Here is a 57,671-nt window from a genome sequence, read left to right as displayed (position 1 = left end):
TGCAAGTGCAAAAACACAACGCCGCCAACTACTACAGCACCGCACCACAAGCCTTGGCTTACAAGCGCCTGGCAGTGGACGTCGCCGACAACCTGCCCAATACGCGGGCAGAGGCCAAAAAGTGGGCGGATGACCTGCTGCTCAAACTCACGGGCAAACCTATCGACTCCGACACCGTGTACTTGAACCGTTTCAAAGGTGGCGAAAGCGCAGATACAGCGACCGGCTGGGAACACACCTTTCAAGAACCCTGGTCTTCGCTGCGCTTGCCCGACGCCCTGCTGAAAAACTTCTCCGAGCACGACTGGGTGCCTGGCAACCTGGACCTCGAAGCGGGTTTGTATACCCAGCCTGCTGGCCAAAGCGAAAAAGGCGGCTACGGCAAGCATAATCAAATCGACCTCAAGCCCTCCCAAGTGATGCATGAAAGCTGGAAAACCGACTTTCAGACCCAAATGACCCAGAAGATCGACCACTTCTGGAGCACGCATAACGACGAGTATGAGACGACGATCAAAGGTGAATTCATCTTCCAGGCCCGCAAGCAATTGAAAGGCGCCGAGGGCAGCTCCCCCCTTGAACGTTCCTTGCAAGCGCCCGAGCACCAGTTCACCCGTGACGACTACCGCTTGGTGATGGGTGCTGTGTCCAACCTTACGCTCGATGAAAACGCCCCGATCACCGTCAAACAACTCCAGGCCAAGGCGCCGGCAAACGGCAACGTTCAAGCGCATGCCCTGAGCCTCCACGGGGTTACGTCCAGCGATATCGTGCGATTCAGCGCTGCGGACGGTGGCCGGCAAGTGCTGTATATCCCGGGCGCCGAACCCGCATTTTTGCGTTTTGATTCTATTGAAAAGCTGGACCAGTGGCTGATCGAGCAAGCCAAGGACCCTGCAAAACGCGAAGCACTGGCGGCTCACTTCCCGATGATCTACCGCCAGGACCAGACCAAGAGCTTTGTTGAACGCGCGGCAAAAGTACTGATGCCCATGCTGTGGTTCACCCATGTGGGCGAAAAAAAGGATGGCCTGGACACCGTCTTGGCAAAAATGGCCAGTGGTGAGTTGAAGGGATCAGCGATTGACCGCAGCCACGCCGCCATTAAAGACGACGTTTTCTCCACATTGACGACGGCCGCCAAGGAGCGGATGAACAGTGACGCCGATGTGGTCATCAAGTCCAACAGCGAGGTGACTCGCGATACCTGGCTGAACGACGTCACCGTCGCCGCCGGCTTGCTGGCCAAACTCGCGCCCATTGCCGCGCCCGTAGCCGCCGCAGCGGTGGTTGCCGGGTTGACCGAGGTGGCGCTAGGGGCAGAAAAAACCTCGTCTGGCGACACCGTGACAGAACGGGATGAGGGAGCCTCCAAAGCGTTCGATGGCTTACTCAATACAGTGTTCTCCTACGGTGCCAGCGCTGTGCCGGAAGACCCTTTTGCACTGCCCGCAGAAAAAGAGCTCCCGCGCCTTGAGCCGCAAGCGCCCCACGAAGTAAACACTCGCGAACCGCAACCTGGAACATCCACTGGCACACAGGCGGTTATCAACCCCGCAAGCGCCCCCGTTTCCAGATCCCGTTCACTCATACCGATTTCGCAATATGCCGTCCCACAGGGTGAAAAATTCATCGAGCTCGCGAGCCGCGACGCCCTGGGGGTCTATCGAGTGACCGATAGCGAGGGACAAATGTTCCAATTCGTGCGCATGACCGACGAGACTGGGACGAGCAAGGTATTTGAAATATCAAATCGCTACCGAACCGGTGATACGTTTGCCAAAGTCGTCGATCCCGATACCGGCGCGACAATGATGGTCATCACACCTGGACGTGATGGAGAGTGGACCCGCGCACCGGGCGATGGCGGGGTAAAATGGCCGTGGAACCGCTCAGTTTCCTCCCCCCCACCCGCCAATACAGAACTGAAAATCTCGCCTAAGATTTCGGACAACTTCGTTGGTCTCGAGGGCGAGAAATTACCTGGGGCAGAGCGATTCGATGAGCTGTTAAAAAATAGTGGGCGCCAGAAATACGACTTTTCCATTCGAAACGTTAATACCAACGGTATCGACCAGACAAAGTTGGAGGTTTCCTGGAACGTTCCCGACAATAACTTCGCTGTTAGCGAAACAGAAAGAGCAGGCCCGGAAGATTACGGCACAAGTCAATATTCAAGCCCGTTCGTCAAAGACATCAATCGCGCTACATACCGTGTGGAGGTAAAAACAGGCGGTGCACCGCAAAGGGTGGAGTTGAATCAAGGCGGGGCCACTGATGACGATATGCGCAGGGCAAGAATCACTCAGTTCGAAACTCTGATCCCCGATCCAGATCTCAGGGCGCGCATTTCCGAGGTCGCTCACCAGGGAGCGATGGCCGAAGTTTCGGCGGGATTTATGTCACTCGAGGACACGGAGCTCAAAGAAGGTTTCAGACTAAAAGTAGACGATCCCTCTTATACCATCGTCTACGACCCAACGAGCGAGGTGACTGAGGTCCACGCAATCAGCACCGGTCATATACAGGATACAGAACGGGATATCGACCCGGTCCCCGGTATCGAGGTGACACTGACCAAGCGCTTCAAAATACGCGCTACCAACGATGTAAGTGAGCCATTCAAGATCGACCAATCGGCTCCTGCCCGAGCAAGCGTAATGGTTGCGCCACTCCCTGAAAAAAATGAGCTTCCCGCTTAAGCGAGCATCAACGGCTATCTGGCAAACCTCAACGGAGGTAACCTCAGTTACCTCCGTTTTCGTACAGACAGTTTTTTGCCCGCAACTTCAAGGGACATCATGGACAGAATCGTCTTCAAACAGCTCTTTCTCGCCACCGGCCTCCTGGCTTTGATGCCAATGACCCAAGCCGCCACGACCCTGGTCTACTGCTCCGAGGCCAGCCCCGCCGGCTTCGACCCCAGCCAATACACCAGCGGCACCGACTTTGATGCCTCCGCCGAAACCGTGTTCAACCGCCTGACCCAGTTCAAGCGCGGCGGCACCGAGGTCGAACCTGGCCTGGCCACCAGTTGGGATGTTTCCAGGGATGGCCTGACCTACACCTTTCACCTGCGTGAAGGCGTCAAGTTCCATACCACCGACTTCTTCACCCCGACCCGCGACTTCAACGCCGATGACGTGCTGTTCACTTTTAATCGCCTGCTCGATGCCGACAGCCCGTTTCGCAAGGCCTACCCCTCAGAGTCGCCCTACTTCACCGACATGGGCTTGAACACCACGATCAAGAACGTCGAAAAACTCGACGAGCGCAGCGTGCGGTTCAACCTGAACGCGGTCGATGCTTCGTTCGTGCAAAACCTGGCCATGAGCTTCGCCTCTGTGCAATCGGCCGAATACGCCACTCAGTTGTTGAAAGAAGGCAAGGCGGAGCAGATCAACCAGCAACCGGTCGGCACCGGGCCGTTTGTGTTCAAGCGCTACCAGAAAGACTCGCAGATCCGTTATGTGGCCAATAAACAGTATTGGAAACCCGAGGACGTGAAGCTCGACAACCTGGTGTTCGCCATCACCCCGGACGCCGCCGCACGCCTGCAGAAACTCAAGGCCGGCGAATGCCAGGTCAGCGGTTACCCGCGCCCCGCCGATATCGAGGTAATGAAGCAAGACCCTAACCTGCGCGTACTGCAACAAGCAGGCTTCAACCTGGGTTTCCTGGCCTATAACGTGACTCACCCGCCGCTGGATCAACTCAAGGTTCGCCAGGCCCTGGACATGGCCATCGACAAGCCCGCAATTATCAAGGCCGTGTACCAGGGCGCCGGGCAATTGGCGCAGAACGCACTGCCTCCGGCGCAGTGGTCTTATGATCCAAAAATCCAGGATGCCCCCTACGATCCGACCAAGGCGCGGTTGCTACTAAAAGAAGCAGGGGTTGCACCAGGTACCACCATCAACCTGTGGGCAATGACCGTACAACGCGCCTCCAACCCCAATGCGCGGATGTCTGCACAAATGATTCAACAGGATTGGGCCAAGGTTGGCATCAAGGCCAACATCGTCAGCTATGAGTGGGGCGAATACATCAAGCGCGCCAAAAATGGCGAACACGATGCAATGATTTATGGCTGGACCGGTGACAACGGCGACCCCGATAACTGGCTGGGCGTGCTCTACAGTTGTGCCGCGGTCAAGGGCAGCAACTATGCCAAATGGTGTAACCCGGCCTATGACAAGCTGGTGCAGCAAGCCAAGGTCAGCAGCGACCGCGAGCAGCGCATCAAGTGGTATCAGCAGGCACAGAAAATCCTTAAGGAACAAGTACCTATAACGCCTATTGCGAACTCGACGGTTTTCCAGCCTATGCGCAAGCAAGTGCAGGACTTCAAGATCAGCCCGTTTGGGCTAACGCCGTTCTACGGTGTGGGTCTAGATAAGTAACAGCTGCGCCCCAACCGAGTGCGCTAGACGCCTCGGCTGGGCTTTTTTGGTGCGCCGTTTGCACCGAAAAAACCCTCCAAACAGGCACTTTCGTGTCGAAACTTTCATAATTGCGACATTCCTGTACGTTCGTACCACAGTTTCCCCTTTGCAACCGCTCTGCATCTTGCATTGGGTATGGCGCCTGCATAAGTATCCGCAGGCCGACTCACGAGGTCGCCCTCACCACCAAAAATGACAACAAATCATGAGGCCAACATGCTTAAACACGCAGTCCTTCCGTTATTAGTGAGCGCTGGCCTTATGGCCGCAGCCCCCGTAGCCCTTGCGGCAACTAACCTGGTGTTCTGCTCCGAAGGGAGCCCGGCCGGTTTTGATCCAGGCCAGTACACCACCGGAACAGACTTCGATGCCTCGGCCGAAACCATGTTCAACCGCCTGAGCCAGTTCGAACGTGGCGGCACCGCCGTCGTTCCTGGCCTGGCCACTAGCTGGGACGTGTCCCCGGATGGCCTGACGTACACCTTCCACCTTCGCGAAGGCGTCAAGTTCCATACCACCCCGTACTTCAAGCCTACTCGTGAATTCTCGGCTGACGACGTACTGTTCACCTTCAACCGGATGATCAATAAAGACGATCCATTCCGTAAGGCCTACCCCACCGAGTTCCCGTACTTCACGGACATGGGGATGGACACTAACATCAAGAACATCGAGAAGGTCGATGACCACACCGTCAAGTTCACCCTTGGCACCGTGGACGCCGCGTTCATCCAGAACCTGGCCATGAGCTTCGCCTCGATCCAGTCCGCCGAATATGCTGCGCAGCTGTTGAAGGAAGGCAAGCCTGCCGACATCAACCAGAAGCCGGTCGGTACTGGCCCATTCGTGTTCAAGAGCTACCAGAAAGACTCGAACATTCGCTACACCGGCAACAAGGACTACTGGAAACCTGAAGACGTGAAGATCGATAACCTGATCTTCGCTATCACCACCGACCCGTCGGTGCGTATCCAGAAACTCAAGAAAAACGAATGCCAGATCACCCTGTTCCCACGTCCGGCCGACCTCAAGGCGCTGGGCGAAGACAAAACCCTGAAACTGCCGCACCAGGCCGGTTTCAACCTGGGCTACGTAGCCTACAACGTCATGGACAAGGTCAAGGGCAGCGATCAGCCAAACCCACTGGCGGACCTGCGCGTACGCCAGGCGCTGGACATGGCAGTGAACAAGCAGCAGATCATCGACTCCGTGTACCAGGGTGCCGGTCAACTGGCCGTCAACGCCATGCCGCCGACCCAATGGTCCTACGACACCAGCATCAAGGACGCCCAGTACGACCCTGAAAAAGCCAAGGCGCTGCTCAAGGAAGCCGGCGTCAAGGAAGGCACCGAAATCGTCCTGTGGGCCATGCCGGTTCAGCGTCCGTACAACCCGAACGCCAAGCTGATGGCTGAAATGCTGCAGAACGACTGGTCCAAGATCGGCCTGAAGGTCAAGATCACCAGCTATGAATGGGGCGAGTACATCAAGCGTTCCAAAGGCGGCGAGAACCAGGCCATGATCATTGGCTGGAGCGGCGACAATGGTGACCCGGACAACTGGCTGAACGTGCTGTTCGGCTGCGACTCGCTGTCGGGCAACAACTTCTCCAAGTGGTGCGACAAGAAATTCGACGGCATCGTGAAAGAAGCCAAGGCCACATCGGATGTCGCCAAACGCACCGAGCTGTACAAGCAGGCGCAACATATCCTCAAAGATGCAGTCCCGATGACACCTATCGCGCACTCGACGGTGTATCAACCCATGCGTAATACCGTGCAGGACTTCAAGATCAGCCCGTTTGGCTTGAATTCCTTCTACGGCGTTAGCGTTAGCGGCAAGTAAGGATCAATAACGGCGACGTTTCATAACGTCGCCGTTATTCCATCCGCCTGGACCTTAGGAAACAGACTACGTTTGCAAGCGTTGCCGTCTTACAGCAATGAACTGCAACCCGTGCCTCCGTTACCTACAAGGTCAGTCAGAATTGACGCATTTACTGCGCGGTCCACGCCCCATAAGGTCGTAGGACAGCAGAGGCATCACTCTGGGAAGGGCACTTGCTGTGTGTGGGATCAGTGATGTCTGCCTGGCTGTACGCCAGCAGGAAGGCTCGCTGTTGATAACTACAAACAAGGACCGGGATCGTCATGCGCCATACCACCGTTGTCTCCGCACTGTTTGCCACCAGCCTGCTGGCCATGGCCACGATGGGCCAAGCCGCCGAGAAAAAGAGCCTGGTGTTCTGCTCCGAAGGCAGCCCGGCAGGGTTTGACACTGCGCAATACACCACCGCCACCGACAACGATGCGGCGGAGCCTTTGTATAACCGTTTGGTGGAGTTCGAAAAAGGCGCGACCGACGTCGTACCTGGGCTGGCAACCAAGTGGGATATTTCCCCAGATGGCCTGACCTATACCTTCCACCTGCGTGAAGGGGTGAAGTTCCACAGCAACAAGGAATTCAAGCCGACACGGGACTTCAACGCCGACGACGTGCTGTTCACCTTCAACCGCATGCTTGACCCCGAGCACCCGTTCCGCAAGGCCTACCCCACCGAGTTTCCGTACTTCAACGGGATGAGCCTGAACAAGAACATCGCCAAGGTCGAGAAAACCGGCCCCTACACCGTGGTGATGACGCTGAACACGGTCGACGCCGCGTTCGTGCAGAACATCGCCATGAGTTTTGCCGCGATCCTCTCGGCCGAATACGCAGAGCAGTTGCTCAAGCAAGGCCGGCCCAGCGATATCAATCAGAAGCCGATCGGCACTGGCCCGTTCGTGTTCCAGCGCTACCAGAAAGACTCGCAGATCCGCTACGTGGGCAACAAACAGTACTGGGACCCGAGCCGCGTCAAGCTGGACCAACTGATCTTCGCCATCAACACCGACGCCTCGGTACGCGTACAGAAGCTCAAGGCCGGCGAATGCCAGGTAACCTTGCATCCACGCCCTGCCGATGTCGAGGCCCTCAAGGCCGACCCGAACCTGCAACTGCTGACCAAGCCGGGCTTTAACCTCGGTTATATCTCCTACAACGTGCGCCACAAGCCATTCGATCAGCTTGAAGTACGCCAGGCGCTGGACATGGCGGTGAACAAGCAGAGCATCCTCAATGCCGTGTACCAGGGCGCAGGGCAACTGGCGGTCAACGGCATGCCGCCGACGCAGTGGTCTTACGACGACAGCATCAAGGACGCCGCCTACGACCCCGAAAAAGCCAAGCAATTGCTCAAGGCCGCCGGGGTCAAGGAAGGCACCGAAATCACCCTGTGGGCCATGCCAGTGCAACGCCCGTACAACCCCAACGCCAAGCTGATGGCGGAAATGCTGCAGAACGACTGGGCCAAGATCGGCCTCAAGGTCAAGATCGTCAGCTATGAATGGGGCGAGTACATCAAGCGCACCAAGAACGGTGAGCACGATGTCAGCCTGATCGGCTGGACCGGCGACAACGGTGACCCGGACAACTGGCTCGGCACCCTCTACAGCTGCGACGCCATCGGCGGGAACAACTACTCCATGTGGTGCGACCCGGCGTACGACAAGCTGATCAAGCAAGCCAAGGTCGTGACCGACCGCGAACAAAGGACTGTTCTGTACAAACAGGCGCAGCAACTGCTCAAGCAGCAGGTGCCGATCACGCCCATTGCCCACTCGACGGTCAACCAGCCGTTAAGCGCCAAGGTCGAAGGCTTCAAGGTAAGCCCCTTCGGCCGCAACGTGTTCTCGGGCGTCAGCATCAACCCATAAGAAAATAACCGGATGGCGGGGAGCGAAATACGCTCCCCGGCAAACGTGCAGGCTTTTGTTGGGAAATTTCCTACGCCAAACGTTTGCAATAGCTTGAACGAGTTGCACACCCAATAGCCGGATCACCCAAAAAGACCGGCATTAAAAAAGAGAACCAAAGGAGCTTCACCCATGAAACTGAGCAGCAAAGCGCTTCTGGCCTTGGCCATCAGCAGCATCACGGCCACCGCCTACGCTGAAACGCAAAGCCAGGACTTCGTTCCTACCACCCTGGCCGGCACCAGCGCCCAAAGCGAGGCCAAAGGCTTTATCGAAGATTTCAGCCTGGGCGGCACCACGCGTAACTGGTACTCCCATGAGAGCAAATACCGTGGGGGCACCTTCTCGTACCAGAAGCACGGCCAGACCCTGACCGATCGCAACCGGACCAACTGGGTGCAAGGCACCATCCTCAACGCTAGCTCGGGTTTCACCCAGGGCACCGTAGGGGTCAAGACTGAAGTGGCGGTGTACAACGCCCTGGTGCTGGACCGCAGCAAGCGTGATATCAAAGGCGGCTCCAACCGTACCCTGGCCGACTCCAACGGTGACGCCGTAGACCAGTGGAGCAAACTGGGCCTGGCCAACGTGCAATTCCGTGTGTCCAACACCACACTGACCGCCGGTCGCCAGAACTTCAGCAGCGGCATCGTCGACACCATCGGCAACCGTGCTCTGCCTTCGAGCTTCCAGGGTGTGAGCTTCAACAGCGAAGAGTTCAGCAACCTGTCGTTCCAGGGCGGCGTGTTCGACCGCGTTTCGCCACGTAGCGAGCAGAGCCTGTCGAAATTCCGCACCGAATACGGCAATGGCGCAGAAACCGACAAAGTGTCGACCCTGGGTGTGAACTACCAGCCACTGAAAAGCTTGAAGACCAGCTTCTTCGCCGCCAACGTGAAGGACTTCTGGAACCAGTACTACTTCGGCGCCACCCACGAGCTGGGCGACGCGCAGCAGTTGGGCCTGACCACCGGCTTCAACTACTACAAGACCGTCGATGAAGGCAAAAAAGAGATGGGGGAAATCGACAACGATACCTTCTCCCTCTCCCTGGGCCTGACTCACCAGGCACACAGCCTGACCTTCGGCTACCAGCAAGTGAACGGTAACGAGTACTTCGACTACCTGCACGAAACCAACGGCATCTACCTGGCCAACTCCCTGACGTCTGACTTCAACGGCCCGAACGAGAAATCCTTCCAGATCGCCTATGCCATCAACATGGCTGAATACGGCGTACCTGGCCTTAAGTTCAACGCCTACTCGGCACGTGGCTGGGACATCGACGGCACCCACTACACCGGCAACAATGGCCGGGCCAAGTTTGCCTATGACGGCATCCAGTCCCAGGACGGCGAGAAGCACCAGGAATACGGTGTAGGCGCTTCTTACGCGCTGCAGAGCGGCCCACTCAAAGCCACCACCGTGCGCGCAACCTATGTTGAGCACCGTGGCAGCGAGTTCCAGTCCGACGGCAGCATCAAAGAGTTCCGTCTGGTCACCACCATCCCGTTCAACATCCTTTAATTAGCGCCAGGCAGGCGGCGAGCTCAGGACGAGCCCGCCGCCTACGCTTTTCTGGCTCCATCGATTGCAGAGGGCTCTGAATGAAAATGCTCCCACTACAAGCCGCCATGGCCGCTGCGCTGTTGAGCGTGGCGATCGGCGTTTCGGCCAAACCGCTGGTGGTCTGCACCGAAGCCAGCCCGGAAGGTTTCGACCCGGTCCTGTACACCACCGCCGTGACCGCTGACGCCGCCGCTGAAACCATGTTCAACCGCCTGGTGGACTTCAAGCCCGGTACCACCGAAGTGGTGCCCGCCCTGGCTAAAGACCTGCCGCAAATCAGCGCCGATGGCCTGACCTACACCTTCCATCTGCGTGACGACATCAAGTTCCACACCACCGACTATTTCAAACCCACGCGCAACTTGAACGCCGATGATGTGCTTTGGAGCTTCCAGCGCCAGCTGGACCCGAATCACCCGTGGCATAAAAAGTCCACCGTGGGCTACCCGTACTTCGAAAGCATGGGCTTTAAAGAACTGCTCAAGAGCGTAGAGAAGACCGACGACCACACCGTCGTGTTTACCCTGACCCGTCCTGAAGCACCCTTCCTGGCCGACCTGGCCATGGCGTTCTCCTCGATTCACTCCGCCGAATATGCCGACCAACTGCTCAAGTCCGGCAAGACCGATGATCTGAACGCCAAGCCGATCGGCACCGGGCCGTTTATCTTCACGCGCTACGCCAAGGACGCCCAGGTGCGCTTCAAGGCCAACCCGGAGTATTTCCGTGGCAAGCCGCCAGCCGACCCACTGATCCTGGCGATTACCACCGATAACAACGTGCGCCTGCAGAAACTCAAGGCCAACGAGTGCCAGATCGCCTTGTATCCCAAGCCCGACGACGTGCCTAGCGTCAAGGCTGACCCGAACCTGAAAGTCGATGAGCTGGCGGCCATGACCACCAGCTATACCGCGATGAACACCACCCATAAGTACATGAGCGATGCGCGAGTACGTCACGCGATCAATATCGCGTTCGACAAGGCCGGCTACACCGACGCCCTGTACGGCAAAGGCAACGCGGTGGTCGGCACCGGCCCCTATCCGCCAACCTTGCTGGGTTTTAATGACAAGATCAAGAACCCGCCCCGCGACCTGGACAAGGCCCGTGCCCTGCTCAAGGAAGCCGGCGTGCCGGAAGGCACCGAGTTCACCCTGTTCACCCGTAACGGCGGCGGCCCGACCAACCCCAACCCGATGCTCGGCGCCCAGCGCATGCAGGCGGATCTGGCCCAGATCGGCCTGAAGGTCAACATCAAGGTCATGGAATGGGGCGAAATGCTCAAGCGCGCCAAAGCCGGCGAGCACGACATGGTTTCTGCCGGCTGGGCCGGGGATAACGGCGACCCGGATAACTTCCTCACTCCAAACCTGAGTTGCGATGCAGCGAAAAACGGCGAAAACTACGCCCGCTGGTGTAACAAAGAGTTTCAAGACTTGATCGACAAGGCGCGCGCCATCGCTGAACCCACCCAGCGCGCTGCACTCTATGAACAAGCCCTGGACGTGTTCGAGAAGGACCAACCCTGGATCCCCATGGCCTACCCGAAAATGTTTACCGCCATGCGCAAGAACGTCGAGGGTTATACCCAAAGTCCTCTGACGACCAATAACTTCGCCACCACCCAGGTGAAGTAAATAAGAAAAACGCTCGGCACCGTCGACATTGACGGTGCCGGACCTGCCTAACCGGCTGATTGAGGTACACACCAAGATGTTTAGTTTTATTGCCCGCCGACTGGGGTTATTGATCCCCACGTTCTTCGGCATCACGTTGCTGACCTTTGCGTTGATTCGCATGATTCCAGGCGACCCCGTAGAAGTCATGATGGGCGAGCGACGGGTTGACCCCGAAATGCACGCACAGGCAATGGAGCGCCTTGGCCTTAACAAGCCGCTGTATGCGCAATACCTGGACTATGTCGGCAAGCTCGCCCAGGGCGACCTTGGCGAATCGCTGCGCACCCGCACCAGCGTGTGGACCGAATTCACCGCCCTCTTCCCCGCGACCCTGGAACTGTCCATGGCCGCCCTGTTGTTCGCCGGTATCCTGGGCCTGCTGGCCGGGGTGATCGCGGCACTCAAGCGAGGATCCCTGTTCGACCACGGGGTGATGGGCATCTCCCTCGCGGGGTATTCGATGCCGATCTTCTGGTGGGGCCTGATCCTGATCATGTTCTTCTCGGTGAGCCTGGGCTGGACCCCGGTCTCCGGGCGTATCGACCTGCTCTATGACATCGAGCCGCGCACTGGCTTCATGCTGATCGACACCCTGCTGGCCGACGAGCCGGACGCCTTCTGGGACGCATTGCACCACCTGATCCTGCCGGCCATCGTGCTCGGCACCATCCCGCTGGCAGTAATCGCGCGCATGACCCGTTCGTCGATGCTCGAAGTGCTGCGTGAGGACTACATCCGTACCGCCAAGGCCAAGGGCCTGTCGCCAGCACGCGTGGTGTTCGTACACGGCCTGCGTAACGCGCTGATCCCGGTGCTCACCGTGGTCGGCCTGCAAGTCGGCACGCTGCTGGCCGGTGCGGTACTGACCGAAACTATCTTCTCGTGGCCCGGCATTGGCAAATGGCTGATCGAAGCCATTGGCGCGCGGGACTACCCGGTGGTGCAGAACGGCATTCTGCTGATCGCCTGCCTGGTGATCCTGGTGAACTTCGTGGTGGATATCCTCTACGGCTTCGCCAACCCACGCATCCGTCACCAGCGCTGAGATCATGACCATGACCACACCTACTCAAGTGTCAGCAGTCGATCAGAGCCTGCTGTACCCGTCCCCGTACAAAGAATTCTGGCAAGCCTTCTCCAATAACAAAGGCGCGGTTGCCGGCCTGCTGTTCATGTTGCTGATCGTGTTCTGCGCGATCTTCGCCCCGTGGGTTGCCCCGCATAACCCCAGCGAGCAATACCGCGACTTCCTGCTGACCCCGCCGGCGTGGCTGGAAGGTGGGCAGATGCAGTTCCTGCTGGGCACCGACGAACTGGGCCGTGACTTGCTCTCGCGCCTGATCCAGGGCTCGCGCCTGTCGTTGCTGATCGGTTTGTCGTCAGTGGTGATGTCGCTGATCCCGGGTATCCTGCTGGGTCTGTTCGCCGGGTTCTTCCCGCGCTTGCTCGGCCCGACCATCATGCGTTTGATGGACATCATGCTGGCCCTGCCTTCGCTGCTGCTGGCCGTGGCGATTGTCGCCATCCTCGGCCCTGGCCTGATCAACACCGTGATCGCCATCGCCATCGTGTCGTTGCCATCCTATGTGCGCCTGACCCGCGCCGCCGTGATGGGCGAACTGAACCGCGACTACGTGACTGCCGCCCGCCTCGCTGGCGCCGGCCTGCCACGCCTGATGTTCATCACCGTGCTGCCTAACTGCATGGCGCCGCTGATCGTACAAGCGACCTTGAGCTTTTCCTCGGCGATTCTGGATGCCGCGGCCCTGGGCTTCCTTGGCCTTGGCGTACAACCGCCAACGCCGGAGTGGGGCACCATGCTGGCTTCGGCCCGTGACTACATCGAACGCGCCTGGTGGGTCGTGAGCCTGCCTGGCTTGACCATTTTGCTCAGCGTGCTGGCAATCAACTTGATGGGTGACGGCCTGCGCGACGCGCTGGACCCGAAACTCAAGAACGCCGCCTGAGGAGATTCCCATGTCACTGTTAGAAATCAAGAATCTCAACGTGCGCTTCGGCGACAAGACCGCCGTGCCGGTGGTCGATGGCCTCGACATCTCCGTCGACAAAGGCGAAGTACTGGCGATCGTTGGCGAGTCGGGTTCGGGTAAATCCGTGACCATGATGGCGCTGATGGGCCTGATCGAACATCCCGGCATCGTCACCGCCGACGCCCTGAACTTCGACGGCAAGGACATGCTCAAGCTGAGCAACCGCCAGCGCCGCCAGATCGTCGGCAAAGACCTGGCGATGGTGTTCCAGGACCCGATGACCGCGTTGAACCCCAGCTACACCGTGGGTTTCCAGATTGAGGAAGTGCTGCGCCTGCATTTGAAAATGTCCGGCAAACAAGCACGCAAACGCGCCATCGAGCTATTGGAAAAGGTCGAGATCCCAGGCGCTGCCAGCCGTATGGATGCCTACCCACATCAATTGTCCGGCGGTATGAGCCAGCGCGTGGCCATCGCCATGGCAATTGCCGGCGAGCCCAAGCTGCTGATCGCCGATGAACCGACCACTGCGTTGGACGTGACCATCCAGGCGCAGATCATGGAACTGCTGCTGGCCCTGCAAAAAGAGCAGAACATGGGCCTGGTGCTGATCACTCACGACCTCGCGGTGGTTGCCGAAACCGCCCAGCGCGTGTGCGTGATGTACGCAGGCCAGGCGGTGGAAGTCGGCCAGGTGCCGCAGCTGTTCGACATTCCGGCACACCCGTACAGCGAAGCGTTGCTCAAGGCCATTCCCGAGCACAGCCTCGGTGCTACGCGCCTGGCCACGTTGCCGGGCATCGTGCCCGGCCGCTATGACCGTCCGCAGGGTTGCCTGCTGTCGCCGCGTTGCCCGTATGTGCAGGACTCCTGCCGCGCCCAGCGGCCGGGCCTCGATCCGAAAAGCAACAGCCTTGCCCGCTGCTTCTATCCGCTGAACCAGGAGGTGGCGTAATGGCCGTCGTTCTTACCGCCCGCGACCTGACCCGTCACTACGAAGTGTCCCGTGGCCTGTTCAAGGGCCATGCGTTGGTACGCGCGCTTAATGGTGTGTCCTTCGAACTGGAAGCCGGCAAGACCCTCGCCGTGGTGGGCGAGTCAGGTTGCGGCAAGTCCACCCTGGCCCGCGCCCTGACCCTGATTGAAGAACCATCTTCAGGCTCGTTGAAAATCGCCGGGCAAGAAGTGGCCGGCGCCGACAAGGCCCAGCGCAAGCAATTGCGCAAAGACGTGCAGATGGTGTTCCAGAGCCCCTATGCCTCGCTGAACCCACGCCAGAAAGTCGGTGATCAACTGGCCGAACCGCTGCTGATCAACACCAACCTGTCCGCCGCCGAACGCCGCGAGAAAGTGCAGGCGATGATGAAGCAAGTGGGCCTGCGCCCTGAGCATTATCAGCGCTACCCGCACATGTTCTCCGGTGGCCAGCGTCAGCGTATCGCGCTGGCTCGGGCGATGATGCTGCAACCCAAAGTGCTGGTGGCGGATGAACCGACTTCGGCGCTGGACGTGTCGATCCAGGCGCAGGTGCTCAACCTGTTCATGGATTTGCAGCAGGAATTCAACACCGCCTACGTGTTCATTTCCCACAACCTGGCGGTGGTGCAGCACGTGGCTGACGATGTGATGGTGATGTACCTCGGCCGCCCGGTGGAAGTGGGCCCCAAGGAAGACATCTACGCCCGTCCTTTGCACCCTTACACCCAGGCGCTGCTGTCGGCCACGCCGACCATTCACCCGGACCCGAGCAAGCCGAAGATCAAGATCGTCGGCGAACTGCCCAACCCACTGAACCCGCCGCCTGGCTGCGCGTTCCACAAGCGTTGCCCGTATGCGACGGCGCGTTGCAGCAGTGAAGAGCCGCTGTTGCGCCCTTTGGATAACCGGCAGGTAGCTTGCCACTACGCGGAGCAGTTCGTCGCCTGAAGCAACCCGACCTCCCCCTGTAGGAGCGAGTTTGCTCGCGAAAGACGTCAACGATAACGCGGGTAGTCTGGTTTAACGCGGTGTCCATGGGTTCTTCGCTAGCAAGCTCGCTCCTACAGGGGCCGCGGTTTCAATGAGTTCCATCGCCCTTCCCGCCAGATTGCGCATCAGTCTGGCCGGAGGGGCTTTTTTTGCGCGCCTGTAACAAAAAAAATACCGTTTGAACCCATGCCAAGCGCCTTGAAAATATTGAGCCAGGGCCTGACGAAAAGTGTATAGATTGTAAATGCAATTTACTTCTGTTTGAGAATCAATACCATTACGGCGCATGGAGAGCGCTGGATGCGCGAAAAAATTCAGACGTCTCTCGTTCAATCGCCCCCCCTAAAGGACTTTGTGGACATGTCGTCTCAATTCAGGCTCAGCCATCTATCGCTGGCGTTTATCGCTACCCTTTCGTCCCCGGCGCTGCTAGCGCAGAGTGTGGAAAAAGAACGCGACAAAGTGCCGATCCAAGCGACAGACCTGCCTGTGGATGGCACGCCCCAAGCGCTGGTGCTGGGCGAGACGCGCGTGCTGGGCACCGCCGCCGAAGAACTCAAGCAAGCGCCCGGCGTGTCGATCATCACTGCCGAAGACATCAAGAAGCGCCCGCCCACCAACGACCTGTCGGAGATCATCCGACGCGAGCCGGGTGTGAACCTGACTGGTAACAGTTCCAGCGGCAGCCGTGGCAATAACCGCCAGATCGACCTGCGCGGCATGGGTCCGGAAAACACCCTGATCCTGATCGATGGCAAGCCGTCCACCTCGCGCAACGCGGTGCGTTACGGCTGGAGTGGTGACCGTGATACCCGTGGCGAAACCAACTGGGTACCGGCCGAAGAGGTCGAACGCATTGAAATCCTGCGCGGCCCGGCCGCTGCCCGTTATGGCTCCGGCGCCATGGGCGGGGTGATCAACATCATCACCAAACGCCCCACCGACCAACTGCACGGCTCGCTGACCGCCTACATGGCCTTCCCTGAAAACGACGCCGAAGGCGCGAGCAAACGCACCAACTTCAACCTCAGCGGCCCGTTGACCGACACCCTGGCGTTCCGCGTCTATGGCGGCCTGAACAAGACCGACGCTGACGACGCCGATATCAACCGCGCAGCGCAGGCGACCCCAGACTCGCTGGTGGCCGGCCGCGAAGGCGTACGCAATAAAGACGTGAACGGCTTGCTGAGCTGGCAGTTCACCCCTGAGCAAACCCTGGACCTGGAAGCCAGCTACAGCCGCCAGGGCAATATTTTCGCCGGTGACACCATGCTCAACGGCGGTGGCGCATTCGTGGAAAGCCTGGTGGGCAAGGAAACCAGTGTGATTCAACGCAGCAGCTTTTCAGCCACGCACCGTGGCGAATTCGATTGGGGTTCGACCCTGGCCTCGTTGACCCACGACCTGACCCGCAACGAACGTCTCAACGAAGGCCTGGCCGGTTCCGGCGAAGGCGCGCCCTCCGCCAGCGCCGGTCGTTTCGAGTCGCGCTTGCGCAATACCCGGGCCACTGCCGAGGTCAACCTGCCCCTGAGCGTCGGTGCCGAACAGGTGCTGACCCTGGGCAGCGAATACCTCTACGAGTCGATGAACGACCCAGGCTCGTTGCGCCCGCAAAGCTATGACCCAGGCACCGGCGGCGTCCCCGCCATCCCGGGCGTCAGCCGCAACAGCACCAAGACCACCGCCTCAAGCTACGCCTTGTTTGCCGAGGACAACATCGAGTTGGGCAGCAAGACCGTGATCACGCCTGGCTTGCGCTTCGACGATCATGAGGAATACGGCGGCAACTGGAGCCCCAGCTTCAATGCCTCGCACCAGCTGACCGACGAACTGAGCATCAAGGGCGGCATTGCCCGCGCCTACAAAACCCCCAACCTGTACCAGTCCAACCCGAACTATTTGCTCTACAGCCGTGGTAATGGCTGCAACGCCAGCGAAGCCAACATGGGCGGTTGCTACCTGGTGGGCAACCGGGACCTGAAGCCGGAAATCAGCGTCAACAAGGAAATCGGCTTGGCTTTCGACAAGGGCACCTGGCGCACCAGTGCGACGTACTTCCGTAATGACTACAAGAACAAGATCAACGCCAGTAACGAGGCGGCGTTCCGTCTGGGCAACGGCCGACGTGTATTGGAGTGGGAAAACAGCGGCCCAGCCTTGGTACAGGGTGTTGAAGGCAACCTGTTCGTCAGCCTGCGCAATGACTTGGACTTGAACACCAACCTGACCTATATGATCGACTCCAAGGACAAAGACACCGGCGAGCCCTTGAGCATCATCCCCAAGTACACCGTCAACACCACGCTGGACTGGCAAGCCACTGACAAGCTTTCTTTCCAGGTCAGCGGCACCTATTACGGCAAGCAGGAGGCGCCGACGCTCAACTCACGCAGCGCCAGCAGTTACGATCGCAGCGCTCAGCAGGACGTCGACCCGTACGGGTTGATGGGCCTGAGCAGCGGCTACGAGTTCAGCAAAAACCTGAGCGTGCGGGTTGGCATCAACAACCTGCTGGACAAGCGCCTGTCGCGCAAAGGCAACGCCGAGGATGCGGGCGCGCAGACTTACAATGAGCCGGGCCGTGCTTACTTCGCGTCGGTGACCACTTCGTTCTGAAGAAAAGGGCGGCCAATAAAAATGCCTTGGAGGTCGCATCCAAGGCATTGATTGTTTGAAAAGCTTTCCCTTGGCGAACCTACGTCTGGCTATCGCCTTCGTCTGCGTCGTCGCTGTCAGGCTCGCCGGTTGTCGAGTCGTCATCGTCTTCGCTGCCACCCTGGCCTTTATCGCCTGGCTCGGCTTCAGACTTGGCCAACTGCAAGTCCGAAGCCTGGCCACTCGTCGCCACCGCGGCGCTCTGCACCGGGTTATGCGCCCAGGCCGTCGACATCCCCAACGACAACAGCACCAGCATCTTCATCAACAACACTACGCGTTGAACAATACTCATGGTCGATCCGTCCAGTCAGTAAATGGGCCCCGCACGGCAGTCATTAACTGCCACCAGCGTTTACGCTAGTCGCGATGCCGGATTACCGCCAATCCACAGCCTTGATGAGATTAAAATGAGGGGGGAGCGGTGCGAGTTTTTCTGCGGCCCTGTTGGATAGCTCTTTCAACGTCCTCTCTTGGCAGCAGACAACACATATCAGTTGCCAGGCGCTATCCAACTCGCAGAAAAATCTATCGACTAGCCGCACGGGACAAACCGGTGAGTTCAGCCGTTCCCGAGATATCGACCTCCCCTGTCCCTATCCTATCCACAGCCGTGAACCGGTATTCGAGCTTTATAAAAGCCTCCCCGGTTAGAGAAAATGACTTCACGTCCACTGCCCCCTCCGTCGCCAACCAACTACCGTGTGCCTCACTAGGGTTATACCAAGCATACACTTCATCCCTTTCTGATATTTCGTAAACACGCTCTTCGACATTAAGAAAATCAAAATATAGAAACACGCCAAGCCCATCGTATTCGCTGCTACTCCCCCCTAAGTAAAAGCCACCACCCTCTGACAGGAAATACAGCTTATCCGCACTGAAACTGGGGCCACCCTTAATATGCACATTAACTTCACCAATCGTAGCAAGCGCAGTAACGGCTTTCAACGCTACCACTCCATCGAGTGTAATTATTGTAGAATCGTCCCCCTCAAACTGCTTCGCCTTAAATTTGAACGTAAGCTCCACGCATGCATTCTCATGAACCGAAATTTTTTTAATCACCACCTCTCCGATTCCGTCTCGCAGCGCTATCCACGAATAGCCGGGGCCAGCGTTATACCAAGCTGAAATTTTACTTACCTCATCAAACTTATAAGTACCAGGCTCAATATTCTTATCAAAAGAAAAATAGATATTTCGACCGTCTTCAAAATAACCCGCCACAGTAAAATTTTTCACATCATAAGAAAATGAGTGACTGACAGCGGTAAAGACCTCTCCCTCATCAATACGGGTAGTTAACACACCTTCTATATTTGCCCTCACTTGTTTGATCATGTTTGTATCCTCTTCGTATCACGCCAAGCACCGTAGGTTTCCTACGCTGACTTATAGCTTGAATGACGAAACAGCACTACTGTCATTTCTGACAGTGAATCGATTAACCACTGAGGAGACACAGGGCCGGGGCGTTCGGGCGTAAAAATTTAGGCCCCCTTGATAATTTGCAGCTCAGCCAATAGCCCGCTGATTAAATAAAAAGGGCGAAGCCACCACAGCTTCGCCCTTCTCTCAACCACCCAGATCTTAGTGGTGCTCGCGGGTCGCACGGGATTTCACATCCGGCCAGCGCTCTTCCATCAACGCCAGGTTGACCCGCGTCGGCGCCAGGTAGGTCAGGTGACCACCGCCGTCGATCGCCAGGTTTTCCACGGCCTTGTTGGAGAACTCTTCCAACTTCTTCTTATCGCTGCAATCAGTCCAGCGCGCCGAATACACGGTGATCGGCTCGTAGGAGCACTCCACCTTGTATTCCTCTTTCAAGCGGCTGGCGACCAAATTAAACTAAAGCCCCGCCCATACAGCACCAACGAACAAACAGAAAAGATCCACTATTTATTGCAAACCAGCTTCTGCGATAGCAGAGATCGAATTGCAATAAAGACGTCCGGTAACTTCCGCAGTTTCGGTACTTTGGTGACGACGAGCCGTAAAAGTAAAGGCAACGATAGCCAGTTCTCCCTCGGCACTCACTACCGCCTCCACGGCACCGGAAGTTCCCAGCCATTTTCGGCCAGCATCCCAATACGGAATATATTCTGCAATTAATGTTGCGCTCAAAGGACTGTTGCGCAACCAGAACTCTCGCCCTCCATTAAAAAACAGCTGGATACTTCCCCCTTCTGTACCGGCATGCCCTGTTACGATAACAATAGAATTACCACTGTCATACATATTAGATGCGCCAGATATGACAGCGCCTCCATTGACCGAGTATCTCAGCTGACCACTGACAACTTTATTTGCACTCTCCATTGCACACCTCCGCCTCAGGCTTGGAATATTCAGACTTACTTCCTCACCGCCTAAGATTAGGTGACCCTCTAGGGTGCGTCTACTGTCAACATTAACAGTAAATACAAAAAACACAGTAAAAAAAAGGCCCACACTATAAAAATGCTGGGCCTTTTTTATTCATAGGGAGAGGTTATTTTTTAGTGATGCTCACGCGTCGCACGGAATTTCACATCCGGCCAACGCTCTTCCATCAGCGCCAGGTTGACCCGGGTCGGGGCCAGGTAGGTCAGGTGACCACCGCCGTCGATCGCGAGGTTTTCCACGGCCTTGTTGGAGAACTCTTCCAACTTCTTCTTATCGCTGCAATCAATCCAGCGCGCCGAATACACGGTGATCGGCTCGTAGGAGCACTCCACCTTGTATTCCTCTTTCAAGCGGCTGGCGACCACGTCGAACTGCAGCACACCGACGGCGCCGAGGATGATGTCGTTGCTGCGCTCGGGGAAGAACACCTGGGTGGCGCCTTCTTCGGCCAATTGCTGCAAGCCCTGGCGCAGTTGCTTGGATTTGAGCGGGTCACGCAGGCGCACGCGGCGGAACAGTTCCGGGGCGAAGTGCGGGATACCGGTAAAGCCCAGCGCTTCGCCTTCGGTGAAGGTGTCGCCGATCTGGATGGTGCCGTGGTTGTGCAAACCGATGATGTCGCCGGCGTAGGCTTCTTCGAGCTGTTCACGCTCGGAGGAGAAGAACGTCAGGGCGTCGCCGATGCGCACGTCCTTGCCGGTACGCACGTGGCGCATCTTCATGCCTTTTTCGTAGCGGCCAGAGCAGATACGCATGAAGGCGATACGGTCGCGGTGCTTGGGGTCCATGTTCGCCTGGATCTTGAACACGAAGCCGGTGAATTTCTCTTCGACCGGTTCCACGGTGCGTTCGTTGGCGACGCGGGCCAGGGGTTTCGGCGCCCAGTTCACAACAGCATCAAGCACATGGTCGACACCGAAGTTGCCCAGGGCAGTCCCGAAGAACACCGGGGTCAACTGGCCGTCGAGGAACTCCTGCTGGTTGAACTCATGGCAGGCGCCCTGCACCAGTTCCAGCTGGTCGACGAAACGGTCGTACTCGTCACCCAAGTGGGCGCGGGCTTCGTCGGAGTCGAGCTTCTCGATGATTTTCACATCGGTACGTTCGTGACCATGGCCAGCGGTGTAGACAATGATGTAGTCGTCGGCCAGGTGGTACACGCCCTTGAAATCGCGGTAGCAACCAATCGGCCAGGTGATCGGCGCGGCCTTGATCTTCAGGACGGCTTCGATTTCATCCAGCAGCTCGATGGGGTCGCGGATATCGCGGTCGAGTTTGTTGATGAAACTGACAATCGGCGTATCACGCAGACGGCACACGTCCATCAGCGCGATGGTACGTGGCTCGACGCCCTTACCGCCGTCGAGGACCATCAGCGCCGAGTCGACTGCGGTGAGGGTGCGGTAGGTATCTTCGGAGAAGTCTTCGTGCCCCGGGGTGTCAAGCAGGTTGACCATGTGGTCGCGATACGGGAACTGCATGACCGACGTGGTAATGGAAATACCCCGTTGTTTTTCCATTTCCATCCAGTCGGAGGTGGCATGGCGGTCGGATTTGCGCGATTTCACCGTGCCGGCCACCGCGATCGCCTTGCCCATCAGCAACAGCTTTTCGGTGATGGTGGTTTTACCGGCATCGGGGTGGGAAATAATGGCGAAAGTGCGGCGTTTCGCGACTTCGGCGGCCTGGTGGGTCATGGGAAATCGCCTGGCAGGTGAGTCAAAAAAGGGCGGCGAGTATAGCGCAAACGCGAGGGTACGGACCACCGTTGAGCCCATTGGGGGTGGCTAAATGCTCCCAAGTGTGGAACCTTTTAAAAGGTCGAGACGTCCACTCCCCTGCTATCGCACTCGGAACAGGGGCTGAAAAATCAGCAAGTTAGCCTGACGAGGCTGCGCTCATGGCTCGATCGCATACTGCATTGCCAGTATCGGCGAGTTGCTTTTCGCGAACCCATTCCAAGGCAGCCAGCCATGGCCCTGCCGCCAGGAAATGTGTTCGCCGACAGAAGAAAAAAAGGAGTCCGCCTGTGGCTATTCGCTATGGCAAAGGGCTGATAGGAGCAGTGGTTGTCGTCGCTCTCCTGGCCCTGCTGGTCCACTGGATCGGCATCAACACGATCGAACTGTACCGCGACGATTTGTTGTTTTACCTGCAAGCTCATCTGATTCTGGTTTTAGTCTCCATGCTGGCAGCCCTGATTGTGGGCATCCCCGCCGGTATCCTGCTCAGTCGACCCAACATGGTCGGGCGCGCAGAACGTTTCATGCAAATCTTCAACATCGGCAACACCGTCCCTCCCCTGGCCGTACTGGCCATCGCCCTCGGCGTCCTCGGCATTGGCAGCGGCCCGGCCATCTTCGCGCTGTTCCTCGCCTCCCTGCTGCCCATCGTGCGCAACACCTACGAAGGCCTGAAAAACGTTCAGGGCTCCCTGAAAGAGGCCGCTACCGGCATCGGCATGACCCCGCGCCAAGTGCTGTTTCGCGTGGAATTGCCCAACGCCGTGCCGATCATCATCGGTGGCGTGCGCGTGGCCCTGGCGATCAACGTCGGTACCGCACCGTTGGCCTTCCTGATTGGCGCCAACAGCCTGGGCAGCCTGATCTTCCCCGGCATCGCCCTGAACAACCAGCCGCAACTGTTGCTCGGCGCCGCGTGTACCGCGCTGCTGGCATTGCTGCTTGATGGCCTGGTGACCATGGCCAGCCGTCTCTGGCTGGAACGCGGGTTGCGCCCGTCTTAAGGCCCGGTAAAGGAATTCACATGAAAAAACTGAGCTTGATATTAGGCTGCGTCCTGCTGCTTGCAGGTATTGCACAAGCCGCCGAAAAACCCGTGATCCGCATCGGCGCCCGGGTGTTCACCGAGCAGACCCTGCTCGCCGAAATCACCTCCCAGTACCTGCGCACCAAGGGCTATGACGCCCGTGTGACCGGTGGCCTGGGCAGCAACCTGGCGCGCAGTGCCCAGGAAAGCGGGCAGCTGGATCTGATCTGGGAATACACCGGCGTGTCACTGGTGGCCTACAACCACATCGACGAGAAGCTCGACAGCGAACAGTCCTACGCTCGGGTCAAGGAACTCGATGCGAAAAAAGGCCTGGTCTGGCTGTCGCCATCGCGTTTCAGCAACACCTACGCCCTAGCGTTGCCGCAGAACGTTGCTGAGGAACATCCCGAGATCAACAGCATCAGCGATCTCACCAAAGCCATGGCCGAAGACACCAAGGAACACCGCCTGGTCGCCCTGGACACCGAGTTCGCCAACCGCTCCGATGGCCTGGCGGGCATGGTCAAGCTGTACGACATGAACCTGACGCGCAAGAACACCCGGCAGATGGACGCGGGCCTGGTCTACACCGCCCTGCGTAATGGCCAGGTGTTTGCCGGGCTGGTCTATACCACCGACGGGCGCCTGAACGCGTTCAAGTTGAAGCTGCTCGAAGACGACAAGCACTACTTCCCCGACTACACCGCAGCCCCGGTGATCCGCCAGCAATACCTCGACCAGCACCCGCAACTGGCCGCCGAACTCAAGCCTTTGGCCAACCTGTTCGACGATGAAACCATGCGTCAGCTCAATGCTCGGGTCGACGTCGACCATGAAAGCCCGTCCGCCGTTGCCGCCGATTTCCTGCGCCAACATCCAATCAACTAAAAAGGAGAAGACATGGAATTTTTGAACGCCTTTTCCCATCTTGATTGGGCCCAAGTCCTGCACTTGACCTGGCAGCACATCACGCTGGTGGGTATCGCTGTGATCCTCGCAATTGTCGTGGGTGTGCCCCTTGGCGTGCTGATGACCCGCTATCCGACACTCGCAGGCCCCTTGCAAGCCAGCGCCACGGTCTTGCTCACGGTGCCCTCCATCGCCCTGTTCGGCCTGCTGCTGCCGTTCTACTCCAAGTTCGGCCAGGGCCTGGGGCCGATGCCGGCGATCACCGCCGTGTTCCTCTACTCCCTGTTGCCGATCATGCGCAACACCTACCTCGCGCTGACCGGCGTTGAGCCAGGCATTCGCGAAGCCGCACGCGGCATCGGCATGACCTTCGGCCAGCGCCTGCGCATGGTCGAACTGCCGATTGCGGTGCCGGTGATTCTCGCTGGCGTGCGCACCGCCGTGGTGATGAATATCGGTGTGATGACCATCGCCGCCACCATCGGTGCCGGTGGCCTGGGTGTACTTATTCTGGCTTCCATCAGCCGCAGCGATATGTCGATGCTGATCGTCGGCGCCGTGCTGGTCAGTCTCCTGGCCATCTTCGCCGACCTGCTTCTGCAATGGCTGCAACGCTCGCTGACTCCAAAAGGATTGCTCAAATGATCGAACTTCAAAACCTGTCCAAGACTTTTCAAAGCAACGGCAAGACCGTCACCGCCGTCAACGATGTGAGCCTGACCGTCAACGAAGGCGAAATTTGCGTATTCCTGGGGCCCTCGGGCTGTGGCAAAAGCACCACGCTGAAAATGATCAACCGCCTGATCAAGCCCACCTCGGGCAAGATTTTGATCAACGGCGAAGACACCACTGACCTCGACGAGGTGACCCTGCGTCGCAACATCGGCTACGTGATCCAGCAGATCGGCCTGTTTCCCAACATGACCATCGAAGAGAACATCGTGGTGGTGCCCAAGCTGCTCGGCTGGGACAAGCAGAAATGCCACGACCGCGCCCGCGAACTGATGAGCATGATCAAGCTGGAGCCCAAGCAGTACCTGCATCGCTACCCGCGTGAATTGTCGGGTGGGCAGCAACAGCGCATCGGTGTGATCCGCGCCCTGGCGGCGGATGCGCCGCTGCTGCTGATGGACGAGCCGTTCGGCGCGGTCGACCCGATCAACCGCGAGATGATCCAGAACGAATTCTTCGAGATGCAGCGCGCGCTGAACAAGACCGTGATCATGGTCAGCCACGACATCGACGAAGCCATCAAGCTGGGTGACAAGATCGCCATCTTCCGCGCCGGCAAGCTGCTGCAGATCGACCACCCGGACACGCTGCTGGCGCACCCGGCCGACGAGTTCGTCAGCAACTTCGTGGGCCAGGACAGCACCCTCAAGCGCCTGCTGCTGGTAAAAGCCGAAGACGCGGCGGACAACGCTCCGTCGGTGAGCCCGGAAACGCCGGTGGCCGAAGCGCTGGAACTGATGGATGAGCATGACCGCCGCTACGTGGTGGTCACCTGCGCCGAAAACAAGGCGCTGGGCTACGTACGCCGTCGCGACCTGCACCGCCAGGCCGGCACCTGCGGCCAGTACCTGCGCGAGTTCAACGCCACGGCAGCGTATGACGAGCATTTGCGCATCCTGCTGTCGCGCATGTACGAGTTCAACCGTTCGTGGTTGCCGGTGATGGATGCGGAGCGGGTGTTCCTTGGGGAAGTGACCCAGGAGTCGATTGCCGAGTACTTGAGTTCTGGTAAGTCCCGTGGGGGCAAGACCAGCATCGTCTCCCCGGCCGAGACAGCCCTGGCTTGATATGACACCACTCGGTTAAAACTGTGGGAGCGGGCTTGCTCGCGAATGCAGAGTGTCAGTCGCCAGATAGGTTGACTGGTACACCGCATTCGCGAGCAAGCCCGCTCCCACATTGGATCTTCACTGGGTCTGAAGCACCTCAAATCTCCCCATCCGGGGAACATCAATCCGTCACACCGGTCGGTTACATAAGTAGCTGCACGCGGCCGCGCGACGAACGCGTGCAAAAACGCGACATTTTTAGTTGATCCCACGCCCGCCAAGCCCTAAAGTTCGCGCCGAACGTCCATGCTGGAAACGATCCATCCGGCTCAAGTACTGACGACGAGACAGCAAGGCCAAGGGCAGCTTACCCCGTGGCCTTTTTGCTTTCGGCGACATGCCTTGGGAAGTAGGCGAACCAAAGTGGGGATACGGAGGACGTTCATTTGCACCCATTGATTACTACTGTTTGCCCTTAGGAGTCCCCAGCATGTCGATCAACGTCGAAGATTATTTCGCGCGCGCCACGTTTGACAAAATGAAGGCGTTCGCCGACAAGCAAGAAACCCCGTTCGTGGTGATCGACACCGCGATGATCAGCCAGGCCTACGATGACCTGCGCGCCGGTTTCGAATTCGCCAAGGTGTATTACGCCGTCAAGGCCAACCCGGCCGTCGAGATCATCGACCTGTTGAAAGACAAGGGTTCGAGCTTCGACATCGCTTCGATCTACGAGCTGGACAAGGTCATGGACCGCGGCGTCAGCGCCGACCGTATCAGCTACGGCAACACCATCAAGAAATCCAAGGACATCCGTTACTTCTATGAGAAGGGCGTGCGCCTGTTCTCCACCGACTCCGAAGCCGACCTGCGCAACATCGCCAAGGCCGCACCGGGTTCGAAAGTGTACGTGCGTATCCTCACCGAAGGCTCGACCACTGCTGACTGGCCGTTGTCGCGCAAATTCGGCTGCCAGACCGACATGGCCATGGACCTGCTGATCCTCGCCCGCGACCTGGGCCTGGTGCCTTACGGCATCTCGTTCCACGTCGGCTCGCAACAGCGCGACATCAGCGTGTGGGACGCGGCCATCGCCAAGGTCAAAGTGATCTTCGAGCGCCTGAAAGAAGAAGATGGCATCGAGCTGAAGCTGATCAACATGGGCGGCGGTTTCCCGGCCAACTACATCACCCGCACCAACAGCCTGGAAACCTACGCCGAAGAAATCATCCGTTTCCTCAAGGAAGACTTCGGCGACGACCTGCCGGAAATCATCCTGGAACCAGGCCGTTCGTTGATCGCCAACGCCGGTATCCTGGTCAGCGAAGTGGTGCTGGTGGCGCGTAAATCGCGTACCGCCGTCGAGCGTTGGGTGTACACGGATGTGGGCAAGTTCTCCGGCCTGATCGAAACCATGGACGAAGCCATCAAGTTTCCGATCTGGACCGAGAAGAAAGGCGAGATGGAAGAAGTGGTCATCGCCGGCCCTACCTGCGACAGCGCCGATATCATGTACGAAAACTACAAATACGGCCTGCCGTTGAACCTGGCGATTGGTGATCGTCTGTACTGGTTGTCGACCGGTGCCTACACCACCAGCTACAGCGCGGTTGAGTTCAATGGGTTTCCGCCGTTGAAATCCTTTTACGTGTAAGAGCAGCGGTAAGTTTAAAGCTGCAAGCTGCAAGAAAAAGCCCATGACCTGTCATGGGTTTTTTTATGGCTCAGGAAAAGGTCGCGGCTCGTTGTTGGTAGGCCTCGGCCATGGCGCGAATTCGCGGGTCATCGGCCCGTGCCAGCGCCTTGTGCGCCGTTTGTAGAAACTTGAGATTCCCGCCTGCCAGCGCCTTGTGCAACCATTCCAGCGCCGCGTCGATCTGGCCGCTGTCGGCCAGCACCGCCGCATGGCTGAACTGCCCGCGAAAATCCCCTGCCTCGGCTGAGCGGCGATACCACTCAACGGCCACCTCAACATCCTTTGGGCAATGCTGCCCATCTTCCAGGTAACGCCCGAGCAGGTTCATCGACTTGGCATGGCCCTGTTCGGCAGCCTGGCGATACAGCGCCAGTGCTTGTGCCTGGTCCTCAACAACGCCACGGCCGGTAGCCAAGAGGTTGGCGTAGTTGTACTGGCCCCAATCCAACCCGGCGTGGGCCGCCAGGCGATATTCCCGCGCTGCGGCGGCTTCATCGACAACGCAGCCCCAGCCATGCTCCCGGCAACGCCCGATCATATTGCGGGCCATCAGGTGCCCGCCCTGCGCGGCAATCTGGAACCAGCGCAGCGCCAGGGGCTCGTCGCGGGCAATGCCGCGCCCTTCCAGCAAGATTTGCCCGAGCAGGGCCTGGGCCTCGACCACACCTGCCTTGGCGGCGATCAGGATGGCCTGGGCGGCGCGCACCGGGGAATCGTCGAGCATGGACTGTAATTGCTCGACATTGAGCACTTCCTGGCGACGCAATAAAAAGCCCATCTCAGACCTCGACCCAGCGGCGCAACAGGTTGTGGTAGGTGCCGGTGAGCTGGATCAGCGCAGGGTGGTCGGGGACGTCGCGGGTCAGTTGCTGGATCGCGCCGTCCATCTCGAACAGCAGGGTGCGCTGGCTGTCTTCGCGCACCAGGCTTTGGGTCCAGAAGAACGAGGCATAGCGCGCGCCACGGGTCACCGCGTTGACTTTGTGCAGGCTGGAGCCGGGGTACAGCACCATGTCGCCTGCGGGGAGTTTGACCCGCTGCAGGCCGAAGGTGTCCTGGATCTCCAGTTCGCCGCCGTCGTACTCGTCGGGATCGCTGAAGAACAACGTGGACGACAGGTCGGTACGCACGCGCTCATGACTGCCTTTGGGTTGTCGCACCGCGTTGTCGATATGAAAGTCGAAACTGCCGCCAGCGGTGTAGCAGTTGAGCAGTGGCGGGAAGACTTTGTGCGGCAGCGCCGCCGACATGAACAGTGGGTTGCTCCACAACCGTTCCAGCATCGCCGCGCCGATTTCCTTGGCCAGGGGGTGGCCTTCGGGTAACTGCAGGTTGTGCTTGGCCTTGGCCGACTGGTGCCCGGCGGTGATTTTGCCGTCAGCCCATTCGGTTTCTTCCAGGGCCTGGCGAATGCGCAGCACCTCCTCGCGAGAGAACAGGCCGGGAATATGCAGCAACATGGGGCAATACCTGCGATCTGAGGGGCGTCAATGGTATTGATTCTTATCCACCCTGTAAAACACGGGGACGAACGAGAACGCAAAATCCGTAAAGAAAAAGTGTAAAGAATGTAAATTTGATGCGAATAGCAATACATCGCAATTGATACAAAGTCTTGTTGGCCCTATATTCCGCGGCCTCACATCCTTGGGGAAGGGACACGTCATGTCGCGCACTATTCTAAAAATACCGGCCAGTTCACCACGCATGCTGGCCTCCGCCATTGGCGTTGCCCTCAGCGCCAGCTCTGCCGCCCACCTGGCGCAGGCAGCGGAAAACACCGAGCAAAAAGGCGAGCGCAACCCTATCTCCCTCGGCGCCACCAACATCACCGGGCAAGAGCAGGACAACACCTCCTACCAGGTAGAAAAAGCCTCGTCGCAGAAATACACCGCGCCGCTGGTGGACACGCCGCGCTCGGTCACTGTGGTGCCGCAACAAGTACTCAAGGACACCGCCGCCACCTCGCTGCAGGACGCCTTGCGCACCGTACCGGGTATCACCTTCGGCGCCGGTGAAGGTGGCAACCCTCAGGGCGACCGCCCGTTCATCCGTGGTTTCGACGCCCAGGGCGATACCTACCTCGATGGCGTACGCGATACCGGAGGCCAGAGCCGCGAGATCTTCGACATCGAGTCCATCGAAGTCAGCAAAGGCCCGAACTCTTCGTTCGGCGGCCGTGGCTCGGCCGGTGGCAGCCTCAACCTGGTGAGCAAGACCCCGCAAGCGCGGGACTTCACCAACGGCGGCTTTACCTACGGCTCCGACCAGACCCGCCGCTACGTGCTCGACGTGAACCGCCAGTTCCTGGACGACAGCGCGGCATTCCGCCTGAACCTGATGAGCCATGAACAAAATGTGGCTGGCCGCGATGCGGTGAATTACGACCGTTGGGGCGTGGCGCCGTCGCTGACTTTTGGCCTGGGCACACCGACCCGTGTCAACCTCAGCTACTACCATATGGAAAGTGATGATCTGCCAGATTCGGGGATTCCCTACGGCTACGGTTCGTCGACCGCCACAGCCCACGTGCATGACAAACCCAACGACGGCGGCGACAGCAACAACTTCTACGGTTTGAAAAGCCGTGACTTCCGCAAGACCCGTGCGGACATCAGCACGTTCTCCATCGAGCACGACCTGAACGACAACATGACGCTCAAGAACACCCTGCGCCACGGCAGCACCGGCCAGGACTATGTGCTCACTCAGCCGGATGACAGCAAGTTCAACGTCAACCGCTACGGCACCGTCTGGCGTCGCGCCAACAGCCGTGTCTCCACCACGACCACAACCACCAACCAGACCGATCTGTTTGGCAGCTTCCAGGCCCTGGGCTTCAAGCACACTTACTCCACTGGCCTGGAATTTACCGGTGAAGAAACCCGTGTCAGCGGCTACACCGTCAGCCCTAACGCAAACCCGGTGTGCACAACGGCCAAGGGCAGCCTGGGCGGCCAGTGCACCTCACTGAGCAACCCGAACCCCGACGACGCCTGGAACGGCAGCATCGCGCGCAACTACAACGGTACCAACACCAAGGCCACCAGCCGCGCCGCGTATGTATTCGACACCATCGAACTCGACCCGAAATGGCTGCTGAACGTGGGCCTGCGCTACGACACCTTTGACACCGAAGCCAACACCAACGCCGTTGCCGGGCGCACCAAGATCAAGGACGACAGCCAGTTCTTCAACTGGCAAGCCGGCCTGGTCTGGAAGCCTCTGGAAAACGGTAGCATCTACGCCTCCTACGCGACCTCGGCCTCGCCGGCCGGTGGTTTGGTGGGCGAAGGCGCCGACGGCAACCCACTGTCTGCCGGTGCCGCCATCAGCGACTTGCAGCCAGAAGAAACCGTTAACTATGAACTGGGCACCAAGTGGGACCTGTTTCACGACCGCCTGTCGCTGACGGCGGCGGTATTCCGTACCGAGAAGAAGAACACCCGCATCCTGGTAGACGCACTCACCTACGAGAATGGCGGTGAATCCCAAGTCGATGGCGTGGAATTGTCGGCCAGTGGCAAGCTCACCGAGCACTGGCAAGTGTTCGCCGGGTACACCTACCTGGACAGCGAGTTGGTCAAATCCGGCCTCAACGGGCGTAACGGTGTAGTCAGCGCCGGCTCCAACAAAGGCAATCAAATGCCCAACACGCCGAAGAACTCCTTCAGCCTGTGGACCACCTACGACATCACCCCCAAGCTGACCGTCGGCGGCGGCGCCTTCTACGTCGATGAGGTTTACGGCGATGCCGGCAACACCGTATATGTGCCGTCCTACACCCGCTACGACGCCATGGCCAGCTACAAGCTGACCAAGAACGTCGACCTGCAATTGAACGTGCAGAACCTGACCGACAAGACCTACTACGACAAGGCCTACTCGGCGCACTTCGCCAACCAGGCGGCCGGTCGTACGGCGTTGTTGACCACCAGCTTCCACTTCTAAAAGCGGCAAGGTTCAGCCAAAAGCCCCACACATCGGATGCGTGGGGCTTTTGCGTGTTTCCCGGCAACTCACGGCATAATGCGCGCCGTGATCAGATATCCAGCTAAGCGAGGCGCTCCGACGTGTTGAAGAAAACCCTGTTCCAGTTGCATTGGTTCTTCGGCATCACGGCCGGGCTGGTGCTGGCCTTGATGGGGGTCACCGGGGCCGCGTACTCGTTCCAGGACGAGATCCTGCGGGCGCTCAACCCCACCGTGTTGAGCGTGCAGAAACGCGAGGCTGGTGTACTGCCGCCCGCCGAGCTGGTACGCAAATTGGAAGCGGCCGAAGGCAAGACCGTGGCCATGCTGTGGGTAGAAAGCGAAAGCGGCAACGCCGGCCGCGTGTCCTTCACCCCGCCACCGGGCGAGCGCCGTGGCCAGATGCGCTACTTTGACCCGTACACCGGCGACTACATGGGCGACGCGGTCGGCCAGGATGTGTTCGGTTTTATCCTGCAATTGCACCGCTTCCTCGCCATCGGCGACACCGGGCGCAACATTACCGGCGCCTGCACCCTGATCCTGTTGTTTTTCTGCCTCTCCGGCCTGTACCTGCGCTGGCCGCGCCAAGTGAAAAGCTGGCGTGTCTGGCTGACCCTGGACTGGCGCAAAAAGGGCCGCAGCTTCAATTGGGACCTGCACTCGGTATTCGGCACCTGGTGCCTGCTGTTTTATCTGTTGGCAGCGCTGACCGGGCTGTATTGGTCCTACGACTGGTACAACCGTGGCGTGACCAAGCTGCTGTCCGACGCGCCGCAGAACGAGCGCATGCGCAAGCGCGGCCTAGCCCCCGCAGGCCCTGCTCCCGTGGCCAACTACGACGCGATCTGGAGCAGCATCTACAGCAACGCCGGCCCCGACTTGAGCGCCTACAACATTCGTATGCCAGCGGTGGCCGGGCAACCGGCCACCGTGTATTACCTGCTCAAGGACTCGCCCCATGACCGTGCGCTGAACCAGATCAACCTGGACCCGGCCACCGGCGAGGTCAAATCCCACGACCGCTACGCCAGCAAGAGCCTCAAGGCGCAGTTGCTGACCAGCGTCTATGCGCTGCACACCGGCAGCTATTTCGGCCTGGTCGGGCGCATCGTCCTCACCGTCAGCTCACTGCTTATGCCGCTATTTTTCATCACGGGCTGGCTGCTGTACCTCGACCGACGCCGCAAAAAGCGCCAGGTCCGCGATGCCCGCAAAGGCCTGACAGATAGCCACAGCGATGCGCCGGCCTGGCTGATCGGCTTCGCCAGCCAGAGCGGCTTTGCCGAACAGCTGGCCTGGCAAACGGCCGGGCAACTGCAGGCTGCGGGCCTGGCGGTGAAGGTGCGCCCCCTGGGCAGTGTCAGCCCTGACGACCTCAGCCAGTCGCAAAACGCGCTGTTCGTGGTCAGCACCTTTGGCGACGGCGAAGCGCCCGACAGCGCCCGCGGGTTCGAGCGTAGCGTGCTTGGCCAGGCGCTGCCCCTCAAAGACTTGAACTACTCGGTGCTGGCCCTGGGTGACCGGCAGTACGAACATTTTTGCGGCTTTGCCCGACGCCTGCATTTCTGGCTGACCAACCAGGGCGGCACCCCGCTGTTTGCCCCGGTGGAAGTCGACAGCGGCGACACACTGGCGCTGCAGACCTGGCAACAGCAATTGGGCCAGCTCACCGGGCATGCTCCGACAGCGGCCTGGCCGACGGCCCAGTACGAAAACTGGACCCTGAGCCAACGCACCCTGCTCAACCCCGACAGTGTCGGCTCGCCCGTCTACCTGCTGGGTCTGACGTCCACGTCTGCACACAGCTGGCTGGCCGGCGATCTGGTGGAAGTGCTGCCGCGCAATTGCCCTTGGGCCATCGAACGCTTTCTGGGTGGCCTGGGCTTGGTCGGCAGCGACGGCGTGGTGATTGACGGCGTGGCCCACACCCTTGATCAGGCCCTGGCCACGCGCCAACTGCCGGACAACCGCACGCACCTGGTCGGCCTGCATGCCCAGGCATTGGTGGATGCGTTGGTACCGCTGGGCATGCGCGAATACTCCATCGCCTCGATTGCCAGCGACGGCGTGCTGGAGCTGATTGTGCGCCAGGAGCGCCACCCCGACGGTAGCCTGGGGCTTGGCTCCGGCTGGCTGACTGAACACGCCGCCCTCGGCTCGGCCATCAGTTTGCGCCTGCGGCGCAACAGCGGCTTCCATTTGCCCGACGCGCCTGTGCCACTGATTCTGCTGGGCAACGGCACCGGCCTTGCGGGCCTGCGCAGCTTGCTCAAAGCACGCATTGCCGACGGCCAGCAGCGCAACTGGCTGCTGTTTGGCGAGCGCAATATCGCCCACGACTACCTGTGCCAGGCCGAACTGCAAGGCTGGCTCGCCAATGGAGACCTGGCCCTGCTGGACCTGGCGTTTTCCCGTGATCAGGAGGAGAAGGTCTACGTACAGGATCGCCTGCGCGAGTCAGCGGATGTGCTGCGCAAATGGCTAGCGGACGGCGCGGCGATTTATGTGTGTGGCAGCTTGCAGGGAATGGCGACGGGGGTGGATCAGGCACTGGCCGACATCTTGGGCAATGAGGCGCTGGAGCGCCTGATCGAACAGGGCCGCTATCGTCGGGATGTCTACTGACCCCGCTAATGCCTGCCTTCTGTAGGAGCGAGCTTGCTCGCGAAAAACGTCAACGATAACGCGGGCTTCCTGAATAACGCGGCGTCTATGAGTTTTTCGCGAGCAAGCTCGCTCCTACAGTTTTGATTGCATTCCAATCAGGTCGGTTGCAGCTTTTGCTCGAACACTGAAACCCCGTCCAAGTCCCGCAGCATCACCGTCAACTCCGCAGTCTGCCCATCAATCTGCACCTCACCAAAAAACTGGAACCCGGCAAACGGCGAAGTGTTTTGCGCCGGTGGTGCCTTCTGGAATACCACGTGCGGGCCAAAGGTTTTATCCAGTGGGTTGGGCCCGAAGCTTCCGGCATTCAACGGCCCCGCCACAAACTCCCAGAACGGCTCGAAATCCTGGAACGCCGCCTGGTCCGGGTGATAGTGATGCGCCGCACAGTAATGCACATCGGCCGTCAGCCACAGGTGGTTGCGCACCTTGTGCTCATGCAGGAACCCCAGCAGTTCGGCGATCTCCAGCTCACGCCCTTGCGCCGGGCCAGGATCGCCATTGGCGATCGCTTCCCAACGCGCCACACCGGGGCTGACCTCACCGTCGGGCACGCCCAGGCCGATAGGCATGTCGGCGGCGACTACCTTCCACTGCGCTTGCGACGCCTTGAGTTCGCGCTTGAGCCAGTCCAACTGTTCACGGCCGAGAAAGGGTTTTTCTGCGCCCAGGTTGTCATCATTGGGCCCACGATAGCTGCGCATATCCAACACAAACACGTCCAGCAGCGGCCCATAACTGAGCTTGCGATAAATGCGCCCGCCACTGTCGGCGCTCTGTCGGCGCATGGGTGAGTATTCCAGCCAGGCCTGACGCGCACGGCCCACCAGCGTGTTGATATCGCGGGTCTGGTAGCGCTCATCCAGCTGTTTGCTCGATGACCAGTTGTTGATCACCTCGTGATCGTCCCATTGCCAGATCTGCGGCACCTCGGCGTTGAAGCGGCGCACGTTTTCATCCAGCAGGTTGTAGCGGTAGTTGCCGCGATATTCATCGAGGGTTTCGGCCACTTTGCTCTTGGCTTCGGTGGTGATGTTGCGCCAGATGCGCCCGCCTTCGGTGGTCAGTTGCGCCGGTACCGGGCCGTCCGCGTAGATGGTGTCGCCGCTGTGGATAAAAAAGTCCGGCAGGCGCAGGCGCATGGCTTCATAGATGCGCATGCCACCGATGTCCGGGTTGATGCCAAAGCCTTGGCCGACGGTATCGCCGCTCCACACAAAACGGATATCGCGGCGCTGTTGCGGCACGCTGCGCAAGTGGCCGAACCAGGGCTCGCTGGCGATGCCGGTCTGGGCGTCTTCGAAGTGCACGCGGTAGAAAATCGCCTGATCAACCGGCAGCCCCGTGAGTTCGACACGCGCGGTAAAGTCGGTGCGGCTGTCAGCCAGGGGCGAGACGAATCGGCGCGGGTTGCTGAACACGCTGCGGGTATCCCACTCCACCACCATCTTCGCCGGGCGGTCGCTGCGGCTCCAGATCATCGCGCGATCGCCCTGCAGGTCGCCCGATTGCACGCCGTCAGTGAGTTGCGGTCGGTCCTTCACCGAAGCGATCACCGCCGGCGCCAGGCCCGGCAACAGCAGGCCAGCGCCCACGGCTTGCATCACACGGCGGCGACCGAGATCGAAGTGGCTCATGCAGGTGCCCTCTTGAGTATCAAAAGGGCCACTAAAGCATGATGGGATGAAGCGCAGATGACAGGATCCAACTGTAGGAGCGAGCTTGCTCGCGAAAAACGTCAACGCTCACGCGGGCTTCCTGAATGAACGCGGCGCCTGTGAGTTCTTCGCGAGCAAGCTCGCTCCTACAGGGTATTGGTCAGGCAGCTACGGCCAGCTCGGCCGCTTCCGGCCGCTTGAGCACGGCATACACCAACCCGGTCAACACACTGCCCGCCACAATCGCCAACAAGTACAACAGCGCATGGTTCATCGCATTCGGAATCACCAACACAAACAACCCGCCATGGGGCGCGGCGAGTTTGCAGCCGAAGTACATCGACAGCGCACCGGTCAACGCACCACCGGCGATGCTGGCCGGAATGACGCGCAGCGGGTCTTTGGCGGCGAAGGGAATCGCGCCTTCGGAAATAAAGCACAGGCCCAGGATCATCGCCGCCTTGCCGGCCTCGCGCTCGGTCTGGGCGAACTTGCGCCGGGCCAGCAACGTGGCGATGCCCATGCCAATCGGCGGCACCATGCCAGCGGCCATGGTTGCGGCCATCGGCGCGCCGCTCGACGCGGCCAGCAGGCCAACCGAGAACGCATAGGCCGCCTTGTTGATCGGCCCGCCCAAGTCCACGCACATCATGCCGCCGAGCAAAATTCCCAGCAGCACCGCGTTGGTGGTGCCCATGGTGCTGAGGAAATCCGTCAGGCCCGTGAGCAAGCGGGCGACCGGTGGGCCCACCAGGTAGATCATCACCAAGCCGGTAAACAGGCTCGCCAGTAACGGGATGATCAGGATCGGCTTAAGCGCTTCCAGGCTCTGGGGCAGTTGCACCGCGCGGCTGATCAGCTTGACGCAATACCCGGCGACGAAACCGGCCAGGATGCCGCCGATAAACCCGGCCCCCAGCGTGCCCGCCAGCAGCCCGCCGATCATGCCGGGGGCCAGGCCGGGACGGTCGGCAATCGAGTAAGCGATGTAGCCCGCCAGCAGCGGCACCATCAACAGGAACGCCTGGTCACCCACGGATTTGAGCGCCGCCGCCAGGGTGCCAGGCTGTTCGAAGGCATGGATGCCGAACACAAACGACAAGGCGATCAGCAAGCCCCCCGCCACCACCATCGGTAACATGTACGACACGCCGGTGAGCAGGTGTTTGTAGACGCCGGTTTTCTCCGCCTTGGCCGGCGCACCGCTGGCCGCGCTTTCCACTGCGCCTTCGGCCAGCGCTTTGTTGAGGATGGCTTCGGATTGCTTGAGGGCAATGCCGGTACCACAGCGGTAAATCTTCTTGCCGGCGAAACGCTCGGTGGCGACTTCGATATCGGCCGCCAGCAACACCACATCGGCATCGGCAATTGCTTGCGGGCTCAACGGCGTGCGAGCGCCCACCGAGCCTTGGGTCTCAACCTGCAGGTCATAACCCAGGCGCTGAGCAGTCTGCTGCAAGGCTTCGGCGGCCATGAACGTGTGGGCCACCCCGGTGGGGCACGCGGTAATCGCGACGATACGCGGCGCAGCCTTGGCCGCCACCGGGGCGGCGTCGGCGATATACACCTGAGCCTCTTCGGCACCCCGGCGCAGTACCCCTTCGACGTCCGCCAACGCCTGGGCCGGCGTGCTCTGGAACACACGTTTACCGACAAAACGCTGCATATCCACCGGGGTACTGCTGACCAGCAGCACCCATTCGGCATCATCAATCGTCGCCTGGGACAACTGGCGCTCCGGGCGCTGCACATCGACGACTTCAACACTGGTGTGCAAGCCCATGCGCTGGGCGGCGGCGTCCAACAAGCGGGCGCACAGCACACTGGTGACCATGCCGTTCGGGCAGGCGGTAACAATGGCTAACTTCATCACAAACCCTCTTATTGTTCTGTCAGCGTGCGCACGTCGACGCCGCTTTCCAGACGCGCCAACTGCGCGTCATCGCTGATGCCAAAACCGATCTGTGTCACCGCCATCGCGGCAATCGCCGTGGCCCGGCGCAAGGTGTGCTCCGGCGTATCGCCACTGAGCAGACCGTGGAGCATCCCGGCCAGCAGCGAGTCGCCGGCACCCACGGTACTGGCCACTGCCACCTTGGGCGGCGTGGCGTGCAGCGCCGCACCTGGGCGGTACCAGGTCACGCCCGCAGCACCGTCGGACACCACCACATGTTCGACACCTTGCTGATGCAGTTGGCTGATGGCATCAGTGGCGTTACCCAAGGCCTCGGCCAACTCTTCGGTATTGGGTTTGACCAGCCACGGGCCAACCTCCAAGCCCAGGCGCAGCGCTTCGCCGCTGGTGTCCAGGGCGACTTTCAACCCGAGGTCTTTCAACGCCTCCAGCATCCCTTTAAACCACTGCGGGCTGACGCCGCGCGGCAAGCTACCGGCCACCACGACCGCATCGAACTCCGGGCCAATCATCGCGATCATCTTGAGCAGCGCTTTTTGCGCCTCTTCAGTCACCAGCGGCCCCGGTGCATTGATGTCGGTGACGCGTCCATCCTGTTCGGCAATCTTGATGTTGCTGCGGGTTTCGCCGGGGACACGGATGAAGGCATCGCCAAACCCACGGCGCTTGATCAGCGCATTGAACGCCTGGGGGTTGGCACTGCCGAGGAACCCGCCCACGCTGACGTAATGGCCCAGGTCCGCCAGCACTTGCGCCACATTCACGCCCTTGCCCGCCGCATGGGTGAGCATCGCCTCACTGCGATTGACCTCACCAGGTTGCAGGTGCGCCAGGCGCACCGTGAGGTCCAACGCCGGGTTCAGCGTCAGGGTCAGAATATTCGCCATCTAAACGGCCTCCACTAGGGCACGCACTTCGGCGGGCGAACCCACCGCCAGTGCTTGTTGCGCCAGGCTCTGGGCCTCGCTCAGACTGAATTCACGCACCCGCGCCTTCACTTCAGGAATGCTGCGGGCCGACACGCTCAACTCATCCACACCCAGGCCGACTAGCACCGGCACCGCCAGCGGGTCCGCCGCCAACTCGCCGCACACGCCAACCCATTTGCCGTGGGCATGGGCGGCGCGCACGGTGATGTCGATCAGTTGCAGGACTGCCGGGTGCAAGCCATCGGCCTGGGCCGACAGGGTCGGGTGGCCGCGGTCGATGGCCAGGGTGTACTGGGTCAGGTCGTTGGTGCCGACGCTGAAGAAGTCGACTTCCTTGGCGAGGACCGGCGCCAGCAACGCGGCTGAGGGCACTTCGATCATGATCCCCAGTTGCAGGTCCGCCACCGGAATCTCCAGGCGCAGGCGCTCGGTCATGTCCCGGGCGGCGCGCCACTCATCCACGCTGCCGACCATGGGGAACATGATGCGCAGCGGGCGGTTATCCGCTGCACGCAGCAGCGCCCGCAGTTGCGCTTCCATGATCTGCGGGCGTTGCAGCGTCAGGCGAATGCCGCGCACACCCAGGAAGGGGTTTTCCTCTTCGGCGATCGGCCAATAGGGCAAGGGCTTGTCGCCGCCCACATCCAGGGTGCGCACCACCAACGGGCGACCATTGAGGCCGTCGAGCACGCGACGGTATTCGGCCTCTTGGGTGGCCTCGTCTGGCGCCTGGGGGTGGGCCATGAAAATCAGTTCGGTGCGCAGCAGGCCAATACCTTCGGCGCCCTGCTCCACTGCACTGGCCACTCCGGCGCTTTCGCCAATGTTGGCGAACACTTCCACGGCGTGGCCGTCACGGGTCAGCGCCGCTTCATGGCGCTGGGCCGATGCGGCTTGCAAGCGCTGTTCGCGACTGTCGCGCTCCACGGTGGCCCGTTGCAGGGTGGTGGCGTCGGGGTCCACATGCAGGCGGCCGCGTTGGCCATCGAGCAACAACGGCGTGCCAGCCTTGAGCAGTAACACCGCAGCGCCAGCGCCCACCAAGGCCGGAATGCCCAGGGCGCGGGCAACGATGGCGCTGTGGGCGGTGGCGCCCCCACGGGCGGTGAGGATACCCGCCACGCGGGCCGGGTCCAGGCGCGCCACGTCCGAAGGGCCGACTTCTTCCATCACCAGGATGTAGGGTTCGCTCGGTTCCTGGACGCTTTCGACGCCACACAACTGCGCCAGTACGCGACGGCCGATGTCACGCAAGTCGGCAGCACGCTCGGCCAGCAAGGCATCCTGCAAGGCTTCCTGCTGCTTGGCGGCGGCTTCGATCACGCTCATCCAGGCGGCTTCGGCGCTTTCGCCTTGCTTGAGGCGGGTGTCGACTTCGTCGGTCAGTTCCGGGTCGTCGAGCATTTCCTGGTGGGTGATGAAAATCTCGCGGATGGCCTTGGCCTGGCTGCGTTCGATCAGGCCCTGGATATCCGTGCGCACGTCGCTCAAGGCGGTGTGCAGGCGCTGGCGTTCGGCGGCGGCGGACTCACCACGCAACGGGTAATCGAACACCTGCGGCACCTGGATATGGGCCGGGCCGATGGCGATACCCGGCGCGGCGGCAATGGCCTGGAGTTGGCTGCCGCTCAGTGGCGCGCTGAGCACAGGTTCGATGTCAACGTGCACTGGCTGTGCGCTCACCGTGGGCAACGGCTCGACCTCTTCGCCAAGGCCCTCCTCCACGGCGGCCAAGAGGGCCGGCAGCGCATCGCCGGCCACCGTCGGCTCGGCCACAAACTCCAGCACCTGACCACGACGTGCGCCGAGGCTGAGCAACTTGCTCAGGCTTTTGACCGACACGGCACCCACCGCGCCATCGACGATGCGTACGCGGATATCGCCGTCAAAACTTTTCGCCAATTGCGCCAGGATCTTGGCCGGGCGCGCGTGCAGGCCGTGGGCGTTGGCCAGGATAATACGGGCGCTGGGCCAGTCCGGCGGCAGTTCACCGCCCAGCACTTCCAGCACCGCGCGGCTGCTGGTGGCGCGTCCCAACTCCTGGCCGCGCCCTTCAATCAACAAGGCACACAGGCGTTCAAGCAGGGTCTGGTGCGCTTCACCGAGGCTCGCCAGGCAGAACAGGCCGTGCAAGGGCTGGCCGAGGTAACGCATGGGTTTGTCCGGCGTCACAAAGGCCAGGCCCGGACGCTTGACCGTCTGCTCGCTGTGCAACCACCACAGGCCATCGCCCAGGGGCAGCGCGTCGACTTGCTGCAATACGGCAGCAAAGCCATTGCTCACGCAGTCGGCCTGGCGCAGCAGGCGAGCACCGCGCCACACCAACTCTTCAAAATCATCGGCCGACACGCCCAGGCTGATCATCTGTGCATCCAGCGCCAGTTCCTGGGGCGCGCCTTGCAACAGTTTCAACAAAGCTTCGGCACTGCTGGCACGGCGCAACGCCTGGCCCAGGTCGGTTTCACCGAGGGCACGGGTGAGCAGTTGCAACAGGCGCAGGTGTTCATCGGACTTAGCCGCGATGCCAATCGCCAGGTAGACGATCTGGCCATCGCCCCAGTCCACCCCGTCGGGGAACTGCAGCAGGCGCACACCGGTAGAAAATACCTGGTCGCGGGTTTCTGGCGTGCCATGGGGAATGGCAATGCCTTGGCCGAGAAAGGTTGAACCTTGGGCTTCACGGGCTTGCAAGCCACTGAGGTAACCTTCGGCAACCAGGCCATCGGCCACTAATTTGTCAGCGAGCAGGTGCAAGGCAGCAGATTTATCCACAGCCCCCTGGCCCATGGATATCTGCTCTACAGTGAGCTCAAGCATGCCGTTCTCCTAGTTAGTGCGACGGGCGCACTAGGTATTGTTGTAGGTAAATATGTTCAAAATTAACTGACTGAGCGGTCAATTGGCAGTGGTCACTCAGTGGCGAACATCGTAAAAATACGCTTGCTGAAACGTTTAATCTAGAATTTATGGCAGATTACGCGTTAATTGCGCAAGCTTGAAGGGCCACTCGGCGCTTGCTGTGGGACATTGGTCGAATGCTGGAATCGGTTACGATTGGACAAAATGTCGGGGCGAGCGCCAAAAAACAAGGAAATCCCGGTTTGAAACTCAGTGATATCGCACGTCTGGCCGGTGTGTCCGTTACCACCGCCAGCTATGTCATCAACGGCAAGGCCGAACAGCAGCGCATCAGCAACGCCACCGTTGAGCGTGTGCGTGCCGTGGTCCAAGCCCATGGTTTTACCCCCAACCCTCAAGCCGCCGGGCTGCGCAGCCGGCATACGCGGACCTTGGGGTTCATCCTGCCAGACCTGGAAAACCCCAGCTACGCACGCATCGCCAAACTGCTGGAGCAAGGTGCACGGGCGCGGGGCTATCAGTTGCTGATCGCCAGCTCCGATGACGAAGCAGATAGCGAACGCCAACTGCTGCAACTATTCCGTGCCAGGCGTTGCGATGCGTTGTTCGTCGCCAGTTGCCTGCCGGCCAGCGATGACAGCTATCGCGAGCTGCAGGCCAAGGGGCTGCCGGTGATTGCCATCGACCGGGAGATGGAACCGAACCAGTTCTGCTCCGTGGTCAGCGACGACCACCAGGCCTGCCAGCAACTCACCAGCAGCCTGCTGCAACCGTTGCCCAAGCAAATCGCGCTGATCGGCGCACGGCCCGAGCTGAGCATCAGCCAGGCGCGTACCGCCGGTTTCCGTGATGCGCTGCAAGGCTTTACGGGCGAAGTAATCATCGAACAGGGCGAAGCCTTCAGTCGTGACTGCGGCCGAGAGCTGATGGAGCAACTGCTGCAACGCCTGGGGCATTTGCCGGACGCGCTGGTAACCACCTCCTACGTACTGCTGCAAGGCGTGTTTGATGCGCTGCATGACTTCCCCCTCAAGTCACGCCCCCTGCGCCTGGGTACCTTCGGCGATACCCAGTTGCTGGATTTCCTGCCGCTGCCGGTCAACGCCATGGCCCAGCAACATCAGTTGATCGCCGAGACCGCCCTGCGCCTGGCCCTGGCCGCCATTGAAGAAGAACACTACCAACCCGGGGTGCATGCGATTGGCCGGACCTTCAAGCAGCGTATCCACGAGGCCTGAGCGTGGAGCTGATCGACACCCACACGCACCTGGACTTCGAGGACTTCGACCAGGATCGCTCGCACGTCCTCGCCCACAGCCGTGAACTCGGCGTGCGGCGCCTGGTGGTGCTGGGGGTGTACCAGAAAAATTGGCAGCGGCTATGGGACTTGGTGCAACAGGACGAAGGCTTGTTCGCCGCCTTCGGCTTGCACCCGGTGTATCTCGATGAGCATCGCCCCGCCCACCTGCTGGAACTGGGCGACTGGTTGACGCGCCTGCATGGCCACCGGCAACTGTGCGCCGTGGGCGAAATTGGCCTGGATTACTTTCTGGAACAGTTGGACCACGAGCGCCAGCAACCGCTATTTGAAGCCCAGCTGAAACTCGCGGTGGATTTCCAGCTGCCGGCCTTGCTCCACGTTCGCCGCAGCCACGCCGCCGTAATTGCCACCTTAAAGCGTATCCGCCTGCCCAGAGGCGGCATCATCCATGCGTTCGCCGGCAGCGTTGAAGAGGCACGCGAGTACATCAAGCTCGGGTTCAAACTGGGCCTGGGTGGCGCTGCCACCTGGCCCCAGGCCCTGCGCATGCACCGGGTACTGGCCCAGTTGCCACTCGACGCCGTGGTGCTGGAAACCGACTCGCCGGATATGGCCCCGGCCATGTACCCCAACCAGCGCAATAGCCCGCAACACCTGCCAGACATCTGCACGGCCCTGGCCGAGCGCATGGGTATCAGCCCTCTATTGCTGGCTGAGGCGAGCACACGCAATGCGTGCGAGCTGTTCAACTGGTAGCGCACTGATGGCCTGCAAGTTCAAGGTCATTGTCTGGCGATGACGGGCATAGCGCACCACCAGCAAATGGATCAACACCGCGACCAGTGAAATGTTGAACTGTGCGATGACACTGAGCAGCCCCAGCCACTCGGCGACCAAGGCCACCAGCAAGGTCGCGCACGTCAGCATGATCATGCTCGGCCGCACCAGCGCCCATTGGTCCAGGGCCCTGAACTGGCGCAACTGCTTGACGCAGCCCAACTGCAACCCGCAATGGCAATACGTACAGTCAAACGGCACATCGATGGCGATGGCGTTCAGTTGCCAAGGCTTGAGTTCAAACGTCATGTTGCACTGGGCGCAATGCCCCCTGATACCGATTGCGGCGGCCATCATTTTGTCCCCTCGTGACCGTGACGGATGAAATAAATTTTCACCTATTCACGCCCCGATAAAACACGCATCGGTAAATCAAGACATGGGCCACAGGGCCCGTGGCTCTGCCCTTCAGAATCGCCCTACACCCGAAACGCACCAATCAATTGCTTCAACTCAACCACCTGGGTTGCCAGTTGCCGACTGGCCGCTTCCGTGTGCTGGGCGCCTTGGGCTGCATGCTCGCCAGCACGGTTGATTTCGACGATGTTCTGGTCGATGTCGTGGGCGACCGCCGTTTGCTGCTCCACGGCGGCGGCAATCTGCTGGTTCTGATCGACGATCATCCCAACCGCCCCCAGGATATTTTCCAGGGCTTGCTGGACTTTTTCCGACTGCCCCACCGTGCCATTCGCCATTTCATGGCTGCTGCCCATGGCCTTCACCGCCGCGCCCACGCCGCTGTGCAAGCGGCTGATCATCTGCTCGATTTCCTCGGTGGAGTGCTGTGTACGCCGAGCCAGGGTGCGCACCTCATCAGCCACTACCGCAAACCCACGCCCCTGGTCACCGGCGCGCGCGGCTTCGATGGCCGCGTTGAGCGCCAGCAGGTTGGTCTGCTCGGCAATGCTCTTGATCACTTCAAGGACGCTGCTGATGGACTGGCTGTCGGCAGCCAGTTGGTTGATCACACGCACCGATTCGTCAATCTCCGCCGCCAGGCGTGCGATGCCGCCTTGCTGGGATTGCACCAGCGCACGCCCGGTGACCGTTTCATCATTGACGCTCTGGGCACTGCTGACCGCCGCCGCAGCGCTGCGCGCCACCTCTTGGGCGGTAGCGGACATCTGGTTCATGGCGGTCGCCACTTGTTCGATCTGGCTGCGCTGGCCGGACACCGCCTGGTTACTCTGTGCCGACACCGCCTGCACCTGGCCGGCCTGCAACTCCACCTGGCTGACCGTATGCCCAACGCGCTCGATCAGGTCATGAATCTTGGCCACGGTGCCATTGAACACCTTGCCCAAGCCGCCCAGTTCGTCGCGGCTTTGGGCAACGAAGGTGACCGTCATGTCACCTGCCGCCACTTTGTCCATCATCGCCCCCAGGCGGCGCAAAGTGGTGCGGGTGGAGACAAAGAAACCGGCATAGAGATAGAAAATCAGCGCAAACACCGCCGCCAGGGCCGTGACCAGCAACACCATGTGCAGGCGGTTTTGCGCCAGGCGCTGCTGCAACTGCTGCCCGAGGAACGCCAGCGCGGCATCATCCAATTGATAGGTCTTGGCCATCAACTGGCTGACGCCGTCATAAAAACCCTGCCAAGGTGTGTCGAGGGTCTCGGCCATCACCACCTGCTCTTCGAAAAATTCACTGCCTTGCTTGAGGCTGGCCTGGCTGGCTTGCGCCGAAACGTCGAGGGCGGCGTGCGCGGCCTGGCTGGCGCCCAACGCGTCCTGCAGCTTCAAGCCATATTCCCCGTGGAGTTTTTCCAGCTGCTGCAGCAGTTCGTCAAAACGGGTGCTGGAGGATGAATTGATAAAGCCTTGCCCCAGGGAGTACGTGCCCATCGCACGGCCTTCGCCCAAGGTCTGGGTGACTTGAGGGGTGACGGTGGTGACCAGGTCGCTGAGCTGGCGCAGATCACTTTGCGGATCACGGCTCAAGCCGGCTTGGCTGGCAATGATCTGGCTGAACATCTGGGCCTGGTTGAGTAACTTGCCGATCAACGCCGCTTTGTTGAGCAGCGAGGTTTCCTGCTGCTGGGCTTTGAACGCGGCGATCAATTCGTCGCGCTTACTGTCGAAGACGGCAACTTGCTCGGGCTGGGTCGCAATGGCGCGCAGGCCATGCAAGCGCTCCACTACACTGGCTTCCAAGGCGCTGATCCTGGTCTCCAGGTCTGCCGCTTTACCGGACTGGCCGAGGGTGGCATTGATCTGGACCTGGTTGTTGAGGGTTTCAAGGTCGCGGCGCAACGCCAGGCTGCTGCCGAGCAGGTCGAGGCTCTGCAGTTCGACCCGGGTGCCCTGGTATTCACGCCACGAGTCGCGCACCAGGTAATAGTTGGTCGCCAGCATCGGCAGCAGGAACAGCACGCTGATCAGGCTGAACTTCATGCCGAAGCTCAGGCGGTTCATCAGCGCGACGGCGGGATAGAGCAAGCTCTTCACAGGTGACCTCCCCTTCTTTTATTTTTATTGAGGCGCAGGGCGGCGGCAGATAGCCACTATTTGGCGCTCTATCTGTATAGCTCAATTCGAAAGGGAGTTTTGTAACGTAAGGTTAACGGCGTGTCTGGAGGCCAAATATGGGAAGGGTAAGGCCTAACGCCATGTAGGAGCGAGCTTGCTCGCGAAAAACTCACAGACGCCGCGTTTATTCAGGAAGCACGCGTTATCGTTGACGTTTTTCGCGAGCAAGCTCGCTCCTACCATCAGGGGAGTACCGTCCAGATGGCAAACCCGGCATACCACAGCACCGCCGCACGCAGCAGCAGTTCCCACAGGCGATCCAGGCTGTTGATGCCATCGGCCCCCACCACTGGTGCAGGAATTTCCGCGGCGGCCAGGCCGACTTTTTCCACCAACTGTGCCGCGCTGATGTCCCAGCTCAACAGTTCGTGGAGCATCACACGGCTGACCCCGACGAAATTGCCCACCAAGGCAAAGCTGGCCGCCAGCAGGCGTACCGGCAACCAGTCAAACGCGTGGCGCAGTTGCGTAGCGCGCTCGGCCACCAACGGGTTCTGGCTGTTTTCGCTGGCCAGCGCCAACAGGCGGTAGGCCAGGGCGGCCACCGGGCCCAGCAGGAAATACCAGAAAATCACCGCGAAAAAGCTTTGATACGCCTGCCACAGCAGGTAACCCTGGACGCGCTCCAGCAATTGCTCACCACTGTCAGCGCCAAGTTTGAGATCGCGTTCGGCCACATGCTCGGCCGCTTGCAGGTCACCGCGCCGCCAGGCATCGCGAAACGGTCCCAGCCCCGCCAATAGATCGCCACGGCCCAGGCTGTAGATCACCACTAGCAAGTGCACCGGCAATGCCAACAGGCCATAGGCCACCGGCTCCAGGACCAGCAACAACAATGCCAGCAATGCCACCGGCAGCAGCACCAATATCAGCAGGATCAGCCAGGGCCGCTTGCTCATGCGCGGGCTCGATTCCAGCTTGGCCAGCTCACGCAGCCATCCACCGTCGCGCTGCAACCGCAGGCGCAAGGCCGAGAACTTCTCGATCCACACGGCCAGCACCAACACCAGGAAACTCATCGTTCGTGTCCTCCATCCTGCAGAGCGCTGCGAAAGCGCGTCCAATCAAAAGCGGGGCCCGGGTCGGTCTTGCGCCCCGGAGCGATGTCGCTGTGACCACAAATACGTTGATGGGTGATCGCGGGGTAAGCGACCAGCAGTTGGCGGGTCAGATCGATCAGCGCCGCATACTGGGCATCGGTAAATGGTAGGTCGTCCGTGCCTTCCAGCTCGATCCCCAGGGAGAAATCATTGCACACCTCACGCCCGTCAAAGACGGAAACACCGGCATGCCACGCCCGGTCACGGCACGAAACAAATTGCGTCACAATGCCGTCACGCTCAATCAGAAAATGCGCAGACACCCGTAGGCTGGCAATCCCTTCAAAGTAGGGATGCTCTGAGCTATCCAGGCGGTTCTGAAAAAAATCCTGCACCTTGCCGGTGTTGAACTGCGCCGGAGGCAAACTGATGTTATGCACCACCAACAGCGAGATTTCGCCTTCAGGGCGCTCGTTGAAGTTGGGCGAAGGGCAATGACGAATGCCCTGGCACCAACCGCTGGCGGGGTCCAACTGCATACAGGCTCCTTGAATGAGAAGAGGTGTGACCAGTATGCCGCGTTCCACCCTGCGGTTGCGATCACTTGCCGCGATTGAGTTGCCGCAGGTTGCCCACCACCGCTGCCAGCGCACGCTCAAACAGCGGGCCATCATCCACGGCGTGCAGGGCGCCGTGCTTGAACGCCAATGCTAACTGAACTGCACTTTTCTCCAGCACCTTGAGGCCCGCGCGGCTGACAAAAATATAGGTATCGGCGGGCGGCATGATTGCAGTCAATTTGCAGCGCAGGGTACCGGCTTCATTTTGCTGCAGCGCTACCCAGGCACCGACTCGCAACTGCTGGGCCTTGAGCAGGTCGGGGTCATCATGGGGCAGTGGTTCGTCGGCACCCGGCGGGCCAGCCCCCAGGATAAAAGGCTCACGGACTTCAACCAGCACCTCGCCGTCGAGCGCCTGAACATGCATGGCCTGCAACTGCAGGAAAAACTCACGAGTACTGAAAGGATCAAAGGCCGCACCGGCCAACCCGTCACGCAATGCCTTGAGCAGCCCGGGTAATTGCTCGAGCAAACGCCGGCCCGCTTCGGTGTCTTCACGCAGGCCGACGCTCCAGATCAATTCATCCAGGGTGCGCAGCACCGCCTGCCACTGCAGCGATTGTTCACCATGCTTGAGAACGGCCAATAACAGCACCTGGCTCCAGGCCTGCTGCACAAAGTGCAGCACCGATTGCGGCAAGGTTTTGCCCACAAGCCGGCGATTGAGCACGTGCGCCACACGCTGGCGCGCCACCTCGACCTGCAGGCGCTCTTGCTCGGCGTCACGGGTATGTCGCTCAAGTCGCTCGCTGCGCTTGCGCTCTTGGGCTATGAATGCGCTGAACGTGGTGAGCAACTGGGAGAAAATCGCCGGGTCTTCGACGAACTCATTCAGCACACGCTGTACGAGTTGCTCGATACACAGGTAGAGGTTGTCCCGTGGGTGGTCATGGGGCGGGCTCCAGCCGATGACGGCGCTCGCGATGTCATTGAGCAAGCGCCGCGCCGGATGCTCCGTGCAACTGAACAGGCTCTTGTCCAGCACCGCCACTTTCAGCAGCGGGATCTGCAAGCGAGCAATCAGCGCCTTGAAAGCGTCCGGCACACTGCTGTCATCGAGCATGAACTCGAACAGCATGGCGACCAGATTGATCACATCTTCGTCTGCTTCTTCTAACACCCTCGACTTGCCGCTTTTGACACTGACCCGGGTCAGCAACTGTTCCAGCTGGTTGCGCAGGTCGAAATCGTCCTCGCCACCGGGCTCCGGGACATATTGCTGCAAATGCGACAACAGCCGTAGCAGATCGCGGGTGGCAATCGGCTGCGGCTCGGCACTGGCTTCAAGGGTCGGGGCCACGCTGCCACGCACGGCTACCAGCAACTTCTGCAAGGCACTGAACGCTTGCTGGCCGCTTTTATCCAGCGGCGGGTCGGCCTCCGCGTGGCGAGTGTAATGCTGGTGCTCCCGGGTCTCGCGCCCGCCAGCTCGACGGGACGGGACCGTCTTGAGTTGCGGCAATACGCCGGTGGCGATCAGCAATTGGTTGGCCTCGCCATACAACAGGTCGGCGTCACTGAGCACGTATTTCTCAAACAGCTTGAGCATGACCAGCTTGACGCGAATCTCCACCCCCAGGCTGCGCCCTGCTTGCAGGAAAAACTCACAAAGCCGCGCAGGGCCCAAGGGGTTTTCAGGGGCCTCCAGGCGCCTGCCGAGCAGTTCACTCAAGCGTGCGTTCAACTGCCCCAGGGCCAAGCCATCACGATGCCCAACCCGACCGAGCATCGCCTCCAGGGCCACGGTTTTTTCCACGTCATCCGCGCTGGTGCCGGGTGCCGCCTCATAAGACACCACCGGCACCAGGTGTGCCCCGCTGCACCGGGCCTGGCCCAAGTTGGCGAACGCCACAAACAGCTGCTCCATGAACACGCGCTCGAAGTTCTTGCGCTTGAGGCGCAGGTCGCGCATGGCCTCGAAAAAAATATGATGGTCGACGGTGCTACGGGCCTTTTCGGCCATTTCGAACAGGGTGTCGTCGGCGTTATCGAACAGTTCCTGCAAGCCTTGCTGCAGCTGTTGCGCAGCCTTGTCACGCACCTGCAGCAACACCACCGGCAGGCGCGCGAGCGGCGATGGCGTGGCCTGTGCCCTGTTGATAGGCACCACCTTCCCGTCATTGTGCATCCTGGCCTCCTGAAACGGCGGTTTTGAGAGGTGGAGAGACGGAGCGCAGGCCCGGCAGGCACTGCAAATACCCGGTCACCACCAGGACGTCAAAGCTATGACGCCAATTGCAAGGCGCGAGATTATCTTGCAAACGAGGGCAGTTGCGCCAGCACACTGTGACTTTGTGCGGTAAATGAGTGGCGAGCCTGGGTTAGAACGCACGCTGGCCCTATAATCGAGGCACTTTGTTTGTGGAGCCTGTTATGCCGAACCTCCGTCTTGCCGACCTCACCGCCGAAATCGAAGCCAACGTGCGCCGCGCACTGCTGGAAGACATCGGCAGTGGTGACATCACCGCGCAGTTGATTCCGGCCGAACGGCTGGCCAAGGCCACGATCATTACCCGTGAGGCGGCTGTTATCGCCGGCACAGCATGGGTGGATGCGGTGTTTCGTCAACTGGACCCACGGGTCGCCGTGCATTGGCAGGTGGCCGACGGCGAACGTGTGAGCCCCAACCAGGCGTTGTTCCACCTTGAGGGTCCGGCCCGCTCGCTGCTCAGTGGCGAACGTTGCGCGTTGAATTTTCTGCAATTGCTGTCAGGGGTTGCGACCCGTGCGCAATTTTTGGCGGACTTTGTCGCCAGCACCCAGGTCAAGCTGCTGGACACTCGCAAGACATTGCCCGGCCTGCGCTTGGCGCAGAAATATGCGGTGACCTGCGGCGGTTGCCACAACCACCGTATCGGGCTGTATGACGCGTTCCTGATCAAGGAAAACCACATCGCCGCCTGCGGTGGTATTGCCCAAGCGATCACCGCCGCCCACAAGATCGCCCCGGGCAAGCCGGTGGAAATCGAAGTGGAAAGCCTGGAGGAATTGCGCGAAGCCCTGGCGGCGGGTGCCGACATCATCATGCTGGATGAACTGAGCCTGGAAGACATGCGCGAAGCCGTGCGCCTGAACGCAGGCAAGGCCAAGCTGGAAGCCAGCGGCGGGATCAATGAAACCACCTTGCTGCCTATCGCTGAAACCGGCGTGGACTACATCTCCATCGGCGCGATGACCAAGGATGTGAAGGCGGTGGATCTGTCGATGCGCCTCAGTATCTGAAAGATGCCGTAACTGTAGGAGCGAGCTTGCTCGCGAAAAACTCAAGGGCACCGCGTGCAATCAGAGTTCACGCGTTATCGTTAACGTTTTTCGCGAGCAAGCTCGCTCCTACAGGCTGCTTTCAAACTACAAGGTTATTCATCTCGCAGTACTCGTCCCATTCGACACCCAGCACCTCAGCCGCCTCTTTGTGCAAGGCCAACCGCGCGGCTTCGAACTCTTCGGGTGTCGAGGTGTACTTGAGGGTCAGCTCCCAAGGCTGGTAGCCCTGGCTCTCGGCCTCATCTTCAAATGCCCACTGAATCTGGTCGCGCTGATCGTCGGCACTCAGGTCCTTGATCTCTTCTTTAAGCTGCGGAGTCGCTTCAAGGTAATGCTTGAGCGCTTGTTCGTGCCGTGCTTCCTGGGTCATCTCAGTCGTGGTCATGTTGTTCTCTTGGATCGAGGAATGGGAATGCATCTGGGTCTTCAAGGTTGCGCAGATACAAAAGAGCGGGCGCAAATGCCGGCTCACCTGGCCTTCAGAACCATTCTGGGATCATCTGAAAACATTGCCGTTGAAACAGTGGTGCCTGTGGTGCCCGAGACAGGAATCGAACCTGCGACCTTCGCGTTACGAGTGCGCTGCTCTACCGGCTGAGCTACACGGGCGGTGGGCTAAAGCTAGCACTGCATTGGGCATGCAGCAACCAACTCGCTCACCGCCCGGCGACGGTCACGCGCCGTTGGCGCCGCAGCCCTTGGCAGCGTACTGAGGCTCTACCGTGGTGGCACAGCTCCAGCCGGTGGTGGCGCTGCGGGTCAAGGTGATGGTCTTGCCGAGCACGGGCGCGGGTGCATCAAGGATTTCACAACGCAGGGTACCTGCGCCCGAGGCCACATCGCCTGCCACCTCGATCGCGCAGTTGGCGGTAGGGCTGGTGCCCCCGATGAGGGCCAGGGTCGGCACGGTACCCTGGTTGATGGCGTCCTCGTAGCTGGCCTTTAGAGCGCTGATTTCAGCCAACCCCGCGGTGAACTTGGCCTTAGCCTGATGCTTGGTGTACATGGGCAGACCGATAGTGGCCAAAATGCCGATGATTGCCACGACGATCAACAACTCGATCAAGGTAAATCCTTTTTGACGCATCTCTTTCACTCTCCAGAATAGAACCATGACAAGGCACGTCCTGCGCCCCGTAGTGTGCAACGGCGCCAGTGTACTCATCCCCACGCGACCAATCGCCTGCAAGACGCACAATCTGACATTTTATCGCTCAGCACCAGCCTGCCCGAATCCGCCGCCTGACTAAGCTATAAATTCTTCACGACCTGGGTGCGCCAACCTCACATGAACGACACTTCAACAATCTATGCCTGGGAAGGCATCAACCGCAAAGGGCGCCGGGTATCCGGGCAAATCGCCGGCCATAACCTCGCGCTGATCAAGGTACAACTGCGCCAGCAAGGGATCTGTCCTGAGCGTGTGCGCAAGAAGTCTTACGGTTTACACATCTTCAAGACGCGAATAACGCCTGCAGATATCGCCCTGTTCACTCGCCAGTTGGCCACCTTGCTCAAAGCCGGCATCCCGCTGCTGCAAGCCTTCGACATCATCAGCGAAGGCGTCGAAAACCCACAGCTGCGCGAACTGGTGAAGGCGTTGAAACAGCACATTGCCAGCGGCCACCCCTTGGCCGCTGCCCTGCGTCAATATCCCCGCTACTTCGATGAGTTGTATTGCAATCTGGTAGCAGCTGGCGAAATAGCCGGCGCCCTGGAAACCTTGCTCGAGCGCGTGGCGATTCATCTGGAAAAAAGCCAACGGCTCAAAACCAGGATCAAGAAAGCCATGACCTACCCTGTCGCGGTACTGGTAATTGCCACAGGGGTGAGCACAGTGCTGTTGATCCACGTGGTGCCGCAGTTCCAGAACTTGTTCGCCGGGGTCAACGGCCAATTGCCGGGGTTTACCCTGGCGGTCATTGCGCTCTCGGAACTGCTGCAGCAGGCGTGGTGGATGCTGGGGCTGGGCATGGGCGCTGCGCTCGTCGCGGTGCGCCACGCCTATCGAACTTACCCGGGGTTTCGCCATTGGCTGGCGGCGGGTTTGTTGAAAGTGCCCGTGGCAGGCAAACTGCTGCACAAATCTGCGGTTGCTCGCTACGCTCGCACACTTTCCACCACCTTTGCGGCGGGCGTCCCTCTGGTACAGGCATTGGGTTCGGTGGCCGGCGCCGTCGGCAATGGCCCCTTTAAACAGGCAATCGAACGTATGCGCCAAGATGTATCCACAGGCATGCCGTTGAATCAATCAATGCATAACAGCGGCCTGTTCCCAGGCATGGCGATCCAGATGACCGCAATCGGGGAGGAGTCCGGCACCCTGGACCGCATGTTGGAAAAAGTCGCGAACCACTACGAGTCAGACGTGGATACCTTGGTCGACAACCTCACCAGCCTGATGGAGCCGCTGATCATGGTCGTATTGGGGGGAGTTGTCGGCGCGCTGGTAATCGCCATGTACCTGCCGGTGTTCCAATTGGGGACGGCGTTTTGAGCCTGCTGCTGAGCGAACATCCCTGGGCGTTTGTTGGCCTGGCGCTGGTGTTGGGCCTGATCGTCGGCAGCTTCCTCAATGTGCTGGCGTGGCGCCTGCCCAAAATGCTCGAGCGGGAATGGCGTGCCCAGGCCCATGAGATTCTCGACCTGCCAGCCGAGCCCGGTGGGCCGGCCTATAACCTGATGCACCCGAACTCCTGCTGCCCGCACTGTAATCAACCGATTCGACCTTGGGAAAATATCCCGGTGCTCAGCTACCTGCTGCTCCGGGGGCGTTGTGCCCACTGCCGCGCCCCCATCGGCCTGCGCTACCCCCTCACCGAACTCGCGTGCGCGCTGATCTCAACCGCTGTCGCCTGGCACTTCGGCTTCGGCTGGCAAGCCGGCGCGGTGATGCTGTTGAGTTGGGGCTTGCTGGGCATGAGCCTGATTGATCTGGACCACCAACTGCTGCCGGATGTGCTGGTGCTGCCGCTGCTATGGCTGGGGCTGATGCTCAACAGTGCTGACCTGCTGACGCCACTGCCCGATGCAGTGTGGGGCGTGATCATCGGCTACATGAGCTTGTGGTGCCTGTTCTGGCTGTTCAAGCTGGCCACCGGCAAAGACGGCATGGGCCATGGCGACTTCAAGTTATTGGCCTTGCTGGGAGCCTGGGGCGGCTGGCAGATTCTGCCGATGACGCTGCTGATGGCCTCGCTGCTGGGCGTGTTTGCCGGGCTGATCCTGCTGCGTTTGCGCAAGGCCCAGGCGTCAGCACCGATGCCGTTTGGCCCCTGCCTGGCAATTGCCGGCTGGATTGCATTGCTCTGGGGTGGTCAAATAACCGACTTCTATTTGCAGTCTGTCGGTTTCAGATGACCACTTCTGTTGCAACACCCTGGATTCTTGGGCTCACGGGCGGCATTGGCAGCGGCAAAAGCGCTGCGGCCGAGCACTTTATCAAGCTGGGCATCGACCTGGTGGATGCCGATCATGCCGCGCGCTGGGTCGTCGAGCCTGGCCGCCCGGCCCTGGCACGCATCGCCGAACATTTCGGCGCCAGCGTGCTGCAACCCGACGGCCAACTGGACCGTGCCGCGCTGCGCAAACTGATCTTTGAGATCCCACAAGAGCGCCTGTGGCTGGAAGCCTTGCTGCACCCGCTGATCGCCGAGGAAATTCGCAGCCACCTGGCCCGCGCCCAATCACCCTACGCGATCCTGGTGTCGCCGCTGCTGATCGAGTCCGGGCAGTACAGCATGACCCAACGCATCCTGGTGATCGACGTGCCGCAATCGCTGCAGATTCAGCGTACCCTGCAGCGCGACGGCATCAGCGAACAACAGGTGCAGGCGATTCTCAAGGCCCAGTCCAGCCGCGAAGACCGCCTGAACCATGCCGATGACGTGCTGGTCAACGATAAGGACCTCGTGTGGCTGCACAGCGAGGTCGAGCGACTGCACCACTTTTACCTTACTTTGCGTGGAGGCCGATCATGAGCCAACCCTTGACCGTCGACTGCCCAACCTGCGGTGCACCCGTGGAATGGAAAGCGACCAACCCCAACCGGCCGTTCTGCTCGGACCGCTGCAAGCTTATCGACCTGGGTGCCTGGGCCGCTGAAGAACACAAGATTCCCGTGGCCCCTGACGCCGAAGATGAACTGTTTTCCGAAGACCTGCCGCCGCGCCACTAAGGCCGCATAAAGGCATATTCCTGCTGGTCGTCGAGGTTTTCTGCAAGGTATTGCAACTCGTCGGCCAGGTCTTCAAAACTGCGTACACCCTTGCTTTGCTGCACCACCGCACTGAGCATGGCGCGCAAGGTCAAGCCGGGGTCAAAACCGATTTCCTGCGCTGCATCCTGGCTTCTGCGCAACTCCTGCCGTGCCCACTCGTACACACTCATGATCCGTGCTCCTGAAAATTTTGCAGAGCATGGGCCCGCGCCGCTGCCTGGCATTTGACCTGGATCAACGCCGCGAATCGTCGTCCTTCCACGGCGCCGAGAGGTAGCGGGTACGGTTGAACGTCTCCAGCCATTCCGGGCAAAACACCACCAGCGCGCTGATGACCATGCCGTTGATGAAGGCTTCGGGAAAGATGATCAGCCATAGGTAACCGACAAAATCTTCCAACCACTCAGGCATCGCAAAAAGACCGTCGAACCACAACAGGCCCAGGCCGGCCAACAGGCACAGCAATGCCGACAGTGCGGCAGCAAAAAAACCCGAACAGAAGATATACACAAAGGGGTTTCGCGGCTGCGCCCGTTCTACCAACAGAGCGCACCCTTCGGTGACCAGCACTGGCAGCACGATCAGCAGCAGGCCATTGATGCCAAGCGCGGCCAGGTCCTGGCGCCCCAACAGCATCAAGCCAAGCTGGGCGGCAAAGCCTCCGACGATTGCCAGCGGCCAATCCAGCAGCAAGGTCACGGCGGTCATGCCGATAAAGTGGTAGGACACGCCAGTATCGAAATCCCGCCGCACCAGCCACAGCATGAACAGCGCGAACACCGTACCGAACAGCAAATGCTGGCGCCGACGGTCGGCAAACAGCTCCACCCATGGCGAGCGCAGGATCGCCCACATCACCACGGGCGCATACACCAGCCAGCCGAAGCCGAGAGTCTGGGGTGCCAGAACCGCTGCACTGATCACGGATGCTCTGCCTTTACCAAAAACCTCACCACACACCTCGTCCTTGGGCCTGCTTCACGTCAGCATTCTACACCCGCGTTTTAAGGCAAGACTTCCTGTGGTCATCATTTGGACGCTAAGCTGCGACTATGGATGACTCAGATTATTTGCGCCTGCTCACCGTAGCAGCCGAACAAGCCAATGCGTTTCTGTCCAATGCCCGCAAGTGGGAGCGTGAGCGTTGGGTCTGCCAGCGCCTGTTGCAAGGCTTGAACGTGCCCTACCGTGTCGAAGAGTTCCACGCAGCGGGCCAGGAGCCGCCCGACGTGTTGTTTCGCGACGCCAGCTTCGAGGTCTTTTTTGTGCTGGACGAGGGCCGCCGCCTGAACGACGAGTGGCGCGATGAGCTGCTGCGCAGGCGCAGTGCTTTCTCCTTGAGCCAACTGGTACGGCGCGAAGCCAAGCCACGGCGCATCCCCGCCCATGAGTTTCTCCTGCGCCTGGCCCCCACACTGCGTAAAAAAGCTCACAACTACAAAGAACGCGGCATGGACTTGGGGGAGTTGGACCTCATTGCGTTTACCAGTCTCAAGCGCGAAGTACTGGACCTCAACAGCCATTTTCCGCCGCCGACCGAATACCTGCGCCAGGGCTGGCGCTCGCTGTCACTGGTGGGTCCAACCTTCGCCCGGGTGTTGTTCGCGCACCCGGACGCACCGGATTTCTTGCGCAACAACCTGGGCCGCAGCATAGTGTTTGATGTCGGCATCAGCCTTTGATGCCCCTGGCTGTAACGTGGCGCCCCTTTGCAACGTCTACCTGACGAGGCCTTTATGACCAGCCGCCTGAAACCCGATGACCAAGAGCGTGTCGAAGAGTACCTGCGACTTTCCCAGCACAGAGTCGAGCGCAAGCCTTTCCGGCCGTGGCTGCTCCTCTGCGTGGTGCTGGTCGTGGTAATCGGGCTCGGTGCGCTGAGCCGCCTGTTGAGTTACCTGACGCTATGAGCCGCCTGGCGCTCGCGAGGGTAACTGCTCCGATTTCTTTTAGCCTTGCGAGATACCCCCATGACCCATCGTATTATTATCGTCGGCGGCGGTGCCGGCGGCCTGGAGTTGGCTACCCGCCTGGGTAAGACCCTGGGCAAGCGTGGCAAGGCCAGCATCACGCTGGTCGACACCAACCTGACCCACATCTGGAAGCCGTTACTGCACGAAGTGGCGGCCGGCTCACTGAACTCATCTGAAGACGAACTCAACTATGTTGCCCAGGCGAAATGGAACCACTTCGAGTTCCAGCTAGGGCGCATGAGCGGGCTTGATCGTGAGCAGAAGAAAATCCAGC

Annotated in this window: 47 protein-coding genes, 1 tRNA gene and 1 pseudogene (2 of these 49 running past the window's edge); 28 read left to right on the top strand and 21 right to left on the bottom strand. The window is 60.1% G+C overall.

The features are described 5' to 3' along the window. The 11 genes from BUE92_RS12575 to BUE92_RS12525 form a co-directional block, all read left to right on the top strand. A protein-coding gene (locus BUE92_RS12575) for a dermonecrotic toxin domain-containing protein (RefSeq protein WP_073524013.1) crosses the window boundary here: on the top strand, positions 1–2,702 show its 3' portion. It extends 652 nt beyond the left edge of the window; 2,702 of the gene's 3,354 nt are visible here — the last part of the coding sequence; its start codon lies off the left edge, out of view; it ends in the stop codon at positions 2,700–2,702. 99 nt (positions 2,703–2,801) lie between these two features. Next, complete coding sequence (locus tag BUE92_RS12570) at positions 2,802–4,403, top strand: ABC transporter substrate-binding protein (protein ID WP_073524012.1); 1,602 nt, start codon at positions 2,802–2,804, stop codon at positions 4,401–4,403. Between the two features lie 258 nt (positions 4,404–4,661). Then, positions 4,662–6,290, top strand: a complete 1,629-nt coding sequence (locus BUE92_RS12565; RefSeq protein ID WP_073524011.1) for an ABC transporter substrate-binding protein — start codon at positions 4,662–4,664, stop codon at positions 6,288–6,290. A gap of 356 nt (positions 6,291–6,646) precedes the next feature. Continuing rightward, positions 6,647–8,200: an ABC transporter substrate-binding protein gene (locus BUE92_RS12560; protein WP_371915187.1), complete on the top strand. Its 1,554-nt coding sequence runs from the start codon at positions 6,647–6,649 to the stop codon at positions 8,198–8,200. Positions 8,201–8,371: 171 nt separating this feature from the next. Further along, entirely contained in the window at positions 8,372–9,766 is a 1,395-nt protein-coding gene (locus BUE92_RS12555; RefSeq protein WP_073524009.1) for an OprD family outer membrane porin, read from the top strand. An 80-nt stretch (positions 9,767–9,846) separates the two neighbouring features. Further along, positions 9,847–11,445, top strand: a complete 1,599-nt coding sequence (locus BUE92_RS12550; protein ID WP_073524007.1) for an ABC transporter substrate-binding protein — start codon at positions 9,847–9,849, stop codon at positions 11,443–11,445. 76 nt (positions 11,446–11,521) lie between these two features. After that, positions 11,522–12,532, top strand: a complete 1,011-nt coding sequence (locus BUE92_RS12545) for an ABC transporter permease subunit (protein ID WP_003171721.1) — start codon at positions 11,522–11,524, stop codon at positions 12,530–12,532. A gap of 10 nt (positions 12,533–12,542) precedes the next feature. Next, positions 12,543–13,454 carry an ABC transporter permease subunit gene (locus tag BUE92_RS12540; protein ID WP_073524359.1) on the top strand — a complete coding sequence of 304 codons (912 nt, stop codon included), beginning with the start codon at positions 12,543–12,545 and terminating at the stop codon, positions 13,452–13,454. Positions 13,455–13,464: 10 nt separating this feature from the next. Beyond that, positions 13,465–14,433: an ABC transporter ATP-binding protein gene (locus tag BUE92_RS12535; RefSeq protein ID WP_014716896.1), complete on the top strand. Its 969-nt coding sequence runs from the start codon at positions 13,465–13,467 to the stop codon at positions 14,431–14,433. Next, positions 14,433–15,404 carry a peptide ABC transporter ATP-binding protein gene (locus BUE92_RS12530; protein ID WP_073524006.1) on the top strand — a complete coding sequence of 324 codons (972 nt, stop codon included), beginning with the start codon at positions 14,433–14,435 and terminating at the stop codon, positions 15,402–15,404. Before BUE92_RS12535 ends, BUE92_RS12530 begins: the two co-directional genes overlap by 1 nt. A 402-nt stretch (positions 15,405–15,806) precedes the next feature. Then, positions 15,807–18,065 carry a TonB-dependent siderophore receptor gene (locus tag BUE92_RS12525; RefSeq protein ID WP_073524005.1) on the top strand — a complete coding sequence of 753 codons (2,259 nt, stop codon included), beginning with the start codon at positions 15,807–15,809 and terminating at the stop codon, positions 18,063–18,065. Between the two features lie 79 nt (positions 18,066–18,144). On the opposite strand, the gene BUE92_RS12520 is transcribed toward BUE92_RS12525, so the two are convergent. The 5 genes and pseudogenes from BUE92_RS12520 to BUE92_RS12505 form a co-directional block, all read right to left on the bottom strand. Beyond that, the gene (locus tag BUE92_RS12520; RefSeq protein WP_073524004.1) at positions 18,145–18,399 is read right to left on the bottom strand and encodes a hypothetical protein; all 255 of its coding nucleotides are present in this window, start codon (positions 18,397–18,399) and stop codon (positions 18,145–18,147) included. A gap of 233 nt (positions 18,400–18,632) precedes the next feature. Beyond that, entirely contained in the window at positions 18,633–19,448 is an 816-nt protein-coding gene (locus tag BUE92_RS12515) for a hypothetical protein (protein WP_073524003.1), read from the bottom strand. Positions 19,449–19,697: 249 nt separating this feature from the next. Then, a pseudogene (prfC, locus tag BUE92_RS12510) lies at positions 19,698–19,955 on the bottom strand (peptide chain release factor 3); the annotation flags it as partial. A 51-nt stretch (positions 19,956–20,006) separates the two neighbouring features. Then, positions 20,007–20,426, bottom strand: coding sequence for a hypothetical protein (locus BUE92_RS27910; protein WP_143169973.1), 420 nt, complete (start codon positions 20,424–20,426; stop codon positions 20,007–20,009). Positions 20,427–20,605: 179 nt separating this feature from the next. Then, on the bottom strand, positions 20,606–22,189 hold the full coding sequence (locus BUE92_RS12505; protein ID WP_073524000.1) for a peptide chain release factor 3: 1,584 nt from the start codon (positions 22,187–22,189) through the stop codon (positions 20,606–20,608). Positions 22,190–22,521: 332 nt separating this feature from the next. On the opposite strand from BUE92_RS12505, the gene BUE92_RS12500 reads away from it, so the two are divergent. The 5 genes from BUE92_RS12500 to BUE92_RS12480 all read left to right on the top strand — a co-directional run bounded on the left by BUE92_RS12500 (position 22,522) and on the right by BUE92_RS12480 (position 27,608). After that, positions 22,522–23,238 (top strand): ABC transporter permease, encoded by a 717-nt coding sequence (locus BUE92_RS12500; protein WP_003188475.1) that lies wholly within the window; start codon positions 22,522–22,524, stop codon positions 23,236–23,238. A gap of 20 nt (positions 23,239–23,258) precedes the next feature. Continuing rightward, positions 23,259–24,152 (top strand): glycine betaine ABC transporter substrate-binding protein, encoded by an 894-nt coding sequence (locus BUE92_RS12495; RefSeq protein ID WP_073523998.1) that lies wholly within the window; start codon positions 23,259–23,261, stop codon positions 24,150–24,152. A gap of 12 nt (positions 24,153–24,164) precedes the next feature. Continuing rightward, the gene (locus BUE92_RS12490; RefSeq protein ID WP_073523996.1) at positions 24,165–24,818 is read left to right on the top strand and encodes an ABC transporter permease; all 654 of its coding nucleotides are present in this window, start codon (positions 24,165–24,167) and stop codon (positions 24,816–24,818) included. Then, entirely contained in the window at positions 24,815–25,972 is a 1,158-nt protein-coding gene (locus BUE92_RS12485; protein WP_073523994.1) for an osmoprotectant ABC transporter ATP-binding protein OsmV, read from the top strand. Before BUE92_RS12490 ends, BUE92_RS12485 begins: the two co-directional genes overlap by 4 nt. 472 nt (positions 25,973–26,444) lie before the next feature. Then, positions 26,445–27,608 (top strand): type III PLP-dependent enzyme, encoded by a 1,164-nt coding sequence (locus tag BUE92_RS12480; protein WP_003188470.1) that lies wholly within the window; start codon positions 26,445–26,447, stop codon positions 27,606–27,608. A gap of 70 nt (positions 27,609–27,678) precedes the next feature. On the opposite strand, the gene BUE92_RS12475 is transcribed toward BUE92_RS12480, so the two are convergent. Next, positions 27,679–28,428: a tetratricopeptide repeat protein gene (locus tag BUE92_RS12475; protein ID WP_073523992.1), complete on the bottom strand. Its 750-nt coding sequence runs from the start codon at positions 28,426–28,428 to the stop codon at positions 27,679–27,681. 1 nt (position 28,429) lies between these two features. After that, on the bottom strand, positions 28,430–29,110 hold the full coding sequence (locus BUE92_RS12470) for a Fe2+-dependent dioxygenase (protein ID WP_034126270.1): 681 nt from the start codon (positions 29,108–29,110) through the stop codon (positions 28,430–28,432). A 205-nt stretch (positions 29,111–29,315) separates the two neighbouring features. On the opposite strand from BUE92_RS12470, the gene BUE92_RS12465 reads away from it, so the two are divergent. Together BUE92_RS12465 and BUE92_RS12460 are read left to right on the top strand one after the other, a co-directional pair. After that, entirely contained in the window at positions 29,316–31,601 is a 2,286-nt protein-coding gene (locus BUE92_RS12465) for a TonB-dependent receptor (RefSeq protein ID WP_073523989.1), read from the top strand. Positions 31,602–31,723: 122 nt separating this feature from the next. After that, positions 31,724–34,249: a PepSY domain-containing protein gene (locus BUE92_RS12460; protein WP_073523987.1), complete on the top strand. Its 2,526-nt coding sequence runs from the start codon at positions 31,724–31,726 to the stop codon at positions 34,247–34,249. Positions 34,250–34,386: 137 nt separating this feature from the next. Here the strand turns inward: BUE92_RS12460 and BUE92_RS12455 are convergent, their stop codons facing one another. The 4 genes from BUE92_RS12455 to ptsP form a co-directional block, all read right to left on the bottom strand. Next, entirely contained in the window at positions 34,387–35,928 is a 1,542-nt protein-coding gene (locus BUE92_RS12455; protein ID WP_073523984.1) for an alkaline phosphatase D family protein, read from the bottom strand. A gap of 181 nt (positions 35,929–36,109) precedes the next feature. Continuing rightward, positions 36,110–37,819 (bottom strand): PTS fructose-like transporter subunit IIB, encoded by a 1,710-nt coding sequence (locus tag BUE92_RS12450; RefSeq protein WP_073523982.1) that lies wholly within the window; start codon positions 37,817–37,819, stop codon positions 36,110–36,112. Between the two features lie 11 nt (positions 37,820–37,830). Next, a complete protein-coding gene (pfkB, locus tag BUE92_RS12445; RefSeq protein WP_073523979.1) occupies positions 37,831–38,751 on the bottom strand; it encodes a 1-phosphofructokinase in 921 nt (306 codons plus the stop codon). Then, the gene (gene ptsP / locus BUE92_RS12440; protein WP_073523976.1) at positions 38,752–41,610 is read right to left on the bottom strand and encodes a phosphoenolpyruvate--protein phosphotransferase; all 2,859 of its coding nucleotides are present in this window, start codon (positions 41,608–41,610) and stop codon (positions 38,752–38,754) included. Positions 41,611–41,894: 284 nt separating this feature from the next. On the opposite strand from ptsP, the gene cra reads away from it, so the two are divergent. Then, a complete protein-coding gene (gene cra, locus BUE92_RS12435) occupies positions 41,895–42,890 on the top strand; it encodes a catabolite repressor/activator (protein WP_073523974.1) in 996 nt (331 codons plus the stop codon). A 2-nt stretch (positions 42,891–42,892) separates the two neighbouring features. Then, positions 42,893–43,669 (top strand): TatD family hydrolase, encoded by a 777-nt coding sequence (locus BUE92_RS12430; protein WP_073523972.1) that lies wholly within the window; start codon positions 42,893–42,895, stop codon positions 43,667–43,669. Here BUE92_RS12430 and BUE92_RS12425 read toward each other — a convergent pair. The 5 genes from BUE92_RS12425 to BUE92_RS12405 all read right to left on the bottom strand — a co-directional run bounded on the left by BUE92_RS12425 (position 43,616) and on the right by BUE92_RS12405 (position 50,069). Next, positions 43,616–44,044 (bottom strand): hypothetical protein, encoded by a 429-nt coding sequence (locus BUE92_RS12425; protein WP_073524358.1) that lies wholly within the window; start codon positions 44,042–44,044, stop codon positions 43,616–43,618. The genes BUE92_RS12430 and BUE92_RS12425 overlap by 54 nt on opposite strands. 125 nt (positions 44,045–44,169) lie before the next feature. After that, a complete protein-coding gene (locus BUE92_RS29285; protein ID WP_371264140.1) occupies positions 44,170–44,874 on the bottom strand; it encodes a methyl-accepting chemotaxis protein in 705 nt (234 codons plus the stop codon). 1,589 nt (positions 44,875–46,463) lie between these two features. Then, positions 46,464–47,300, bottom strand: a complete 837-nt coding sequence (ampE, locus tag BUE92_RS12415) for a regulatory signaling modulator protein AmpE (protein WP_073523968.1) — start codon at positions 47,298–47,300, stop codon at positions 46,464–46,466. After that, the gene (ampD, locus tag BUE92_RS12410) at positions 47,297–47,860 is read right to left on the bottom strand and encodes a 1,6-anhydro-N-acetylmuramyl-L-alanine amidase AmpD (protein ID WP_073523966.1); all 564 of its coding nucleotides are present in this window, start codon (positions 47,858–47,860) and stop codon (positions 47,297–47,299) included. The genes ampE and ampD overlap by 4 nt, the downstream gene beginning before the upstream one ends. A 61-nt stretch (positions 47,861–47,921) precedes the next feature. Continuing rightward, entirely contained in the window at positions 47,922–50,069 is a 2,148-nt protein-coding gene (locus tag BUE92_RS12405; RefSeq protein WP_073523964.1) for a DUF1631 domain-containing protein, read from the bottom strand. Between the two features lie 245 nt (positions 50,070–50,314). Here BUE92_RS12405 and nadC point away from each other — a divergent pair, with 245 nt between their 5' ends. Then, the gene (gene nadC / locus BUE92_RS12400) at positions 50,315–51,163 is read left to right on the top strand and encodes a carboxylating nicotinate-nucleotide diphosphorylase (RefSeq protein ID WP_073523961.1); all 849 of its coding nucleotides are present in this window, start codon (positions 50,315–50,317) and stop codon (positions 51,161–51,163) included. A 121-nt stretch (positions 51,164–51,284) separates the two neighbouring features. Here the strand turns inward: nadC and BUE92_RS12395 are convergent, their stop codons facing one another. The 3 genes from BUE92_RS12395 to BUE92_RS12385 all read right to left on the bottom strand — a co-directional run bounded on the left by BUE92_RS12395 (position 51,285) and on the right by BUE92_RS12385 (position 52,292). Continuing rightward, a complete protein-coding gene (locus BUE92_RS12395; RefSeq protein ID WP_073524356.1) occupies positions 51,285–51,590 on the bottom strand; it encodes a DUF6388 family protein in 306 nt (101 codons plus the stop codon). A 148-nt stretch (positions 51,591–51,738) separates the two neighbouring features. Beyond that, a tRNA-Thr gene (locus tag BUE92_RS12390) sits at positions 51,739–51,814 on the bottom strand. 64 nt (positions 51,815–51,878) lie between these two features. Continuing rightward, positions 51,879–52,292: a pilin gene (locus tag BUE92_RS12385; protein WP_073523959.1), complete on the bottom strand. Its 414-nt coding sequence runs from the start codon at positions 52,290–52,292 to the stop codon at positions 51,879–51,881. Positions 52,293–52,493: 201 nt separating this feature from the next. Here BUE92_RS12385 and BUE92_RS12380 point away from each other — a divergent pair, with 201 nt between their 5' ends. The 4 genes from BUE92_RS12380 to yacG are packed head-to-tail and all read left to right on the top strand — an operon-like array spanning position 52,494 to position 55,382. Beyond that, positions 52,494–53,702, top strand: a complete 1,209-nt coding sequence (locus tag BUE92_RS12380; RefSeq protein ID WP_073523956.1) for a type II secretion system F family protein — start codon at positions 52,494–52,496, stop codon at positions 53,700–53,702. Continuing rightward, a complete protein-coding gene (locus BUE92_RS12375; RefSeq protein ID WP_073523954.1) occupies positions 53,699–54,565 on the top strand; it encodes a prepilin peptidase in 867 nt (288 codons plus the stop codon). The genes BUE92_RS12380 and BUE92_RS12375 overlap by 4 nt, the downstream gene beginning before the upstream one ends. Beyond that, positions 54,562–55,185 carry a dephospho-CoA kinase gene (coaE, locus tag BUE92_RS12370; protein WP_073523952.1) on the top strand — a complete coding sequence of 208 codons (624 nt, stop codon included), beginning with the start codon at positions 54,562–54,564 and terminating at the stop codon, positions 55,183–55,185. The genes BUE92_RS12375 and coaE overlap by 4 nt, the downstream gene beginning before the upstream one ends. Next, positions 55,182–55,382, top strand: coding sequence for a DNA gyrase inhibitor YacG (yacG, locus tag BUE92_RS12365; RefSeq protein WP_034095831.1), 201 nt, complete (start codon positions 55,182–55,184; stop codon positions 55,380–55,382). The genes coaE and yacG overlap by 4 nt, the downstream gene beginning before the upstream one ends. On the opposite strand, the gene BUE92_RS12360 is transcribed toward yacG, so the two are convergent. Next, positions 55,379–55,594, bottom strand: a complete 216-nt coding sequence (locus BUE92_RS12360) for a hypothetical protein (RefSeq protein ID WP_003171680.1) — start codon at positions 55,592–55,594, stop codon at positions 55,379–55,381. The two genes, yacG and BUE92_RS12360, sit on opposite strands and share 4 nt — an antisense overlap. 64 nt (positions 55,595–55,658) lie before the next feature. Beyond that, positions 55,659–56,348 (bottom strand): energy-coupling factor ABC transporter permease, encoded by a 690-nt coding sequence (locus tag BUE92_RS12355; RefSeq protein WP_073523949.1) that lies wholly within the window; start codon positions 56,346–56,348, stop codon positions 55,659–55,661. 128 nt (positions 56,349–56,476) lie between these two features. Here BUE92_RS12355 and BUE92_RS12350 point away from each other — a divergent pair, with 128 nt between their 5' ends. The 3 genes in view from BUE92_RS12350 to BUE92_RS12340 are tightly spaced (at most 60 nt apart) and all read left to right on the top strand, a layout consistent with a single transcriptional unit that may run on beyond the window. Beyond that, positions 56,477–57,106 carry a DUF1780 domain-containing protein gene (locus BUE92_RS12350; protein WP_003188431.1) on the top strand — a complete coding sequence of 210 codons (630 nt, stop codon included), beginning with the start codon at positions 56,477–56,479 and terminating at the stop codon, positions 57,104–57,106. Between the two features lie 54 nt (positions 57,107–57,160). Beyond that, positions 57,161–57,334 (top strand): DUF3094 family protein, encoded by a 174-nt coding sequence (locus tag BUE92_RS12345; protein ID WP_034126248.1) that lies wholly within the window; start codon positions 57,161–57,163, stop codon positions 57,332–57,334. A gap of 60 nt (positions 57,335–57,394) precedes the next feature. After that, a protein-coding gene (locus tag BUE92_RS12340) for an NAD(P)/FAD-dependent oxidoreductase (protein WP_014716868.1) crosses the window boundary here: on the top strand, positions 57,395–57,671 show its beginning. 1,022 nt of this gene lie beyond the right edge of the window; the window shows 277 of its 1,299 coding nt (coding positions 1–277); its start codon is at positions 57,395–57,397; its stop codon lies off the right edge, out of view.

This window comes from Pseudomonas fluorescens, assembly GCF_001902145.1.
In the GTDB taxonomy this organism is placed as follows: Bacteria; Pseudomonadota; Gammaproteobacteria; order Pseudomonadales; family Pseudomonadaceae; genus Aquipseudomonas; species Aquipseudomonas fluorescens_BV.
The sequence above is the reverse complement of the archived record's forward strand: the minus strand, read 5'-3'. Positions and strand labels throughout refer to the sequence as shown.

Excerpts from the sequence above, each read along its gene's own strand:
- BUE92_RS12570 (WP_073524012.1), top strand. The coding sequence starts at position 2,802 with ATGGACAGAATCGTCTTCAAACAGCTCTTTCTCGCCACCGGCCTCCTG.
- BUE92_RS12565 (WP_073524011.1), top strand. The coding sequence starts at position 4,662 with ATGCTTAAACACGCAGTCCTTCCGTTATTAGTGAGCGCTGGCCTTATG.
- BUE92_RS12560 (WP_371915187.1), top strand. The coding sequence starts at position 6,647 with ATGGCCACGATGGGCCAAGCCGCCGAGAAAAAGAGCCTGGTGTTCTGC.
- BUE92_RS12555 (WP_073524009.1), top strand. The coding sequence starts at position 8,372 with ATGAAACTGAGCAGCAAAGCGCTTCTGGCCTTGGCCATCAGCAGCATC.
- BUE92_RS12550 (WP_073524007.1), top strand. The coding sequence starts at position 9,847 with ATGAAAATGCTCCCACTACAAGCCGCCATGGCCGCTGCGCTGTTGAGC.
- BUE92_RS12545 (WP_003171721.1), top strand. The coding sequence starts at position 11,522 with ATGTTTAGTTTTATTGCCCGCCGACTGGGGTTATTGATCCCCACGTTC.
- BUE92_RS12540 (WP_073524359.1), top strand. The coding sequence starts at position 12,543 with ATGACCACACCTACTCAAGTGTCAGCAGTCGATCAGAGCCTGCTGTAC.
- BUE92_RS12535 (WP_014716896.1), top strand. The coding sequence starts at position 13,465 with ATGTCACTGTTAGAAATCAAGAATCTCAACGTGCGCTTCGGCGACAAG.
- BUE92_RS12530 (WP_073524006.1), top strand. The coding sequence starts at position 14,433 with ATGGCCGTCGTTCTTACCGCCCGCGACCTGACCCGTCACTACGAAGTG.
- BUE92_RS12525 (WP_073524005.1), top strand. The coding sequence starts at position 15,807 with ATGTCGTCTCAATTCAGGCTCAGCCATCTATCGCTGGCGTTTATCGCT.
- BUE92_RS12520 (WP_073524004.1), bottom strand. The coding sequence starts at position 18,399 with ATGAGTATTGTTCAACGCGTAGTGTTGTTGATGAAGATGCTGGTGCTG.
- BUE92_RS12515 (WP_073524003.1), bottom strand. The coding sequence starts at position 19,448 with ATGATCAAACAAGTGAGGGCAAATATAGAAGGTGTGTTAACTACCCGT.
- BUE92_RS27910 (WP_143169973.1), bottom strand. The coding sequence starts at position 20,426 with ATGGAGAGTGCAAATAAAGTTGTCAGTGGTCAGCTGAGATACTCGGTC.
- BUE92_RS12505 (WP_073524000.1), bottom strand. The coding sequence starts at position 22,189 with ATGACCCACCAGGCCGCCGAAGTCGCGAAACGCCGCACTTTCGCCATT.
- BUE92_RS12495 (WP_073523998.1), top strand. The coding sequence starts at position 23,259 with ATGAAAAAACTGAGCTTGATATTAGGCTGCGTCCTGCTGCTTGCAGGT.
- BUE92_RS12490 (WP_073523996.1), top strand. The coding sequence starts at position 24,165 with ATGGAATTTTTGAACGCCTTTTCCCATCTTGATTGGGCCCAAGTCCTG.
- BUE92_RS12485 (WP_073523994.1), top strand. The coding sequence starts at position 24,815 with ATGATCGAACTTCAAAACCTGTCCAAGACTTTTCAAAGCAACGGCAAG.
- BUE92_RS12480 (WP_003188470.1), top strand. The coding sequence starts at position 26,445 with ATGTCGATCAACGTCGAAGATTATTTCGCGCGCGCCACGTTTGACAAA.
- BUE92_RS12475 (WP_073523992.1), bottom strand. The coding sequence starts at position 28,428 with ATGGGCTTTTTATTGCGTCGCCAGGAAGTGCTCAATGTCGAGCAATTA.
- BUE92_RS12470 (WP_034126270.1), bottom strand. The coding sequence starts at position 29,110 with ATGTTGCTGCATATTCCCGGCCTGTTCTCTCGCGAGGAGGTGCTGCGC.
- BUE92_RS12465 (WP_073523989.1), top strand. The coding sequence starts at position 29,316 with ATGTCGCGCACTATTCTAAAAATACCGGCCAGTTCACCACGCATGCTG.
- BUE92_RS12455 (WP_073523984.1), bottom strand. The coding sequence starts at position 35,928 with ATGAGCCACTTCGATCTCGGTCGCCGCCGTGTGATGCAAGCCGTGGGC.
- BUE92_RS12450 (WP_073523982.1), bottom strand. The coding sequence starts at position 37,819 with ATGAAGTTAGCCATTGTTACCGCCTGCCCGAACGGCATGGTCACCAGT.
- pfkB (WP_073523979.1), bottom strand. The coding sequence starts at position 38,751 with ATGGCGAATATTCTGACCCTGACGCTGAACCCGGCGTTGGACCTCACG.
- ptsP (WP_073523976.1), bottom strand. The coding sequence starts at position 41,610 with ATGCTTGAGCTCACTGTAGAGCAGATATCCATGGGCCAGGGGGCTGTG.
- BUE92_RS12425 (WP_073524358.1), bottom strand. The coding sequence starts at position 44,044 with ATGGCCGCCGCAATCGGTATCAGGGGGCATTGCGCCCAGTGCAACATG.
- BUE92_RS29285 (WP_371264140.1), bottom strand. The coding sequence starts at position 44,874 with ATGTCCGCTACCGCCCAAGAGGTGGCGCGCAGCGCTGCGGCGGCGGTC.
- ampE (WP_073523968.1), bottom strand. The coding sequence starts at position 47,300 with ATGAGTTTCCTGGTGTTGGTGCTGGCCGTGTGGATCGAGAAGTTCTCG.
- ampD (WP_073523966.1), bottom strand. The coding sequence starts at position 47,860 with ATGCAGTTGGACCCCGCCAGCGGTTGGTGCCAGGGCATTCGTCATTGC.
- BUE92_RS12405 (WP_073523964.1), bottom strand. The coding sequence starts at position 50,069 with ATGCACAATGACGGGAAGGTGGTGCCTATCAACAGGGCACAGGCCACG.
- nadC (WP_073523961.1), top strand. The coding sequence starts at position 50,315 with ATGCCGAACCTCCGTCTTGCCGACCTCACCGCCGAAATCGAAGCCAAC.
- BUE92_RS12395 (WP_073524356.1), bottom strand. The coding sequence starts at position 51,590 with ATGACCACGACTGAGATGACCCAGGAAGCACGGCACGAACAAGCGCTC.
- BUE92_RS12385 (WP_073523959.1), bottom strand. The coding sequence starts at position 52,292 with ATGCGTCAAAAAGGATTTACCTTGATCGAGTTGTTGATCGTCGTGGCA.
- BUE92_RS12380 (WP_073523956.1), top strand. The coding sequence starts at position 52,494 with ATGAACGACACTTCAACAATCTATGCCTGGGAAGGCATCAACCGCAAA.
- coaE (WP_073523952.1), top strand. The coding sequence starts at position 54,562 with ATGACCACTTCTGTTGCAACACCCTGGATTCTTGGGCTCACGGGCGGC.
- yacG (WP_034095831.1), top strand. The coding sequence starts at position 55,182 with ATGAGCCAACCCTTGACCGTCGACTGCCCAACCTGCGGTGCACCCGTG.
- BUE92_RS12360 (WP_003171680.1), bottom strand. The coding sequence starts at position 55,594 with ATGAGTGTGTACGAGTGGGCACGGCAGGAGTTGCGCAGAAGCCAGGAT.
- BUE92_RS12350 (WP_003188431.1), top strand. The coding sequence starts at position 56,477 with ATGGATGACTCAGATTATTTGCGCCTGCTCACCGTAGCAGCCGAACAA.
- BUE92_RS12345 (WP_034126248.1), top strand. The coding sequence starts at position 57,161 with ATGACCAGCCGCCTGAAACCCGATGACCAAGAGCGTGTCGAAGAGTAC.